This is a genomic window from Mesorhizobium sp. P2_E9, assembly GCF_056403815.1.
Genome location: NZ_JBFUET010000002.1, coordinates 285,367 through 341,626 on the forward strand (window position 1 = coordinate 285,367; position 56,260 = coordinate 341,626).

Annotated in this window: 56 protein-coding genes (1 of these 56 cut by a window edge); 27 read left to right on the forward strand and 29 right to left on the reverse strand. The window is 63.5% G+C overall.

Annotated features, from left to right (window positions below; all coding sequences use genetic code 11):
• Positions 1-202: 202 nt before the first annotated feature.
• On the forward strand, positions 203-496 hold the full coding sequence (locus tag AC1D05_RS04570) for a TFIIB-type zinc ribbon-containing protein (RefSeq protein WP_477438620.1): 294 nt from the start codon (positions 203-205) through the stop codon (positions 494-496).
• A 72-nt stretch (positions 497-568) separates the two neighbouring features.
• Entirely contained in the window at positions 569-1,549 is a 981-nt protein-coding gene (locus AC1D05_RS04575) for a TIM44-like domain-containing protein (RefSeq protein WP_477438622.1), read from the forward strand.
• A gap of 36 nt (positions 1,550-1,585) precedes the next feature.
• On the opposite strand, the gene AC1D05_RS04580 is transcribed toward AC1D05_RS04575, so the two are convergent.
• Positions 1,586-2,692: a lactonase family protein gene (locus AC1D05_RS04580; protein ID WP_477438624.1), complete on the reverse strand. Its 1,107-nt coding sequence runs from the start codon at positions 2,690-2,692 to the stop codon at positions 1,586-1,588.
• 198 nt (positions 2,693-2,890) lie between these two features.
• Between AC1D05_RS04580 and AC1D05_RS04585 the strand changes: the two genes are divergently transcribed.
• The 8 genes from AC1D05_RS04585 to AC1D05_RS04620 all read left to right on the forward strand — a co-directional run bounded on the left by AC1D05_RS04585 (position 2,891) and on the right by AC1D05_RS04620 (position 10,456).
• Positions 2,891-3,442, forward strand: a complete 552-nt coding sequence (locus AC1D05_RS04585; RefSeq protein ID WP_477438626.1) for a MaoC family dehydratase — start codon at positions 2,891-2,893, stop codon at positions 3,440-3,442.
• A gap of 2 nt (positions 3,443-3,444) precedes the next feature.
• A complete protein-coding gene (locus AC1D05_RS04590) occupies positions 3,445-4,605 on the forward strand; it encodes a CaiB/BaiF CoA transferase family protein (RefSeq protein WP_477438628.1) in 1,161 nt (386 codons plus the stop codon).
• Positions 4,606-4,619: 14 nt separating this feature from the next.
• Positions 4,620-5,765, forward strand: coding sequence for an extracellular solute-binding protein (locus tag AC1D05_RS04595; protein ID WP_477439107.1), 1,146 nt, complete (start codon positions 4,620-4,622; stop codon positions 5,763-5,765).
• A gap of 24 nt (positions 5,766-5,789) precedes the next feature.
• The gene (locus AC1D05_RS04600; protein ID WP_477438630.1) at positions 5,790-6,977 is read left to right on the forward strand and encodes an ABC transporter substrate-binding protein; all 1,188 of its coding nucleotides are present in this window, start codon (positions 5,790-5,792) and stop codon (positions 6,975-6,977) included.
• Positions 6,978-7,059: 82 nt separating this feature from the next.
• Entirely contained in the window at positions 7,060-7,797 is a 738-nt protein-coding gene (locus tag AC1D05_RS04605; protein ID WP_477438632.1) for an ATP-binding cassette domain-containing protein, read from the forward strand.
• Complete coding sequence (locus AC1D05_RS04610) at positions 7,790-8,539, forward strand: ATP-binding cassette domain-containing protein (RefSeq protein ID WP_477438634.1); 750 nt, start codon at positions 7,790-7,792, stop codon at positions 8,537-8,539. The genes AC1D05_RS04605 and AC1D05_RS04610 overlap by 8 nt, the downstream gene beginning before the upstream one ends.
• On the forward strand, positions 8,536-9,486 hold the full coding sequence (locus AC1D05_RS04615) for an ABC transporter permease (RefSeq protein ID WP_477438636.1): 951 nt from the start codon (positions 8,536-8,538) through the stop codon (positions 9,484-9,486). Before AC1D05_RS04610 ends, AC1D05_RS04615 begins: the two co-directional genes overlap by 4 nt.
• Before the next feature lies 1 nt (position 9,487).
• On the forward strand, positions 9,488-10,456 hold the full coding sequence (locus AC1D05_RS04620; RefSeq protein WP_477438638.1) for an ABC transporter permease: 969 nt from the start codon (positions 9,488-9,490) through the stop codon (positions 10,454-10,456).
• Positions 10,457-10,462: 6 nt separating this feature from the next.
• On the opposite strand, the gene AC1D05_RS04625 is transcribed toward AC1D05_RS04620, so the two are convergent.
• Both AC1D05_RS04625 and AC1D05_RS04630 read right to left on the reverse strand, forming a co-directional pair.
• A complete protein-coding gene (locus tag AC1D05_RS04625) occupies positions 10,463-11,302 on the reverse strand; it encodes an amidohydrolase family protein (RefSeq protein ID WP_477438640.1) in 840 nt (279 codons plus the stop codon).
• Between the two features lie 65 nt (positions 11,303-11,367).
• Positions 11,368-12,153: an IclR family transcriptional regulator gene (locus AC1D05_RS04630; RefSeq protein WP_464611775.1), complete on the reverse strand. Its 786-nt coding sequence runs from the start codon at positions 12,151-12,153 to the stop codon at positions 11,368-11,370.
• Positions 12,154-12,322: 169 nt separating this feature from the next.
• On the opposite strand from AC1D05_RS04630, the gene AC1D05_RS04635 reads away from it, so the two are divergent.
• The 8 genes from AC1D05_RS04635 (at position 12,323) to AC1D05_RS04670 (ending at position 19,614) form a co-directional block, all read left to right on the forward strand.
• Positions 12,323-13,642 (forward strand): ABC transporter substrate-binding protein, encoded by a 1,320-nt coding sequence (locus AC1D05_RS04635; RefSeq protein WP_477438642.1) that lies wholly within the window; start codon positions 12,323-12,325, stop codon positions 13,640-13,642.
• A 129-nt stretch (positions 13,643-13,771) separates the two neighbouring features.
• A complete protein-coding gene (locus tag AC1D05_RS04640) occupies positions 13,772-14,668 on the forward strand; it encodes a carbohydrate ABC transporter permease (protein ID WP_477220937.1) in 897 nt (298 codons plus the stop codon).
• Positions 14,668-15,534 (forward strand): carbohydrate ABC transporter permease, encoded by an 867-nt coding sequence (locus AC1D05_RS04645; RefSeq protein ID WP_477438644.1) that lies wholly within the window; start codon positions 14,668-14,670, stop codon positions 15,532-15,534. The genes AC1D05_RS04640 and AC1D05_RS04645 overlap by 1 nt, the downstream gene beginning before the upstream one ends.
• Before the next feature lie 4 nt (positions 15,535-15,538).
• On the forward strand, positions 15,539-16,636 hold the full coding sequence (locus AC1D05_RS04650; RefSeq protein WP_477438646.1) for an ABC transporter ATP-binding protein: 1,098 nt from the start codon (positions 15,539-15,541) through the stop codon (positions 16,634-16,636).
• A gap of 5 nt (positions 16,637-16,641) precedes the next feature.
• Entirely contained in the window at positions 16,642-17,754 is a 1,113-nt protein-coding gene (locus tag AC1D05_RS04655; protein ID WP_477438648.1) for a mandelate racemase/muconate lactonizing enzyme family protein, read from the forward strand.
• Between the two features lie 9 nt (positions 17,755-17,763).
• The gene (locus AC1D05_RS04660; protein ID WP_477438650.1) at positions 17,764-18,093 is read left to right on the forward strand and encodes an L-rhamnose mutarotase; all 330 of its coding nucleotides are present in this window, start codon (positions 17,764-17,766) and stop codon (positions 18,091-18,093) included.
• Positions 18,086-19,162, forward strand: a complete 1,077-nt coding sequence (locus tag AC1D05_RS04665; protein ID WP_477438651.1) for a Gfo/Idh/MocA family protein — start codon at positions 18,086-18,088, stop codon at positions 19,160-19,162. Before AC1D05_RS04660 ends, AC1D05_RS04665 begins: the two co-directional genes overlap by 8 nt.
• A complete protein-coding gene (locus AC1D05_RS04670) occupies positions 19,159-19,614 on the forward strand; it encodes a MaoC/PaaZ C-terminal domain-containing protein (protein ID WP_477439109.1) in 456 nt (151 codons plus the stop codon). Before AC1D05_RS04665 ends, AC1D05_RS04670 begins: the two co-directional genes overlap by 4 nt.
• A 108-nt stretch (positions 19,615-19,722) precedes the next feature.
• On the opposite strand, the gene AC1D05_RS04675 is transcribed toward AC1D05_RS04670, so the two are convergent.
• From AC1D05_RS04675 to ehuR, 14 genes are all read right to left on the reverse strand, one after another.
• Positions 19,723-20,652, reverse strand: a complete 930-nt coding sequence (locus AC1D05_RS04675; RefSeq protein ID WP_477438653.1) for a hypothetical protein — start codon at positions 20,650-20,652, stop codon at positions 19,723-19,725.
• On the reverse strand, positions 20,622-21,404 hold the full coding sequence (locus tag AC1D05_RS04680; protein ID WP_477438655.1) for an SWIM zinc finger family protein: 783 nt from the start codon (positions 21,402-21,404) through the stop codon (positions 20,622-20,624). Before AC1D05_RS04680 ends, AC1D05_RS04675 begins: the two co-directional genes overlap by 31 nt.
• Positions 21,401-22,000, reverse strand: coding sequence for a DUF3024 domain-containing protein (locus tag AC1D05_RS04685; protein WP_477438657.1), 600 nt, complete (start codon positions 21,998-22,000; stop codon positions 21,401-21,403). Before AC1D05_RS04685 ends, AC1D05_RS04680 begins: the two co-directional genes overlap by 4 nt.
• 23 nt (positions 22,001-22,023) lie before the next feature.
• The gene (locus tag AC1D05_RS04690) at positions 22,024-22,704 is read right to left on the reverse strand and encodes a GntR family transcriptional regulator (RefSeq protein WP_477438659.1); all 681 of its coding nucleotides are present in this window, start codon (positions 22,702-22,704) and stop codon (positions 22,024-22,026) included.
• A 102-nt stretch (positions 22,705-22,806) separates the two neighbouring features.
• Complete coding sequence (gene doeB / locus AC1D05_RS04695; protein ID WP_477438661.1) at positions 22,807-23,808, reverse strand: N(2)-acetyl-L-2,4-diaminobutanoate deacetylase DoeB; 1,002 nt, start codon at positions 23,806-23,808, stop codon at positions 22,807-22,809.
• A 5-nt stretch (positions 23,809-23,813) separates the two neighbouring features.
• Positions 23,814-24,992, reverse strand: coding sequence for an ectoine hydrolase DoeA (doeA, locus tag AC1D05_RS04700; RefSeq protein WP_477438663.1), 1,179 nt, complete (start codon positions 24,990-24,992; stop codon positions 23,814-23,816).
• 37 nt (positions 24,993-25,029) lie between these two features.
• Positions 25,030-26,022, reverse strand: a complete 993-nt coding sequence (locus AC1D05_RS04705; RefSeq protein WP_477438665.1) for a cyclodeaminase — start codon at positions 26,020-26,022, stop codon at positions 25,030-25,032.
• Entirely contained in the window at positions 26,019-27,008 is a 990-nt protein-coding gene (eutB, locus tag AC1D05_RS04710; protein WP_477438667.1) for a hydroxyectoine utilization dehydratase EutB, read from the reverse strand. The genes AC1D05_RS04705 and eutB overlap by 4 nt, the downstream gene beginning before the upstream one ends.
• A 183-nt stretch (positions 27,009-27,191) precedes the next feature.
• Positions 27,192-27,968 carry an ectoine utilization protein EutA gene (gene eutA / locus AC1D05_RS04715; RefSeq protein ID WP_477438669.1) on the reverse strand — a complete coding sequence of 259 codons (777 nt, stop codon included), beginning with the start codon at positions 27,966-27,968 and terminating at the stop codon, positions 27,192-27,194.
• Positions 27,969-27,971: 3 nt separating this feature from the next.
• Positions 27,972-28,631 carry an ectoine/hydroxyectoine ABC transporter permease subunit EhuD gene (gene ehuD / locus AC1D05_RS04720; RefSeq protein ID WP_477438671.1) on the reverse strand — a complete coding sequence of 220 codons (660 nt, stop codon included), beginning with the start codon at positions 28,629-28,631 and terminating at the stop codon, positions 27,972-27,974.
• On the reverse strand, positions 28,631-29,290 hold the full coding sequence (gene ehuC / locus AC1D05_RS04725) for an ectoine/hydroxyectoine ABC transporter permease subunit EhuC (protein WP_477438673.1): 660 nt from the start codon (positions 29,288-29,290) through the stop codon (positions 28,631-28,633). The genes ehuD and ehuC overlap by 1 nt, the downstream gene beginning before the upstream one ends.
• A 125-nt stretch (positions 29,291-29,415) precedes the next feature.
• Entirely contained in the window at positions 29,416-30,267 is an 852-nt protein-coding gene (gene ehuB, locus AC1D05_RS04730; RefSeq protein ID WP_477438675.1) for an ectoine/hydroxyectoine ABC transporter substrate-binding protein EhuB, read from the reverse strand.
• A gap of 83 nt (positions 30,268-30,350) precedes the next feature.
• On the reverse strand, positions 30,351-31,142 hold the full coding sequence (ehuA, locus tag AC1D05_RS04735; protein ID WP_477438677.1) for an ectoine/hydroxyectoine ABC transporter ATP-binding protein EhuA: 792 nt from the start codon (positions 31,140-31,142) through the stop codon (positions 30,351-30,353).
• 141 nt (positions 31,143-31,283) lie between these two features.
• Positions 31,284-32,669, reverse strand: coding sequence for a MocR-like ectoine utilization transcription factor EhuR (gene ehuR, locus AC1D05_RS04740; protein WP_477438678.1), 1,386 nt, complete (start codon positions 32,667-32,669; stop codon positions 31,284-31,286).
• Between the two features lie 83 nt (positions 32,670-32,752).
• Here ehuR and AC1D05_RS04745 point away from each other — a divergent pair, with 83 nt between their 5' ends.
• From AC1D05_RS04745 to AC1D05_RS04765, 5 genes are all read left to right on the forward strand, one after another.
• Positions 32,753-33,244, forward strand: a complete 492-nt coding sequence (locus AC1D05_RS04745; RefSeq protein WP_477438680.1) for an Lrp/AsnC family transcriptional regulator — start codon at positions 32,753-32,755, stop codon at positions 33,242-33,244.
• Between the two features lie 130 nt (positions 33,245-33,374).
• Entirely contained in the window at positions 33,375-34,868 is a 1,494-nt protein-coding gene (locus AC1D05_RS04750) for an NAD-dependent succinate-semialdehyde dehydrogenase (RefSeq protein WP_477438682.1), read from the forward strand.
• An 86-nt stretch (positions 34,869-34,954) separates the two neighbouring features.
• On the forward strand, positions 34,955-36,334 hold the full coding sequence (locus AC1D05_RS04755; RefSeq protein ID WP_477438683.1) for an aminotransferase: 1,380 nt from the start codon (positions 34,955-34,957) through the stop codon (positions 36,332-36,334).
• Positions 36,335-36,343: 9 nt separating this feature from the next.
• Positions 36,344-37,447, forward strand: coding sequence for an alcohol dehydrogenase family protein (locus tag AC1D05_RS04760; RefSeq protein WP_477438685.1), 1,104 nt, complete (start codon positions 36,344-36,346; stop codon positions 37,445-37,447).
• Positions 37,448-37,596: 149 nt separating this feature from the next.
• Positions 37,597-39,093, forward strand: a complete 1,497-nt coding sequence (locus tag AC1D05_RS04765; protein ID WP_477438687.1) for an HAL/PAL/TAL family ammonia-lyase — start codon at positions 37,597-37,599, stop codon at positions 39,091-39,093.
• Between the two features lie 47 nt (positions 39,094-39,140).
• On the opposite strand, the gene AC1D05_RS04770 is transcribed toward AC1D05_RS04765, so the two are convergent.
• Together AC1D05_RS04770 and AC1D05_RS04775 are read right to left on the reverse strand one after the other, a co-directional pair.
• Positions 39,141-40,580: an NAD(P)-dependent oxidoreductase gene (locus tag AC1D05_RS04770; protein ID WP_477438689.1), complete on the reverse strand. Its 1,440-nt coding sequence runs from the start codon at positions 40,578-40,580 to the stop codon at positions 39,141-39,143.
• Positions 40,581-40,705: 125 nt separating this feature from the next.
• Positions 40,706-42,052, reverse strand: coding sequence for an NAD(P)/FAD-dependent oxidoreductase (locus AC1D05_RS04775; RefSeq protein WP_477438691.1), 1,347 nt, complete (start codon positions 42,050-42,052; stop codon positions 40,706-40,708).
• A gap of 302 nt (positions 42,053-42,354) precedes the next feature.
• Here AC1D05_RS04775 and AC1D05_RS04780 point away from each other — a divergent pair, with 302 nt between their 5' ends.
• The 3 genes from AC1D05_RS04780 (at position 42,355) to AC1D05_RS04790 (ending at position 46,782) form a co-directional block, all read left to right on the forward strand.
• Entirely contained in the window at positions 42,355-44,205 is a 1,851-nt protein-coding gene (locus tag AC1D05_RS04780; protein ID WP_477438693.1) for an ABC transporter ATP-binding protein, read from the forward strand.
• Complete coding sequence (locus AC1D05_RS04785) at positions 44,205-46,097, forward strand: ABC transporter ATP-binding protein (protein WP_477439111.1); 1,893 nt, start codon at positions 44,205-44,207, stop codon at positions 46,095-46,097. Before AC1D05_RS04780 ends, AC1D05_RS04785 begins: the two co-directional genes overlap by 1 nt.
• 433 nt (positions 46,098-46,530) lie before the next feature.
• Complete coding sequence (locus tag AC1D05_RS04790) at positions 46,531-46,782, forward strand: hypothetical protein (RefSeq protein ID WP_477438695.1); 252 nt, start codon at positions 46,531-46,533, stop codon at positions 46,780-46,782.
• A gap of 417 nt (positions 46,783-47,199) precedes the next feature.
• Here AC1D05_RS04790 and AC1D05_RS04795 read toward each other — a convergent pair whose 3' ends face one another.
• The 3 genes from AC1D05_RS04795 to AC1D05_RS04805 form a co-directional block, all read right to left on the reverse strand.
• Positions 47,200-47,388 (reverse strand): hypothetical protein, encoded by a 189-nt coding sequence (locus AC1D05_RS04795; RefSeq protein WP_477438697.1) that lies wholly within the window; start codon positions 47,386-47,388, stop codon positions 47,200-47,202.
• A gap of 309 nt (positions 47,389-47,697) precedes the next feature.
• Positions 47,698-48,411, reverse strand: a complete 714-nt coding sequence (locus AC1D05_RS04800) for an MFS transporter (protein ID WP_477438699.1) — start codon at positions 48,409-48,411, stop codon at positions 47,698-47,700.
• Positions 48,333-49,142, reverse strand: coding sequence for an MFS transporter (locus tag AC1D05_RS04805; RefSeq protein WP_477438701.1), 810 nt, complete (start codon positions 49,140-49,142; stop codon positions 48,333-48,335). The genes AC1D05_RS04800 and AC1D05_RS04805 overlap by 79 nt, the downstream gene beginning before the upstream one ends.
• Positions 49,143-49,475: 333 nt before the next feature.
• Here AC1D05_RS04805 and AC1D05_RS04810 point away from each other — a divergent pair, with 333 nt between their 5' ends.
• Positions 49,476-49,805 (forward strand): hypothetical protein, encoded by a 330-nt coding sequence (locus AC1D05_RS04810; RefSeq protein ID WP_477438702.1) that lies wholly within the window; start codon positions 49,476-49,478, stop codon positions 49,803-49,805.
• Between the two features lie 199 nt (positions 49,806-50,004).
• Here AC1D05_RS04810 and AC1D05_RS04815 read toward each other — a convergent pair whose 3' ends face one another.
• The 7 genes from AC1D05_RS04815 to AC1D05_RS04845 form a co-directional block, all read right to left on the reverse strand.
• The gene (locus AC1D05_RS04815; RefSeq protein WP_477438704.1) at positions 50,005-50,787 is read right to left on the reverse strand and encodes an ABC transporter ATP-binding protein; all 783 of its coding nucleotides are present in this window, start codon (positions 50,785-50,787) and stop codon (positions 50,005-50,007) included.
• 10 nt (positions 50,788-50,797) lie between these two features.
• Complete coding sequence (locus AC1D05_RS04820) at positions 50,798-51,661, reverse strand: ABC transporter permease (protein WP_477438706.1); 864 nt, start codon at positions 51,659-51,661, stop codon at positions 50,798-50,800.
• Between the two features lie 28 nt (positions 51,662-51,689).
• On the reverse strand, positions 51,690-52,697 hold the full coding sequence (locus AC1D05_RS04825; RefSeq protein WP_477439113.1) for an ABC transporter substrate-binding protein: 1,008 nt from the start codon (positions 52,695-52,697) through the stop codon (positions 51,690-51,692).
• Between the two features lie 258 nt (positions 52,698-52,955).
• A complete protein-coding gene (gene hutC / locus AC1D05_RS04830; RefSeq protein WP_477438708.1) occupies positions 52,956-53,687 on the reverse strand; it encodes a histidine utilization repressor in 732 nt (243 codons plus the stop codon).
• Positions 53,688-53,718: 31 nt separating this feature from the next.
• Positions 53,719-54,744: a zinc-dependent alcohol dehydrogenase gene (locus AC1D05_RS04835; RefSeq protein WP_477438710.1), complete on the reverse strand. Its 1,026-nt coding sequence runs from the start codon at positions 54,742-54,744 to the stop codon at positions 53,719-53,721.
• A 15-nt stretch (positions 54,745-54,759) separates the two neighbouring features.
• Entirely contained in the window at positions 54,760-56,082 is a 1,323-nt protein-coding gene (hisD, locus tag AC1D05_RS04840; RefSeq protein ID WP_477438712.1) for a histidinol dehydrogenase, read from the reverse strand.
• Between the two features lie 83 nt (positions 56,083-56,165).
• Positions 56,166-56,260, reverse strand: the 3' end of a protein-coding gene (locus AC1D05_RS04845) for an SDR family NAD(P)-dependent oxidoreductase (RefSeq protein ID WP_477438714.1). Its footprint extends 679 nt past the window's final position; 95 of the gene's 774 nt are visible here — the last part of the coding sequence; the start codon falls outside the window, past its right edge — the gene reads right to left on this strand; its stop codon occupies positions 56,166-56,168.

Genomic DNA, 56,260 nt, shown 5'->3' on the forward strand with positions numbered 1-56,260 from the left:
TGACGGTTTGAGCAACGGCGAACAAATCATCCTTGCCGGCAATACCGCCCTTGAAGGCACGGCTCCGCATCCCTAACTGTCTGGTGCGGGCCGGGCCCCTCTGACGATCGCTGCTGGTGATTGTGATGTCGGACCGCTTTAACGGGCCCGTTTCCATCGTTTTCGGTCAAGCGGGCTCATTCCTTTTGGTTTGGAGCCCCATATGACATCGTCCCTCCTTGGCCTGGTTTGCCCCTCCTGCCGCGTCGCGCTCACAATGAGCGAACGCCAGGGTATCGAGATCGATTACTGTCCGCAGTGCCGCGGCGTGTGGCTTGATCGAGGCGAACTCGACAAGATCATCGAGCGTTCCGGCAGGGAAGCGTCGCCCGCGCCGCAGCCACAGCCGGCAGCGTTCTCCCAGCAGCAACATGGCCGCGATGACGATTATTCGCGCTCGCAGGGCCACCGCTATCCGAAGCGGAAGAAATCATTCTTCGAAGAATTGTTCGATTGACCGCATGACGCCGCCCGGAATCCGGGCCGGCATTGCTGAAAATTTCTAACACACCGATAAAGGCCAACCCCGATGATGTCTCGCACAAGCCGATTTGCCACCCTCTTTGCAGGACTGTTCCTGGCATTCTCCATGATCGCGATCGATCATGCCGAGGCTCGGCGCGGCGGCAGCTTTGGCAGTCGCGGCACGCGCACGTTCCAGGCGGCGCCGCCGACCCGGACCGCACCGGCGCCGACCGCTCCGGTCGAGCGTTCGATGACGCCCAACACCGGTGTGAACTCTGCCGCCCGGCAGCCGCAGGTGCAGAGGCCCGGCTTCATGAGCGGCTTCGGCGGAACGATGATGCGCGGCCTGCTGATCGGTGGCCTGATCGGGCTGCTCTTGGGCCAGGGCTTCGGCGGCCTGGCCGGCATGTTCGGTTTCCTGATTCAGGCCCTGCTCATCGGTGGCGCGATCATGCTGGCCATCAGGTTCTTCAGGTCGCAGTCAGCGCGTGGCCCTGCCCCTGCGCTCGCCGGTGCCGGCAATGCCCGGGCCTCGATATTTGAGAACCGCGCTACGGCACAGCCGCAGGCTGCAGGCTCGTTCTCGATTCCGGGTTTTGGCAGCGGTTCGGGCGGAGGCTCGCCGACCACCGGTTCGGAGGACATCACGCTGGCTCAGACCGATCTCGATGCGTTCCAGCAATTGCTGACCGATGTCCAGGAAGCATTCGGGCGCGAAGACCATGCCGCCCTGCGCCGCGCCACGACACCCGAAATGGTGTCCTATCTGTCCGAGGAACTGGCCGACAACGCCCAGAAGGGTCTCAGGAACGAGGTGTCCGATATCAGCTTGCTGCAGGCCGACGTCGCGGAAAGCTGGCGCGAGGATGACCGCGACTACGCCACGGCCGCGTTGCGCTACGAGTCTCGTGACGTGATGCGCGAACGGGCCACCAACAAGGTCGTCGAAGGCGACGAGGATCACCCGACGGAGACGACCGAGTTGTGGACATTCATGCGTGAGAACGGCTCCAGCTGGAAGCTCTCGGCCATACAACAGGCCTGAGCCCGACCGGTTCTGTCCGAGGTAGTTGCGAGCGCCTCAGCGCACGATCCTGACGCACATCGGCGTGCCGATCTCGATGGCGCTTCCGGTATCCGTCAGCAAGCCGTTGGCGGCGTCGCGCGCGAAGATCGAGACGCGGTCGGCATTCTGGTTGGCGGAAAACAGATGACCGCCCGACGGCGTCAGCGCCAGGTTGCGCGGCGTCGCACCGCCGCATGGGACATAGCCAACGAGGCTCAGCGAGCCTGTGTGCTGGTCGACGGCCATGATGACGACGCTGTCATGGCCACGGTTGGAGCCGTAGATGAAACGGCCACCCGGCGAGATCTGGATGTCGGCGCAATGATTGCTGTCGCGCGCCTCGGCCGGCACCGCAGGCTTGGCGTCGATGATCGACAGCTTGCCTGAGGTCTCGTCCAGGGCCAACGACACAACGGTCGAATCCAGCTCGTTCATGACAAAGACGAAGCGCCCGTTCGGATGCATTGCAAGATGGCGCGGGCCCGCGCCCGGCGTCAGTGCGGACTCGGCAAGCTTCGTCAGGATGCCATCCCGTTCAATCCGGTAGGACACCAGCCGGTCGATGCCGAGATCGGCGACGATGGCCGTTCCACCGGCAATGGTTTCGGTGACACTGTGGGCATGCGAGCGCTCCTGCCGGGCCGCATTCGGACCGGTGCCCTTGTGAGAAACGCTGGCCAACGGCGCCGTCAAGGCGCCATCCCTGTCGAAGCCATAGACCGCGACGGCGCGGTCCGGACCGCCCTCGCCCATGCCGTAATTGGCAACCAGCAATTTCGTGCCGTCGCGGGTGATGGTGTTGTGGGCGGTGATGCTGCCGAGCGATGGCTGTTTGTTCAAATAGGTGAGCGCGTCCGAGCCACGATCAAAGCTGTAAGCCGAGACCGTGCCCTCGCGCCAGGCAAACACTTCCGAATTGGCATAGATGCGCGAGCCATCCGGTGTCACCGACAGGAAGGTCGGGTTGTCGACGTCATTTGTCTCGGCCAATTTCCGGGTTTCCAGCGTTTCCTCGTCAAAGCTGTAGACGCTGAGGCCAACGCCGCGCGCGCCCTGAAAATAAGGCGCTTCGCGGTTCAGGCTGCCAACAAAGACCAGAGAAGCATTCCAGACACTGCGCATGATTCCTCCCTTGCCCGCCTGCGCTCAAGGGCTGCGGATTGGCCAAAATTTCGCCTGTCCTCGCTTGCAACGCAACCCCATATGTGAAAATACTATTTACAAAAGAAGATTGACGGGAGGAGACGTCGTGCAATCAGGCGCCTTGACACGCGTTCGAACGGCTGCCCGGACACTTCAACAAGAGCGACTGAGCCAGCCATGAACGACTTCGCCCCCACTGTCGGCATTGCCTCGACGTATCCCAAGAACATGCCGGAGGATCATGCCGCGCTGCCGGTGTGGAATGCCGAGAACTGGTTCTACGAGGACTGGCCGGTCGGCCAGAAAATCCGCTCGTTGCGGCGCACGATGGCAGAAGGCGACAGCCATCTGTTCAACACGCTGGTGCTCGACATCCACCCCTATGTGCAGGACCAGATGTTTGCCGAGAGCGAAGGCATTTTCGGCAAGCGGCTGATCGCCGGCGCTTTCGTCTTTTCGGCCGGTTTGGGGCTGGTCGCCACCAACTGCGTCAACGCCTTTTCCTATGGCTATGACAGACTGCGCTTCATAAAGCCTGTCTTCATTGGCGACACGATCTATTCGATCCGCTCCAACCTCGACAAGAAGCCCCGCTACAAGGAAATGGGGCTGATCCGCGCCAGCTACGAAGTGTTCAAGGGCGACGGCGAGCTCGTCCTCTATTGCGAGCATTTGCAGACGGTGAAGTACCGCAACCCGGCCGATTTCGTCGGCAAGACGGAGAAATAGAGATGCCGGCGCCAGCCGAATTGCCGCTTGCCGGTCTTGTCGTCGTCGACATGAGCCAGTTCCTGTCCGGGCCCTATTGCTCGCTCAGGCTGCTCGATCTCGGCGCCCGCATCATCAAGATCGAGCGCCCGGATGGCGGCGACCTGTCGCGCCGGCTGTATCTCAGCGATACCGAGATTGGCGGCGATTCCACCATTTTCCACGCTATCAACCGGGCCAAGGAAAGCTTTGCCATCGACCTCAAGAACGAGGCCGATCTCAAGACGCTGCGCGGCCTGCTGGTCAAGGCCGACGTGCTGATCCAGAATTTCCGGCCGGGTGTCATCGAGCGACTGGGCCTCGACTATGAGGCCGTGCGCAAGATCAACCCGCGGCTCGTCTATGCCTCGATCAGCGGCTATGGCGAGGAGGGTCCGTGGGTAAAGCGGCCCGGCCAGGACCTGCTGGCGCAGTCGCGCTCCGGCGTGATGTGGTTGAATGGCGACGAAGACCAGGGGCCGGTGCCGTTCGGGCTCGCCATCGGCGACATGCTGGCGGGTGCCGCCTGCGCGCAAGGCATTCTGGCCGCATTGGTGCGGCGCGGCATCACCGGCCAGGGCAGCCATATCGAAACCAGCCTGCTCGAAGCGCTGGTCGATTTTCAGTTCGAGGTGCTGACCACGCATCTCAATGATGGCCGCCGCTTGCCCAAGCGCTCCAATTTCCGCAGCGCGCATGCCTATCTCTCGGCGCCTTATGGCGTCTATCCGGCCAAGGACGGCTATCTCGCCATCGCCATGACGCCGATCCCCAAGCTTGCCGACCTGCTCTCACTGAGCGAGTTGGCGCCCTATCGCGACCGGCCAGCATCGTGGTTCACCGCGCGCGACGATATAAAGGCGATCATCGCGCAGAGGATTGCCACCAAGACCATCGACGAGTGGCTTGATATTCTCGAGCCCGCCGACATCTGGTGCGCCAAGGTGCTGACCTGGCCGGAGATGCTGGCGAGCGAAGGCTTTCGGTCGCTCGACATGCTGCAAACGGTGACGCGTGAGGACGATGTCTCGATCCTCACCACCAGTTCGCCGCTCCGGGTCGATGGGATCAGGGCCAAGGTCGATCGGGCGGCACCACGCATCGGCGAGCACAGTGCCGCAATCCGCGCGGAGTTCGGCCTGTGACCACGCTCAAAGGCATGACCTGGAGCCATCCGCGCGGCTACGATCCGATGGTCGCCTGCTCGTCCCTCTGGCAGCAGAAAACCGGTGTCGCCATCGACTGGGACAAGCGCTCGCTGCAGGATTTCGAATCCTTCCCGGTCGAGGAACTGGCGCGCGCCTACGACCTCATCGTCATCGACCATCCGCATGTCGGCCAGATCACGGCGGAGCGTTGCCTCGCGCCGTTGGATGTCGCCGGCCGTGAGGCGGAACGTGCTGCACTCGCCTCGGGCAGCGTCGGCCAGTCCTATCCGAGCTACAACTGGCAGGGACGGCAATGGGCCTTCCCGATCGACGCCGCCAGCCAGGTCCAGGCCTGGCGGCCGGATGCGTTGGAGACACCGCCGACGCGCTGGAGCGAGGTGCTCGATCTCGCCCGGCAAGGCCGCGTGCTGTTGCCGCTGCGGCCGCCGCACGTGCTGATGGTGTTCTACACTCTGGCGGGCAATTTTGGTCATCCCTGCGCCACCGATCCGTTCCGCGATCTCATCGATATCGAGACTGGCAGCCAAGTCTTCGAGACGATGCGCGAGATCGCCGCGCTGGTCGAGCCGGCCTGTTTCGAGATGGACCCGATCGCCGTTTCGGAGCGTATGGCGGAGGCTGGCTCCCGGATCGTCTGCGCGCCGCTGATCTATGGCTATGTCTCTTATGCGATATCAGGATTCCGCGCGCAGCGCCTTGCCTTCGCCGACATCCCAGTCTTCGGCTCCAACGGCCCGATCGGTTCGGCGCTCGGTGGCACCGGCATAGCGGTGTCGGCCTTTTCCAAAGCCAAAAATGCCGCGATCGATTTTGCCTATTGGGTTGCCAGCGGCGACGTCCAGCGCGGTCCCTATGCCGCCGCCGGCGGACAGCCTGGCCACGCGGCTGCCTGGGAAGACCAGGGCGTCAACGCCGCGACCGGCAATTTCTATCGTGACACGCGCGCGACGCTTGAAGGCGCATGGGTGCGGCCGCGCCATGACGGCTACATGGCGTTCCAGCAGGCGGCGTCCGACCGCATCGTTTCCGGCATGACCTCCGGGCACAAGGCTGCCCAGATCGTTGCCGATCTCAATCGCCTGTTCCGGGAGAGTGCCCCAGCGCAGGTGTCCGGCGCTGCCGGTGGAGGAGCGTGAAACAACTAGAACGGAGGAGAGACAATGAAAAACATGATGCGCGGCCTGATGGCCGCAACCGCCTTTGTATCCATCGCGACAATTGCCCATGCACAGGACGTGCAAGGCGTCATCGGCGGGCTGCCGACCGAACTTAAGGCGCAATATGACGGAGCGCCGCAGAAGGTGCTGCCTTCAGCCTGGGACAATTTCACCCCGCCGCCGAAGCCGTGGAAGTGGTGCCACTCGGAATCCTACCAGGGCAATCCTTGGCGCGTGACGGTCACCAAGGAATTGAAGCGCCTTGTCGACGGGCTGATCGCCGACGGCACGGTGTCCAGCTTCGAAGTGTCTGATTCCAACAACGATGCCAGCCAGCAGATCAACCAGATCCGCGCCTTCATCGACAAGAAGTGCTCGATCATCACCTCGATTCCGGGTTCGGCGACAGCACTTGACGATGCCATCGACGCTGCCGCCAAGGCCGGCATCCCCTTCATCACGGCAGCCGGTTCGGTGACCAGCCCGAACGCAATCAATGTCGATTCCAACTATGCGCGCTGGGGCTATGACATGATGACGGCGATCGGCAAGGCTGATCCGGACGGCGCCAGCATCCTGCTCGTCGAAGGCATTGCCGGCCACCCGATCGTGGTGCAGGAGCGCCAGGGCGCGGACAAGGCGCTGGCCGAAAATCCGAAGCTGAAGATTTCGCGCAACGTCAACGGCAACTGGACCGCCAACGTCACCAAGACCGTCGTGCTGCAGGCGATCGCCACCAATCCGGCGCCGATCGATGCGGTGTGGACGACCGGCAGTGAAAGCCGCGTCGTCGCCGAGGCCTTCGCCGAAGCCGGCCGGCCGGCGCCATTGATCACCGGTTCGATCACCGGCGACGCGCTCGGCTACTGGAAGGCCAATCCCGACAAGTACCGATTCGAAGGCCACGCGGTGTTGCCGCACTGGACCGCCGAGACGCTGTTCCGCGTCGGCGAGCGCATGCTCGACGGCCAGAAGCCGAAGCTGAACACGCTGCTGATCCCGATCCCGCCGGTGCACAGCGCCGATCTCGGCCAATGGTACAAGGACTGCATGACGACGGACGCCGTCTCGATCTTCCCGATCCCGCCAAAGGATCCGATGCCGGAGGAATGGCTCGACGCCTATTTCTCGAACTCGGCGCCGACAAAAGGCTGGGATTATTCGAAGGTGCCCGATGCCTGTGCAAAGTGACGCCTGCGCGAAGTGACGCCTGAGATAGATCCAGCAAGCCGGCTCCTTTCGGGGAGCCGGCTTGCCAACTTCAAAACACGGCATGCTTGAAATCACAAACATATCCAAACGCTATGGCGAGACGGTCGCGCTGGCCGACGCCTCGATTGCATTCCGGGCGGGCACGATCCACACCATTTTGGGCGAGAACGGTTCGGGCAAGAGCACGATGGTCAAGCTGTTGTCCGGCATCGTCCAGCCGGACAGCGGTGCGATTCTGCTGCTAGGCAAGCCGTTTTCGGGTGCAAGTCCCTCGGCCTTCCAGGCGCAAGGTTTTGCCACGGTGTTCCAGGAGGTTCTGATCGCGCCCGATCGCAGCGTGACGGACAACATCCTGCTCGGCCTCGACGGCCTGATCCGGCGCGCCGTGCCACGCAAGGAGCGGCGTGACCGGGCGGCAGCCGCCCTGAAGCGCTTTGCCGTGACTGACGTTCCTCTCGACGTGCCTGCCGGCCTGTTGCCGCTGGCCGCGCAGCAACTGGTGGTTCTCGCTCGTGCGATCGTGCGCAACCCAAAAATCCTGATCCTCGACGAGGTCACCGCTGCGCTCGACTTCGCCGATCGCGAATCCGTCTTTTCGCTGATGCGCGCGCTGGCCGGCGAAGGTTGCCTCATCCTGTTCATCACGCATCGCATGGACGAAGTGATGTCGCTTTCGGATCGCATCTCGATCCTGCGTGGCGGCAGCGTGGTGCGCACCGAGGAGCGCGGCGCCTCGACTCCGGCTGAGCTCCTGAAGGCAATGGCGCCACGCACGGCAGCGGAGCTGGCGCATGGTTGATCACCCGCCTCCTGGCCTCGCCGTCCGCGACCTGGTCATCGCGCCGGGCGCCACCGCAATAACGCAAACCATCGCTCCCGGTGAGATCGTCGGCCTTGCCGGTCTCGACGGGCACGGCCAGGAATTGTTCCTCAAAATGCTCGCCGGCCTGGCGCCACCACTTGGCGGCTCGATTGAGCTGGCCCTGCCCGGCGCATCCCGCAAGATCACCGGGTTCCGCAAAGCCGTCTCCAGCGGCATCGCCTACCTTCCGCGCGACCGGCGCGCCAACGGCATTTTCTCGACGCAATCGGTGCTCGACAATTTCGCCGTCTCAACTCTGTCGCGCGACACCCGGCTCGGCCTGATCAGCCCGGCGGCGCGCAAGGCGCGCTACGACATCTACCGCGAGAAACTGTCGATCGTGGCACCCCGGCCGGATGCGCCGATCACCACTCTGTCCGGCGGCAACCAGCAGAAGGTGCTTTTGGCACGGGCACTGGCGCTGGAACCCGCCATCCTGCTGCTCAACGACCCGACGCGCGGCGTCGACGTGGCGACGCGGCATGTGCTCTACGACGTGTTTCGCGGGCTGGCGGCCGACGGCATGGGGCTGGTCATCCTGTCCAGCGAGATCGAGGAGATTCTTCTCCTGTGCGGCCGCGTGCTGGTCTTTCGTGAAAATCACATTACGGCTGAAATAGCAGGCGAGGCGCTAACCACCGACAGTGTGATCTCTGCCATGTTTGGACGTACGGCATGAGCCCCGTCACGCGCCTCCTGTCTCTTGGGCGAAGCGTCGGTTTCGCTGTCGTGCTGCTGGTCGTCCTGCTTGCGATCAATCTCATCCTCAGCCCGGGGCGGTTCCAGCCGGGATCCTGGGGCGCGCTGGTCGGACTGGCCGCGCCCTTGATCGGCGCCGCCATCGCCTCGACGCCGGTCATCCTTGCGGGGCGCGGCGGCATCGACATCTCGGTCGGGCCGCTGATGGGCTTCGTCAACGCCATGGTGATCCAGGTGCTGTTCCTCAAGGCCGGCATCTCCTCGCCCCTGCTGCTCGTTCCGGCAGCCCTGCTCGTCGGCGCGCTGGTCGGCACGGCGAACGGTTTTCTGGCGACAATCGTACGCATCCAGCCGATCGTCGCCACGCTCGGCACTTATCTGATCCTCACCGGCGTGACGCTAACGATCCTGCCGGCGCCGATCGGCCCCGCACCCGCATGGCTCAAGGCGCTGTCCGGTCCGCTGTCGATGCTGCCGCTGGCCTTGATGTTCATCGCCTGGTGGCTGGTGCGGCGCATGCCCTATTACGACCAGCTGATGGCGGTCGGCAGCGACGACCGCGCCGCCTACACCGCCGGTGTCGATGTCACCCGCGTGCGCTTCATCGCCTATGTCATGACCGGCATCCTCGGCGGATGCGCAGGGCTGATGCTGACGGCGCTGATCGGTTCAGCCGATCCCAATATCGGGCCCACCTACACGCTGATCGCGATCGCCGCCGTGGCGCTCGGCGGCGTCAGCCTGGCCGGCGGGCGTGGCGGCGTTGCGGGTGCCGCCATCGGCGCCATCGACATTTTCCTGCTGCAGAGCGTGCTGACGACGTTCAACGTCTCGACCTTCGTGCTGCAGATCGCCTATGGCGCCATACTGGTTCTGGCGGTGATGCTGACCGCGCTGCAGGAACGTCTTGCCACGAGGGGGCGCTGACATGGCCGTACAAAACCTGTTTGCGACAACCAATGCCCGCGTCGTCGGCGCTTTCTGCGTCGCCGCCCTTCTGCACCTCGCCGGCACCATTCTCATTCCAGGCTACTCGGCGCCGTTTGCGATACGCGCCATGCTGGTGCTCGCCTCGCTGCTGGCGGTCGCCTCGATCGGACAGACGCTGGTCGTCATCATGGGCGGCATCGACCTGTCGATACCCTTCGTCATCGGCTTCGCCAATGTCGTGGCCGCGCAGCTCTACGGCGACGGCTGGAATTTTGTCCTGGTCTGCGGTCTTGTCGGGGTGTTGGCGATCATCATCGGCGGGTTGAACGGTCTGATTGCGCGCGGCCTCGATATCCAGCCGCTCATCGTCACGCTCGGCATCGGCATGGTCGTGCAAGGGTTGGTGCTGTTGTGGACCGCCGGCTTCCCGTCAGGCTCGGCACCGCAGGCGGTTTCCAGCTTCGTGTCGATCGGCGGCTCGGCGGGACCGCTGCCGGTGCCGTGGCTGGTGCCAAGCCTGGTCGTGCTGGCCGCACTCGTCGTGCTGGTGCTGGAGCGCACTCCCTATGGACGCCGGCTCTATGCGCTGGGCAGCAATCCGGGGGCGGCACCCCTGGCGCTGATCGACCCGGTTCGCATGTGGGTCATCACCTATGCCGCGAGCGCCTTCTTCGCCGCCGTCGCGGGTGTGCTGCTGCTTGGCTTCACCGGTTCGGCCTATGGCGATGTCGGCCAGCCCTATCTGTTCCAGACCATCGCCGCAGTCGTCGTCGGCGGCGCGGCGCTGGTCGGCGGCCGTGGCAGCTATCTCGGCACCATCGCTGGCGTGCTGGTGCTGACCGAAATCAACACGCTGCTGATCGGCCTCGGCTTCCAGCCGTCGGCGGTGCAAGCAGCACTGGGCTTCATCATCGTGCTGCTGGTCTCGCTCTACGGCCGCGAGCGGCACGTTTCGACGACCATCTGACGGCGATTATCTCAACCGCCATAGCTTGCGGGCGTTGCCCGACAACAAGCTGTCGCGCTCCGTGACGCTGCAGCCTGAAAGCAGCGCATGGGTCGCCGCGACCCAGGTCGAGAGACCGCCGCCAAGCGTGCAGACCGGCCAGTCGCTGCCCCAGACGACACGGTCCCAGCCGAACGCAGCGATGGTGTGCTCGACATAGGGCCGCAGCGTCTCGACGGTCCAGCTGCCGGGGTCGGCATAGGCGACGACGCCGGAAATTTTGGCCATGACATTCGGGCGCCGCGCAATCTCGCTCATGTGCTCGCGCCAGGGATGCTCGCCCTTGCCCTTGATGTCGGGGACGCCGCAATGGTCGAGGACGAACTGGACATCCGGCGCCAGGTCGGCCAGCGCGATCGCTTTCGGAATCTGGTGCGGCAGCACGACGAGATCGAAGGTCAGGCCGGTGCCGCCAAGCCGCTTGATGTTGTCGCGAAACAGCACACCTTCCGAGAGATCATCCGGCACGACATGGAGAACACGGCGGAAACCCTTTACGAAAGGATTTGCCTGCTGACGCTCGAGATAGGTGGCAAAGTCAGCCTCTTCCGGCCGGCACGATGCGATTACCCCTGCCAGCATGCTGCCGGGCTGCCGTGACAACCCTTCGACACGTGCGGTCTCAGCCTCGATATCGGCCGGATCGACATCGACCTCCATATGCAGCACGCGCTCGACGCCGACACGCTGCGCTTCAGTGGCATAGTCCTCATAGGAGAAATCGCGGTTGAGCGCCGGCACGCCGGCAAGCCAAGGATAGCGCAAGGCCGAGCGATCGATGAGATGCAGATGGGTGTCGATGATCATGGCAAGGCTCCTCCTCTTGGCTGTTCAAATCATCTCACGGAGGAATTCTTCATTCAAATAAGAATTTACGCCGATGAACCGACAGTCGAGCCGGCCAGGTGCGACAGCTTCTCGCACGTTGCCAGCAAGAGCTCTATGGTCCGCGTGATGTCGGGCGCGGCAGGCGTGTTGATGACGGTGATGTAGGGGATCGACAGCGCGGCGATCGCCCTGCCATCGGAACTGCGCACCGGTGCCGAGAGATTGAAGACGCCGGCGGTCTGCATCGAGGCCATCATCTCATAGCCGCGGTCGCGGATCTGGTCGAGTCGGGTGAAGAACTCCGCCGATTGCGGTGTCTTGTCTGTGCTGCGGACGTATTCGGAAATCATCATCTGCCGCTCTTCCTGCGAGCGGAAGGCGAGCAGCACATGGCCAGATCCGGTGTCGAACAGGCTGATGTGGGAGCCGACCCGGATCGAGATGCCCCAGTAGTCCGGGGCCTCCTGCTGGGCGATGACGACGGCGGAACCGCGATCAAAAACAACAAGCTGGTTAGCCTGCTGCGAGGTCTCGGCCAGTTCGCGCATCAGCGGCGTGGCATAGGAAACCAGCCGCCGCACCGGGGCATGCAGTTGCGCCAGGCCGAAAAGTTTCAGCGTCAGCGAATAACGGTCGCCGTCGAGCCTTGTGACATAGCCGCGCCGCACCAGCCGATCGAGCATGCGGTAGAATTCATTGGGGCTGCGGTCGAGTTTCTTGGCGATTTCGGCCTGCGTCAGGCCGCCGTCGACGCCAGCCAGCAGCTCAAGGATGTCGAGCCCCTTGTCGAGCGCCGGCGCACGATAGCGCTCGTCTTCGCTGTCATCCATGGGCCATCTCTCCAGTGAATTCTGCCCTTCATATACGCAGAAACGCAGCCGGCGGAAACAAATTTCGCCTTGACGTATCCATGAATGTTTTGTTTGTATATGAATGTAGCACTTCTTGTCATCAGACGAGTTGCGGTCGCCTGCCAAGGCGCACCAAGGGAGGATACCAATGAACAGACTGCTTTCCGGCGTGTCCGCCGGCGCATTGTTGCTCGCATTCGGTGCAGGCACGGCCCTTGCCGGCGATCTGCCCGGCAAGTTCGAAGGCGTGACCGTCGACGTGAAACTGATCGGCGGCCAGCAATACGAAAAACTCTACGAGCGCATCCCCGAATGGGAGAAGGCGACTGGCGCCAAGGTCAACATCCTGACGAAGAAGAACGGCTTCGACATCGACAAGGAGCTCAAATCCGACATCGCCTCGGGTAGCACCAACTGGTGCGTCGGCTGGAACCACTCGTCGTTCGCGCCGCAGTACACCGGCCTCTACACCGACCTCAGCAAATTGCTGTCCAAGGAAGAGATCGACGCTTTCGTGCCGTCAACGATCAAGGCGGCGACCATCGACGGCAAGCTGGAGATGTTGCCGCGCGCGCAGTTCGACGTCTCGGCGCTCTATTACCAGAAGAGCCTCTACGAGAACGCCGACAACAAGACCAAGTTCAAGGCCAAATACGGTTACGATCTGGTGCCGCCGGACACCTGGAAGGAAGTCACCGACCAGGCCGAGTTCTTCGCCAATCCGCCCAATTTCTACGGCACGCAGTTCGCCGGCAAGGAAGAGGCGATCAATGGCCGTTTCTACGAGATGGTCGTCGCCGAGGGCGGCGAATATCTCGACAAGGACGGCAAGCCGGTCTTCAACTCCGAGGCTGGCATCCGGGCGCTCGACTGGTTCGTCAACCTCTACAAGGCCAAGGCCGTGCCGGCCGGCACGACCAACTACCTCTGGGACGATCTCGGCCAGGGCTTTGCCTCGGGCACCGTCGCCATCAACCTCGACTGGCCGGGCTGGGCCGGGTTCTTCAACGATCCCAAGTCGTCGAAGGTCGCGGGCAATGTCGGCGTGAAGGTCGCGCCGAAGGGATCTTCCGGCAAGCGCACCGGCTGGTCGGGCTTCCACGGTTTCTCGGTGACCGAGAACTGCCCGCACAAGGAGGCTGCCGCCTCGCTGGTGTGGTGGCTGACCAATGAGGACAGCCAGAAGCTCGAGGCCGCCGCAGGCCCGCTGCCGACCCGCACCGCAGTCTGGGACTGGGACCTGAAGCAGGCCGAAAACGATCCCTACAAGAAGGAGGTTCTCTCCGCCTTCCAGGAAGAAGCCAAGCACGCCTTCGCCGTGCCGCAGACGCCTGAATGGATCGAAATCTCGAACGCCGTCTATCCCGAACTGCAGGCGGCTATCCTCGGCGACAAGACCTCGAAGCAGGCTCTGGATGAAGCCGCCGCCAAGGCGACGCAGATCCTCCAGGACGCCGGCAAGCTGTAGAAACGACTTCCAAGGCTGCCTCCCCCATCATGATGGGGGAGGCGATCGCGTCTTGGCGTATGCTCGATACATGGCCCTTTCGTCGCGTCCGCCTCGGCGCCCGTCCAATGCAACATTCCAGGAATCCTGATGAAGGGCTTCAAGCCATCCGCGCCGTTCCTGCTGCTGCTTCCGGCCTTCATCGTGCTGGCGGCGGTCGTCGTCGTGCCGCTGCTGCTCTCGCTCTATTCCAGCTTCACACCCTTCCGCCTGACCAAGCCCGAGACATTCTATGTCTTCATCGGCTTCCGGAATTATCTGTCGATCCTGGCCAACACCGATTTCTGGTGGGCGTTCGGGCGCACGGTGCTGCTGCTGACGATCGCGCTCAATCTCGAAATGCTGCTTGGCCTTGGCCTCGCTATGCTGGTCGAGAAGGCGACGCGCGGCCAGCGCATCCTGCGCACGCTGATGATGTTTCCGATGATGTTCTCGCCGATCCTTGTCGGCTTCCAGTTCAAATTCATGTTCAACGACAATATCGGCCTGGTGAACAACGCCTTGCAGTCGCTCGGCATCACACAGGACGCCATACCGTGGCTGATCGAGGGTCACCTCGCCTTCATCGCCATTTCGATCGCCGAGATCTGGTCGTCGACCGCGATCTTCGCCATCCTGATCCTCGCCGGCCTGCTCGCCATGCCCAAGGAGCCGATCGAGGCGGCGCGCGTCGACGGCTGCACGCCATGGCAGACGTTCCGCTATGTGACGTGGCCGTTCGTCATGCCTTTCGCCTATATCGCCATGACCATCCGCTCGCTCGACGTCGCGCGCGCCTATGACATCGTCAAGATCATGACGGATGGCGGACCGGCGGGCCGCACCGAGCTGCTGTGGACGCTGGTGGCGCGCACCGCCTACAGCGACGGGCGCATGGGCATGGCCAACGCCATGGCCTATTTCTCGATCCTGCTGTCGATCGCCTTCACCGTCTACTTCTTCAACAAGCTCGCCGCGGCGCGCACGCAGATCGGTGCGGAGTGGTGATGGACGAGAATTCTTCCGCCCGCCTCAAGCGCCGGCTGCTCGGCATCGTGTATCGCATCGGCCTGTTCCTGGCGATGCTGACGATCTGCCTGCCGGGCCTGTGGATCGTCATCTCGTCGCTGCGGCCGACCGTCGAGATCATGGCCAAGCCGCCGGTATGGATCCCACGAGAGGTCTCGTTCGACGCCTACGTCTCGATGTTCTCAGGCATCGGCAAAGGCGGCATCCCGGTCATCGAATATTTCCGCAACTCGCTGATCATCTCGGTGACCTCGACGATCATTGCCGTCGCCGTCGGCATGGCCGGCGGCTATGCCTTCGCGCGCCATCGCTTCCGCGGCAAGTCCAGCGTCTTTCTCGGCCTGATGCTGACGCGCACGGTGCCAGGCATCGCGCTGTCGCTGCCGCTGTTCTTCCTCTATGTGCGGCTCGGCATCATCGATACGCATTTCGGGCTGATCCTTGCCTATGTCGCGCTCAACGTGCCGTTCACGATCTGGCTGATCGACGGCTTCTTCCGCCAGGTGCCCAAGGACCTTGCAGAAGCGGCGCAGATCGATGGCTGCACGCGCTGGCAGGCGTTCTGGCAGGTCGAGTTTCCGCTTGCCGGGCCGGGCATCGCTTCCGCCGCCATCTTCGCCTTCCTGACCTGCTGGAACGAATTCGCGCTGGCCTCGCAACTGACCCGCTCGGTCAGCGCCAAGACGCTGCCGGTCGGCCTGCTCGACTACACGGCCGAGTTCACCATCGACTGGCGCGGCATGTGCGCGCTTGCCGTGGTGATGATCATCCCGGCGCTCACCCTCACCTACATCGTCCAGAAACACCTTGTCGGCGGCCTGACCTCCGGCGCGGTGAAAGGCTGATCCCATGGCAACGGTTTCCCTCAAAAAACTGACCAAGCGCTACGGCAATATCGGGATCGTGCATGGCATCGATCTCGACATCACCGACCGCGAATTCATCGCGCTGGTCGGCCCCTCCGGCTGCGGCAAGTCGACGACTTTGCGCATGATCGCCGGGCTGGAAGAAATCAGCGCCGGCTCGATCGAAATCGGCGGACGCGTCGTCAACGATCTGCCGCCGCGCTCGCGCAACATCTCGATGGTGTTCCAGTCCTATGCGCTCTATCCGCACATGACGGTGCGCGAGAATCTTGGCTTCTCCTTGAAGATCGCCGGTGCCGCCAAGGAAGACATGGAGCGCCGCGTCGCCGAAGCCTCGGCCATCCTCGGCCTCGATGCGCTGCTCGACCGCCGCCCGTCGCAACTCTCCGGCGGCCAGCGCCAGCGCGTTGCCATGGGCCGTGCTATCGTGCGTGATCCCGACGTGTTCCTGTTCGACGAGCCGCTTTCCAACCTCGACGCCAAGCTCAGGACGCAGATGCGCACCGAGATCAAGAAGCTGCATGCCAAGGTGCAGTCGACGGTGATCTACGTCACCCACGATCAGGTCGAGGCGATGACGCTGGCCGATCGCATCGTCATCATGCGCGACGGCCATATCGAACAGGTCGGCACGCCCGACGAGGTGTTCCGGCGGCCGGCGACACGGTTCGTTGCCGGCTTCATCGGCTCGCCGCCGATGAATTTGCATGAGGCAACGATCGATGACGGCCAGATGGTTTTTTCCAGCGGCGAAAAACTGCCCCTGCCCGGCCAGTTCAAGGCCAATGTCGCGACCGGCGACAAGGTCGTGTTCGGGCTGCGTCCTGATGACATCTATCCGGCTGGCCATGGCATCAGTTCCGGAGGTGCGGCCGACGTCCACCAGATCGAGCTGCCGGTCACAGTCACTGAGCCGCTCGGCAACGAGACGCTGGTGTTCGTCGAGTTCAATGGCACGGACTGGGTGTCACGCATGCTGAATCCGAGGCCGCTGCGGCCGGGCGAACGGGTCGCCATGAGCCTCGACATGTCGCAGGCGCATCTGTTCGCCACCGACACCGGAAAGACATTGCGGAGCTGACGGACATGGCCAGAATCGAGAAAGTCGAACTGCGGATGGTGGACCTTGTGCCCAAGGTCAAGCGCACCGACGCCATCCAGAGCTTCGTCAGCCAGGAAACGCCGATCGTCACCATCACCGATTCCGACGGCGCGGTCGGCACCGGTTACAGCTACACGATCGGCACCGGCGGCTCGTCGGTGATGCGGCTCCTGTCCGACCATCTGGTGCCGCGCCTGATCGGCCGCGACCCCGACATGATCGAGGCGATCTGGCACGATCTCGAATTCGCAACGCACGCCACCACGATCGGCGCGATCACCGCCATCGCGATCGCGGCGATCGATACGGCACTGTGGGATCTCAGGGCAAAGAAGCAGAACCTGCCGCTGTGGAAGCTGGCCGGCGGCGCCAAGGACCGCTGCCCGCTCTACACGACCGAGGGCGGCTGGCTGCACATCGAGACGGCAGCACTTGTCGACGATGCGCTGGCGGCCAAGGCCAAGGGATTTCGCGGCTCGAAGGTGAAGATCGGTAGGCCCCATGGGTCGGAGGATCTCGCCCGCCTGTCGGCAGTACGCAAGGCCGTCGGCGACGGCTACGAGATCATGACCGACGCCAACCAGGGGTTTTCGGTCGACGAGGCGATCCGGCGCGCGGCGCGGCTGCGCGAGCTCGACCTCGCCTGGATCGAGGAACCACTGCCGGCCGACGATATCGATGGCCATGTGCGGCTGTCGAACTCAACGCAGACGCCGATCGCCATCGGCGAGTCGCTCTATTCCATCCGGCATTTCCGCGAATACATGCAGAAAGGCGCTTGCTCGATCGTGCAGGTCGATGTCGGCCGCATCGGCGGCATCACGCCCTGGCTCAAGATTGCGCATGCGGCGGAGGCCTTCGACATTCCTGTCTGTCCGCATTTCCTTATGGAACTGCATGTCAGCCTGACCTGCGCTGTTCAGAACGGCCGATATGTCGAGTACATTCCGCAACTCGATGCGTTGACCGGCAAGCATATGCGCATCGAGGATGGCCATGCGCTGGCGCCCGACGAGCCCGGCATCGGCATCGACTGGGACTGGGACGCGGTCAAGGCCATGAGCATCGCCGAATTCACCACGGCGATCACGAAGTAGGAGACGGCTATGCAGCGGATGGGGATGGTGCTGGGGCTGAAGCCGGAAAAGGTCGAGGAGTATGTCCGCCTCCATGCCGCCGTCTGGCCTGATGTGCTGACCATGATTTCGGCCTGCAACATCAAGAATTACTCGATCTATCTGAAGCGGCCCGAGAACCTGCTGTTTTCCACTTTCGAATACCATGGCACCGACTATGCGGCCGACATGGCCAAGATGGCGGCCGACCCCAGGACGCAGGAATGGTGGGCCGTATGCATGCCGTGCCAGGAGCCACTCTCTACCCGCAAGGAGGGCGAGTGGTGGGCTTCCATGGATGAGGTCTTCCATCATGACTGAAGGCGGTTTCGACCCTGCCTCGCTCATCCAGTCCTGGCCCAAACCCTCAAAGCCCCGGCCGATCGTCACTTTCGGTGCCGGTTCGATCGTCGGTGACGCGCATTTTCCGGCCTACAGGAAGGCGGGGTTCCCGATTGCCGGCCTCTATGACCCGGACCAGGCCAAGGCGCAGGCCCTGGCCGAGAAATGGGGCGTGACGGCATTCCGCTCGGTCGACGAAGCCGCTGATTTCAAGGATGCGATCTTCGATCTGGCGACGCCGCCGGGACGGCACGCCGAGATCCTGAAAGTTTTGCCCGACGGTGCGGTCGCACTGGTCCAGAAGCCGATGGGCAACTATCTCGGCGAGGCGACCGAAATCCTCGAAATCTGCCGCGCCAAGGAGCTCAAGGCTGCGTTGAATTTCCAGCTGCGCTTCGCGCCGATGATGCTGGCACTCAAGGACGCCATCGCCAAAGGCTGGCTCGGCGAGGTCGTCGACTTCGACGCCTGGCTGGCGCTAGCGACGCCGTGGGAATTGTGGGAGTTCTTGCTCAAGGCGCCGCGCGTCGAGATCGCCATGCACTCGATCCATTATCTCGACCTGATCCGGCAATTGCTCGGCGACCCCAAGGGCGTGCACGCCAAAACGCTCGGCCATCCCAGCCACAAGGTCGCGCAGACGCGCACCAGCGCCATTCTCGACTATGGCGACACGGTGCGGTGCGCGCTGTCGATCAACCACGATCACAAATTCGGCCGCAGGCACCAGGCCTGCGAATTTCGCATCTGCGGCACTGAGGGTGCCGCCTATCTCAAGCTCGGTCTCAACCTGGACTATCCCACAGGTGAGCCTGATATTCTGGAGATCTATCCGAAAGGCGAGACGGACTGGGTCAGCGTGCCCTTGGCCGGAGAATGGTTCCCTGACGCCTTTGTCGGCCGCATGGCCAATGTGCAGCGCTTTGCATCAGGTGAAGACGACGCGTTGGTCAGCTCGGTCGAGGATGCCTGGAACACCATGGCGCTGGTGGAAGCCACCTATAAATCGAGCGCGGCACCGGCGACGCCGATCGCGGAAAGGCCCTGATGGAACAGATAACCTATTTCGAGGATTACGAGATCGGCTCTTCGCGGCTTACCAGCGGCCGCACCATCACCGAGACCGACTTCATCGTCCACGCCGGGCACACCGGCGACTTCTTCCCGCACCACATGGACGCCGAGTACATGAAGACGACGCCGTTCGGCCAGCGCATCGCGCATGGCACGCTTGTGTTCTCGGTCGGCATCGGGCTGACGGCCAGCATCGTCAACCCCGTCGCCTTCTCCTATGGCTATGACCGGCTGCGCTTCATCAAGCCGGTGTTCATCGGCGATACGATCCGCACGCGCACCACCATCACGGCGAAGGAGGACGATCCCAAGCGCCCGGGTTCAGGACGGGTGATCGAGCGCTGCGAGGTGATCAACCAGCGCGGCGAGGTCGTGCTGGCGGCCGACCACATCTACATCGTCGAGCGCAAGCCGGCGCAGGGTTGAATTCAGCGCCGTCCCTATGAGCCGGTGGCGCGTACCGCCGCCGCACAAAACTGCCGCTGGCGTTCCAGCATATATCGGTTTTGTTCCTCGATCGCCGCGCGCCGCATCTCAGGCCAACAGTTTCATGAAATTGCGTTTGCGGCCGAAGCGGGCTTTCACATCGGTCAGGTAAGCGGCATGTTCGGGCGCGCCGCGCAGCCGGGCCATGCGTCCGATAAGTGCTGCCGCCTCCGCATAGCCGCCATTACCGCCAAGCTGGGCCATCTGGTCGACGCGTGCCGCGTAGACCTTCAGTGCCTCGCGCGGATGCGTCGCTTCGCTGGCCTGCGCAAGCTTCTGCTTCAGCCCTTCCGAAGCCCCATATTCGTGCACATTCAACCAGGCCTTATCAAACTGCTTCTCCTCAATCAGGACGATGATGAGCAGATCGGCCGGAAAATGCCAAGCGGCGGCCTTGCCGCGCGTTAGCCTGGATTGGAGGCGCTCGATCGCTTTGTCGCGCGCCGCCGCGCCAGCCGCCTTGCACAGCCGCCGATACAGTTCGAGGCTCGGCGCCTTCTCGAAGGCACGCCACAAATGCGCCTCGGCGTCGCGATCCCGACCAGCCTTGGAGAGCAGGTCGACTGCCAGCGCAATGAGCTGCTCATCCGGCCGATCGTCCTCGAACATCCACAAGCCATCCTCCGACCACCGCAAGGCCTCGTCCGTCCGACCCTGCGAGAGACAGAATTCGGCGATCTGCAGATAGCTTCGCTGTGAAGCCAAATGCTTGGCACGAAGCGCGATGCGCGCCTCCACGTCGCCATCGCGTTCGGCAAAGAAATCGAGGATTTCCTGTAGCCCGAAATGGTCCCCAGACACGACAAGGCCCGTTCGGTTCTTGCCGGCGGTTGCCGGCAACTTGTCCCAGGCTTCGGTGGCAAGGCGACGATATTCTGCCAATCCATCCTCTCCAAGGATGTCGCCATAGAGCCCGGCCGCGCCAGCGAAGGTGTCGTAGTCACCGTTCATCTCGCGAGCGAAAAGATCACGCGCCAAGGACAGGGCTCGCAAGGCACCACCCGAACGGCGCTTCGGTGGATTTCGCGTGCCCGATCGAGAAGCGTGCCGCTGTGGCCGTCGGAATCGTCCATATCCTCGATGGCGCTCTCGATCCGATCGATGGCCCGCATCGCTAGCCCTATCACGATGCCGGCGTGCTTGCTCGTGAGTACGGCGATCACCTCGAGTGCCTCGTCGACACCCCGCGCCCAGTCGGCTGCCTCGCTGTAGTCCACGAAGCCATTCGTGGCGGTCGCGCCGTCGATCATCTTGCCGAGACGCACCTCGAGGGTCGCCTCGTCGCCATTTGTGGCAAGCGTGGCCATCTCCAGCCTCCGAAACAAGACAGGATCACGCCCAACACAATCCATGATCATCTCGACGAGCGTTGGAATGTCCTTGCCATTCAGGTATCGGCGAATACCCGCGAAGACGTCGAGGCTTTCTGCTTCCGCGCCGCTGCCTGCCGCATTTGCGGCCAGCGCCGTCGCCACCAGATGCTTGCAATAGCCCCAATCGCCGAAGGCACGGCAAGAACACGTACCGTCAACCGATTCGCCTCGCCCCATTAGTTCAACGCGGTAGTCCTCCGTGCCGGCAACCTGCGCCAGCACGCGTTTCGGTCCGTTGACCAGCAACTCCACCAGCCCGTCACGCCAATAGACCTCGCCGCGCGAATAGACCTTGTCGCCGACAAAGTCGCGCAAGGCATCGACATCGAAGCGGGGGCGACTGTTCTTGCGGTTCATAGCGGCGGCTGGAGCCTCGAGTCAGCGGCGATGAGACGCAGGGCCTCGTCCAACGCAACGGTCGGATACAGCCGCCACCATGCTCCGGTATGCCTGTACCACATGAGGTCGAACCGGGTCTCGGCGCGATGCTCCTCCACATGGTCGAGCCGGGCGAAGGGGGTGTTGAATTCTTCACCGTCATCCGAACGGTAGCGCGCGGAGAAACCGTATTTGCTTCCTCGCCACTTGCCGAAGATGTCTGTTGGATGGTCGAGCCTGTTCGGCTGGCCGGGGATGAACCGAGGCTTCAGAACATCGGTGATGAAACGCTGGCAGGCAGCGGCGATGGCCAGCTTCTTGTCAGACGAAAGCTCTTTCACCCACATTCGTTGCGTTTCCCGCTTCGCCATCGCGATATCTTTCCGCGCTGACTGCCGCCGGAGCGCCCCCAGACTTGCCGTCAACAAGCGGGGCGATTTCCCAGTATGATAATCGAGCGATCTCGCGAGGCAATCCTTTGGATGCACGCGCATTGAGTATCGTTTGCGAAAATTGCCCGCTCGAAAGTGACCACCGATCCTGAGTGCCAGGAAACCACAATAGCGAGCTTCCATTCGAACCGCGCCTTCGGCCAGGCCTAGGATTTTCGCGACAGGCCGCCGCCCTCTATTGCATTGACGAGCGTCTCGCTGCCTTCGCGGAGGTGCTGGCGCAGAACGCTCACCGCCTTCTTGCCGTCGCGCTGGCGGCAGGCGGCCAGCAGGTCGCGATGCTCCGTCTGCGAGCGGTTGCGATAGTCGAGGTTCGACAGCAGGATGCGGACATAGCGGTCGGCGGCGTTGTGATGCGCCTCGATCAGGCCAAGCAAACGCTGGTTGCCGCAGGCATGGTAGAGCGACAGGTGAAAAACCCTGTTCAGCGCACCCCAGCGGCCGACATTGCGCTCCGCGTCGATCTGATCGAGCGCCTGTTCGGCTTCGTCGAGCCTGCCGTCGGACAGGACCGGTACGGACAGCCGGAGCGCCTCGCATTCGAGCAATTCGCGCACCGCGTAGATCTCGCTGATTTCGGCGCCGTCCATCCGAGCGACATGCGCGCCCTTGGTCGGGTGAATGGACACGATGCCCTCGGCTTCCAACTGGCGAAGGGCGTCACGGATAGGCATGCGGCTGAAGCCGAACTGCTCGGCCAGTTCGTCCTGGCGCAGCGCGGTGCCGGCCTTCAGGGTTCCGCTGGCTATGGCCTCGCGCAGGACATTGGCGACCTGCTCCGCCACTGTCTGCGGCCTCTCGATCAGGCTTTCCGCAAATCCGCGCAATCGATGCTCCTCTGTCACGCGGTATCCAGCGTAATAGAAAACCAACAGGCTGGATATGAGTATCCTCGTGTACGAGACTAGCCTCGACCCGAAACCGCTTCCTCAATCGACTTCGACGGCGACCACCGCTGCGCAATCCCCGGCCTTGACCAGGCCAGGAAAATGCCGCGCCGCCAGCATGCCGGACATCTTTGCCCGGATTTCCTGCGGGGCGATGCCGGTGCGGCCAACGGAATGGATGCGCGCCAGCACCGCGCCTTCTTCGACCGGCTCGCCGAGATCGACCATGGTTTCGATCATGCCGTCGTCTTCGGCGAAGGAGAAGCAATCGCCCGAGGGCATGTCCAACCACTGGGTTCGAGTCTTCTCGACCGCACCATGCAGAATGCCGGCATGGCGCAGCACATTGAGAATGCCGCGCCGCGCGATGCGTACGGTTTGCGCGCGCGATGTGCCACCGCCGCCAAGCTCGGTGCTGACGAAGACCTTGCCCATTTCCTCGGCCGCCGTGTCGTACATGCCGACCGAGTCGATTTCGATCATGCGCATCGAGAACGGTGCGGAGAATGCAGAGACGGCATCGAAGGCTTTCTGCTCCAGTGCCTTGTCGGGCAGGGTGTGGGCCGCACAGAACGGCACGAAATCGAGCGTTCTGCCGCCGGAATGGAAGTCGAACACGATGTCGGCGCGGGGCAGCAACTCACGCTGGAAATAGTCGGCGATCTTTTCCGTCACCGTGCCGTCCGGCCGACCGGGAAAGCTGCGGTTCATGTTGCCCTTGTCGATCGGCGAGGTGCGCGTACCGGCACGGAAGGCTGGGTAGTTCATCGCCGGCACGATGATCACACTGCCGCTGACCTGCTTGGGATCGAGCGTGCGGGCGAGATCGTAGAGCGCCAGCGGCCCCTCATACTCGTCGCCATGATTGCCGCCGGAGAGCAGCGCCGTCGGCCCCTTGCCGTTGCGGATGACGCAGATCGGGATCATCACCGAGCCCCAGGCCGAGTCGTCACGGCTGTAGGGCAAGCGCAGGAAACCATGCTGGACGCCGTCGCGCTCGAAATCGACGGTCGGCGCGATCGGCGATGGACGGAGGCTGGGCATCGGGCTCAATTCTTCACCATCAGTTTGCGCGGCACATTGGCCAGGCACTCTACACCGGATTCGGTGATCAGGATGGATTCGGTGATTTCCAGCCCCATCGTCTCCAGCCACAGGCCGGTCATGAAGTGGAAGGTCATGCCGGGCTTGAGCTCGGTGCGGTCGCCGGGGCGCAGGCTCATCGTGCGTTCGCCCCAGTCCGGCGGATAGGAAAGACCGATCGAATAGCCGGTGCGGTTGTCCTTGACGATGCCGTATTTTTTCAAGACGGCGAAGAAGGCATTGGCGATGTCCTCACAGGCGTTGCCGGGTTTCGCCGCCGCAAGCCCCGCCTCCATGCCTTCCAGCGTCGCCTTCTCGGCATCGAGGAATTCCTGCGTCGGCTTGCCGAGGAAGACGGTGCGCGAGAGCGGGCAGTGGTAGCGGTTGTAGCAGCCGGCGATCTCGAAGAAGGTGCCCTCGCCCGACTTCATCGGCTGGTCGTCCCAGGTCAGGTGCGGCGCCGAAGCGTCGACGCCTGACGGCAGCAGCGGCACGATCGCAGGGTAGTCGCCGCCAATGCCGTCGACGCCGCGCGTGCCGGCATCATAGATTTCGGCGACGAGATCGCATTTGCGCATGCCGACTTCGATCTTGTCGACAATGCGCTGGTGCATGGCTTCGACGATGCGGGCGGCCTTGCGCATATAGTCGATCTCGGTCGGGCTCTTCACCGCGCGCTGCCAGTTGACCAGCGCGGTGGCGTCGACGAAGCGGGCATTGGGCAGATGCTTTTGCAGCGAGGCGAAGGCGGCGGCCGAGAACCAGTAATTGTCCATCTCGACGCCGATGGTGAGCTTGCCCCAGCCGCGATCGGCGAGCACGCTGGACAAGAAATCCATCGGATGACGCTCGGTCGACTGCACGTAATGGTCGGCATAGCCGACGATGTTGTCATGCGCGAGATAGGCGGTGCGCTTGGCGCCGTTGGCGTCCTGGCCGCGGCCGTACCAGACGGGCTCGCCCGACGGCGGCACGATGACCGCCTGATGCACGTAGAACGACCAGCCGTCATAACCGGTCAGCCACGCCATGTTGGAAGGGTCGCTGACGATCAAGAGGTCGACGCCTTTGGCTTCCATGGCCTTGCGTGTTTTGGCCAGGCGCTCCGAAAATTCGCTGCGCGAGAATTTCAGGTTTGGCTGCATTTTGTTGGTCCTCGTTTGTTGGGCCTCGCGGCCAGCATCAGCTTTCAAAAATCGTTCCGGCATTGGCCGACCGCGCGCGGTCACGGGCGAGCGTGGCGATCGCGGTGTCCTGCACGCCAGTGCCGGTCAGATCGGCGATGGTGATATCGCTGGCCGAGCGCCTTCCGTGTCGTTCGCCGGCGATGATCTGGCCGAGTTCGGTCACCTCTGCATCTGCGGCCATCACACCCGCCGCGATGGCATGATGCAGTTCGCCCAGCCGTCGTGTCTGGCGAGCGCTGTCAGCGACATAGAGATCGGCCATGCGCAGGATCGCCGGCGCGATCTCGTTCTTGTGCTCGGCATCCGAGCCCATGGCGGTGATGTGCTGGCCGGCGGAAACGAACCCTGCCTTGATCAGCGGCTCGGTCGACGGCGTCGTGGTGACGATGATGTCGGCGCCGGCAATCGCATTTGCCGCATCGGCTTCACAGCGCACGACGATGCCCAGTCTTTCGCGCAAGCGGGCAGCTGTGGCTTCGGCCTTGGTGGCATCCCGCGCCCAGATGCGCGCTTCCTCGATCGGCCTGACAAGGCGCAGTGCTTCCAATTGCAGACCTGCCTGCAAACCGGCGCCGAAGATCGCTGCTACGGTGGAGTCTTCGCGCGACAGATGCTTCGCCGCGACCGCGCCTGCGGCAGCGGTGCGGACATCGGTCAGATAGCCATTGTCGAGCAGCAGCGCCTCGACCACACCGGTCTTTGCAGAAAGCAGCACCATCATGCCGCCACCGCTCGGCAAGCCGAGTTTTGGATTGTCGAAGAAGCCGGAGCTGATCTTAACGGCAAAGCCGTCGATACCGGGTACGTGAGCGGACTTCACATCGACCTCGCCGCGATGCTCCGGGATATCCAGTCGCAGGATTGGCGGCATCGCCACCGGCAGTGTTGCCAGCGCGCGAAAAGCGTTTTCGACGCAAGTGATGGCGTCGAGATCGAGCGTCACGATCTTGCGCAATTCAGCTTCAGTGAGGATCGTCATCCGGCTCATGCAGCGCGCTCCGTGATCGCCTCGCCGCAGATGATGTTGCGGTGCGCGTTCATATCGATGTTGCGGCCGGAGAGCAGAACCACCACCGGCCCGTTCGCCTCGACCTTGCCGGCGAGCAGCGCGGCGATGCCTACGGCGCCGGCGCCTTCGACGATCTCGCGCTCCTCAGCGTAGGCATGGCGGATGCCGGCGGCGATCTCGTCCTCGCCTAGCAGAATGACGTCATCGAGCAGATCGCGGCACATGGCAAAGGTCAGCCTATTGTCGAGGCCGATGCCACCGCCGAGCGAATCCGCCAGCGTCGGCAGTTCCTCGACCAGCACCGGCCGGCCGGCATCGAGGCTCGCTTTCATTGCCGCGCCACGCGCCATCGAGACGCCGACGATTCTTGTGTCGGGGCTGACGCCCTTGACGGCCGCGGCGATGCCGGAGGCCAAGCCACCGCCGGAAAGCTGCACCAGGACGAGAGCGGCATCCGGAACCTGCTCGATCATCTCGAGCCCGAGCGTGCCTTGCCCGGCAATGATGGCGGGATGGTCGAAGGGCGGCAGCATGACCAGCCCCTCCTGCGCCACCAGCCGCTCGACCTCCTGCTGCGCGTCGTCCTGGCTGTTGCCGACGATGCGGATTTCGGCGCCGAGCCGGCGGATTTCGTCGAGCTTGTTCTGGGGCACCAACCGCGACATGCAGATCACCGCGCGCATGCCTTCGAGCTTTGACGCATGCGCAAGCGCCCGGCCATGATTCCCGGTCGAGGCTGCGACCACGCCGCGCGCTTTTTCTTCCGCGCTGAGCGAAGCGATGGCATTCGAGGCGCCACGCAGTTTGAAGCTGCCGGTGGTCTGGCGGTGTTCGAGCTTGAGATGGACAGGGGTGCCGAGGCGTTCCGACAGGCTATGGGACGGAACAGTTGGCGTCTGCTCGACCTTGCCGGAGATACGGTCACGGGCGTTACGGATGTCCATTAGGGCGACGGCGCTCGTCATCGGGCGACCCCCTCTGGCCTGCCGGCCATCTCCCCCTCGAGGGGGGAGATTGGCAGCTTCGGCGCCAGCGCACCTCCTGCAACGTCAGTGATTGACGAAAGCCGAGCGGCAGCCTTTCTCCCCCCTTGAGGGGGAGATGGCCGGCAGGCCAGAGGGGGTCGCTCGTGAATGTGGGACATAATCTTACTGTCCCAGCGGCAGCGTCATCAGCCGCCCGAATTCGGGATGGGAGGTGTCATCCCCGCAAAGCCGCAAACAATTCCACGCGCTGGCGAGGTTGCTGGTGACCACAGGGCGGCCGATCGCCTGTTCCATTCCCGCAACCGCGAGCGCACCGCGCAGCGCCGTGCAGGATACGAACAATGCGTCAGCACTCGCGTCGGTGGCCTCACGCGCGAGATCGACAAGAACTGCCGGCGGAATGCGCGCCATCTCGCGGTCATCCTCAAAGCCGAGGCAGGTGAAGCTGGCGATCTCGAAACCACGCGCCGCGAAATAGGCCGCCATTGGCCTGGAGGTTTCGACCGTATAGGGGGTGAGGATGCTGATCTTTTTCGCCCCCAGCGCCTTCAGCCCGCGCACGCCTGCCATCGGTGGCGTGACCACGCGAACGCCGGGCTTGGCGGCCTGGATCGCCGCCTCGATCTCGGCATCGCCGATCACCACCGAGGCCGAGGTGCAGGAATAGCAGATGGCATCGAGTGGCTCGTCGGGCAGGATGAGCGCCGCGCCAGCCGTCAGCGCCGGCTGCATCTTGCGCAGGTTTTCCGGCGTCGTCGGATTGGCATAGGGAATGCGCGCGACATAGACACCGATGCGCTCGCTCGCCACCATGCGGCGGAAATCCGGTTCGCTGGTGTGATCGGTGGCCAGGATGATCAGGCCGATGCGCCGCTCCAGCGGTCGATCATCAAGCGATGGCCGTTTCGGGTGGACTTTGATCTCGGGCAAGGGGTTCACGAACTACCTCTCGATCTTGCCGTAGCGGCGTTCCAGCCAGCGCAGCAGCACGACCGAGCAGAGACTGATGGCAAGGAAGAAGGCGCCGACCAGCGTGATCGGCTCGATGTAACGATAGTAGGTGTTGGCGACGCTTTTCGCCTGGTTCATCAGTTCCAGCACGGTGATCGCCGACAGCAGCGGCGTCTCCTTGAACATGGCGATGAAATAATTGGCCAAAGCCGGGATCATCGGCGGGATGGCTTGCGGAATGATGACGTGCATCCAGGTCTGCGTGGCGCTGAGATTGCACGCCTTGGCGGCCTCCCACTGGCCGCGCGGCACATTGTCGATGCCGGCGCGGTAGACTTCCGCCGTATAGGTGCCGTAGTGCAGACCGAGCCCGATGACACCGGCGACAAGCGGCGGCAAAAGAATGCCGATATCGGGCAGCACATAGAAGATGAAATAGAGCTGCACTAGAAGCGGCGTGCCGCGGATGAATTCGGCCGCCCAGCCGACGGTGCGTGACAAGGCCTTGTTGGGCGAGCGGCGCGCGAGCGCGATGCCGAGCCCAACGATCGCCGCCAGCACCGAGCCGAGCAGCGTCGCCAGGATGGTGATCTTCACCCCCTGGATCAGCGTCGGCATGATCTGCCATACGAAATCCCAGTCCCACTCCATCAGACGCGCACCCCATCAAGGCCGCGCGCCAGGCGGCGTTCCAGCGAGCGCACGCCCCACGAAATGAGCAGCGCCAGGATAAAATAAATGATGAGGATGGTGGTGAACGGCACCATGGTGTTGCCGGTCTGGGCGCGCACCACCTGCGCCTGGAAGGTCAGATCGGCGAGCGAGATCAGCGAGACGACGGAGGTGGCCTTCAGCAGTTCGATGGCGTTGTTGCCGAAGGTCGGCAGCATCGCCAGAAATGCTTGCGGCAGGATGACGTGGCGCATGCCTTGCCAGCGGCCGAGATTGAGCGCGATGCAGGCCTCGTGCTGTTCGGGGCCGATCGATTGCACCGCGCCGCGCACCACTTCGGCGGCATAGGCGCCGACATTCAAACCCAGCGCGAGCACGCCGGCTTGCAGTGGGGTCAATTCGAGGCCCACCAGCGGCAGCACGAAATAGGCAAAAAACAGCTGCACGAAGATCGAGGTGCCGCGGAAGAATTCGATATAGGCAGTGGCGAGCGCCCTCAGCACGAAGAAGCGCGACAGCCGCCCCATGCCGGCAAGAAAGGCCATGATCAGGGCAAGCACCGATCCCATCAGCGTCAGCTCGATGGTGACAAGCGCTCCCTGCACTATCAGGCCGAGATAGCCAGACCACTGGGTCATTCGATTAGAGGTTCCAACGTTTGGCAGATGAGGGGCAGCGCGAACCAAGCAGAGCATGGCGCCACCCCTCATCCGTCACTTCGTGACACCTTCTCCCCGTAAATGGGGAGAAGGAAGAAGGGCGCCTACTTGGCCGAGCAGAGCTTGCCGCGCGTCGTCGACATCGCGGCCGCAGCCGAGAAGCCGTAGGGCTCAATGATCTTGGCGAACTCGCCCGACTTCTTCATCTTGGCAAGTTCGACGTCGAAGGCATCGCGCAGCGCCTCGTCACCCTTCTTGAAGGCGGCGCCGTCGCAATAGACCGGCGCGCCCTGCACCGGCGCGATGACTTCGAGGGTGGGATCATTGGCCTTTTTCATCAGATCGTTGATCGACAGGACAGGCAGCGAATAGGCGTCGATGCGGCCGTCCTGCACCATCTTCAGGCCGCTCTGGCCGTCCGGCACGACGATGACGCGTTCGCGCGGCACACCGGCGTTGAGCGCCAGCTTCTCCTCGGTGCCGCCGCCCGGCGCGCCGATCGTGGCTGATGTGTCCTTGGCGACGTCCTCGTAGCTCTTGAAACCTTTTGGATTGCCCTTCTTCACCAGCATCGCCTCGGCGTCGCACAGCACAGGTTCGGAATAGGCGACAGCCGCGCAACGCTCCGGCTTCATGAACAGGCCGGCGGTAACGACATCGAAACGGCCGGCCTTCAGGCCGGGGATCATGGCGCCATATTCCGAGATCGAGGCGACAATGTCGGCGACACCGAGCCGCTTGAAGATCTCGCGCGCCACATCGGGTGCCGCACCCGAAACCTTGCCGTCGGCGGCGACCGCCGTGTAGGGCGGCTCGTTGGCGATGGCGACGCGGGCGAAGCCCTGTGCCTTCAACTGCTCGAGCTTGCTGTCATCGGCCGAACCCGCGGTCGAGGCGGCCAGCACCGCTGTCAATGCAAGGCCGGCGACGCCGGCCAGAATGCCAAGTTTCTTCATTGTTCCCAACTCCTTGTTTCTTGTCTTGGTTTTGGCTTCTTGCCTTGGTTTGTCTGGGGCGATCTTCCGCCCCCGCAAAGCGGTCAGACGCGATGTCCGGCCGCGATGATCTTCTTCAGGAAGCCTTGCGTGCGCTCCTGCTTGGGATTGCGGAAAATCTCGTCGGGCTTGCCTTCCTCGACGATCTTGCCACGATCGAAGAACAGCACCCGGTCGGCGAAGTCGTGGGCAAACCCCATCTCGTGCGTGACCAGCAGCATGGTCATGTCGGTCTCGGCGCAGAGCCGCCACAGGACGTTGAGCACCTCCTCGACCAGTTCCGGGTCGAGCGCCGACGTCACCTCGTCGAACAACATGATTTTGGGTTGCAAGGCGAGCGCCCTGGCGATCGCCACGCGCTGTTTCTGGCCGCCGGATAGCTGCGCCGGCATCGCCTTGGCCTTGTCGGCCATGCCGACCATGTCGAGCAGTTCCATCGCCCGCTTCTCGGCGGCAGCGCGCGGCATGCCTTTGGTCAGCATCGGCGCCAGCGTCACATTGTCGATGACGCTCTTGTGCGGAAACAGGTTGAACAGCTGGAAGACCATGCCGATCTTCTGGCGCATCCGGGCCAGGTGGCGTTCGTCCGCCGGCAGCAGCTGGCTGTTGCGCTCCATGTGGTAGAGCTGCTCGCCTTCGATCTGGATGTGGCCGCCGTCGATGCGCTCCAGCGTCATAAGGATACGCAGGATCGTCGTCTTGCCCGAACCGGACGGGCCGATCAGCGCCAGCTTCTCGCGCGGCATGACCTGCATCGACAGGCCGTCGAGCACCTTGAAGCTGCCAAAGCTCTTCGAGATGCCGTCGATCTTGATGATGGGCGCGGTTGTGGACAATGAATTTCCCCGTGCTGGAGAAGCCTGTGCCCTTAACGATGCGGAACGCGCCAAATCATGTCAATTGGGAAAATAATATCATGACAATATTTCCCATTCCGCACAATTCTTGGGCAACAGTGCCGAAGAGCGGCGCACTCGCTAGATAGCCAACAGCAGATGTTCCGCATCGCCAAGCAAGAGCTTGGTGACAACGCCGAGGCCGGCGCGCAGTTCCCCCTCGGTGGTCGAGCCCAGCGAGATGCGCACCGCCGGATGCCATGGCGCGTCGGAAATACGGAAGGAGGTGCCAGGCGCGATTGCCACGCCCTGTAGCCGGGCCTGGGCGACAAAGCCCTCCTCGGCACGGTCATCGGGCAGTTGCAGCCAGACATGCAGCCCGTCGCGCCGAGCACGATAGTCGATCCCGGCAAGCACCTCGGCGGCGATATCCTGCCGCCGCCTCAACGCCGCGCGCTGCCAGCGCACGAGTTCCATCGCGGTGCCGTCGGTCACCCATTTGGTGGCGATCTCGGCCACCAGCGGCGTTGCCATCCAGTTCGAGACCAGGTGCCGGTTGGCGACCGCTGCGACATAGCGGTCGGGCGCGGCGAGATAGCCAATGCGCAGGCCGGGCACGGTGATCTTGGTGAAGGATGTGACGTAGAGCGTGCGTTCCGGGGCAAAGGCGGCGACCGGCGGCGGCCGGTCCTCGACCAGCGGCCCCAGCACATCGTTCTCGATGATGGCGATGTCGTGCTTGCGTGCAACCGCGGCGATCTCGGCGCGGCGCCCAGCATCCATCAGCGTTGCCGTCGGATTGATCACCGAAGGCTGCACGAACACCGCGCGGATGTCGGAAAGCCGGCAGGCCTCGTCCAGCGCCTCCGGGATCAGGCCGTTATCATCGATCGGCAGGCCTTCGAGGTTGAAGCCGAGATAGCGCGCCAGCGGCACCAGCGTGTGATGGCCGATCGCCTCGGTGGCAACGGTCGAGCCCGGCGGCGCTACGCTCATCAGCGCCACCGTCATGCCGGCGGTGGCGCCGTTGGTCAGGCTGATGTTCTGCGCGGAGGTTTCGAGCCCACACAGTTTCAGCCATTCGACCGCCACGGCACGATGGCGCGGGAACACCATATTGGGCCGGAAGGACAGCGCCGAACTCGAGGGAAGATTCTCGGCCAGCCAGCCCAGCGCCTGTTTCAGCCGCTCCAGATGCATCGGCTCGCAGACCGGCTTCAGGATGGAGAGATCGATGACCTCGCCGAGGCGCTCCGGCAGATAGGGCGGCTCCGGCTCGCGGCGCTGTGTCTGAACAAAGCTGCCACGGCCGATCTCACCTGAAATCAGGCCGCGGCGGATCAATTCCTCATAGGCGCGGCTGACCGTCTGCACCGAGAGCTTGAGATCGTCGGCCAGCCGGCGATGCGTCGGCAGCCGCGCGCCGTTGGCGAGGCGCCCGTCATGGATGGCGCGCGCGAACTGGTCGGCCAGCGACTGATAGGCTGGCCGCCGGATGAGCGCGGGATCGGGTTGCCACAATGTCATGACTTATTAGAGATCGAAATCAGTGCAATTGACAATCGAAATAATGCGCCATCATGGTACTGTGGACGAAAAAGTGGGCGCTGATGACTGCTGCGAAACTCGACCCGATCGACCTCAAAATCCTCGACGCCATCCAGCGCGACGGACGCATCACCAAGCTGGCGCTGGCCGAGCAGGTCGGGCTGTCGCCGACGCCTTGCTGGATGCGGCTGCGCAAGCTGGAGAAGGCCGGCATCGTTTCGGGCTATCACGCCCGCATCGCCATGCGCGTCGTGGCGCCGGTCGCCACCGTGCTGATGGAGGTGACGCTGGCCAGCCACCGCCAGGCCGACTTCGATCGCTTCGAGCGCGTCATCCGCGATATCCCCGAAATCGTTGCCTGCTGGTCGGTCGGCGGCGGCGTCGACTATGTGCTGAAGGTGATGGCGCGCGACATCGATGCCTATCAGCGGCTGGTCGATAGCTTGCTCGAGCGCGAAATCGGCATCGACCGCTACTTCACCTATATCGTCATCAAGACGGTGAAGGACGATATTGCGCTGCCCATAGCCGACCTGTTGCCGGCGTCGGCCTAACGCCGGAGAGATCGTCTGCCCGACCGGTGCAATAGAGAGAGACTCTCTATCAACGCGCTCCCAAACAGCCTCTCTGTCTGCTCATGGCGGATAGTCTTCCCGCATCAGACCGCACCGGGAGGCTTCGACCATGTCCGCGCATTTCGCCCGCTCGCATCGCCATGAAGCACTCGACCGCCTCGCCGACCGCCGGCTGCTGCGCGAACTTGCCTATGTCGATGGCCACTGGACGGCAAGCGAGGCCGCTGAAAGTTTTGAAGTCACCGACCCCGCAACCGGCACCACCGTCGCCTTCGTTGCGGCGCTGGATGCGCGGCAAACGACGAAAGCGATCGATGCCGCCGCCCGCGCCTTCCCGGCATGGCGGTCGCTGCTGCCGCAAAAACGGTCAGAAATCCTGCGAAAATGGTTCGAGTTGATCATCGCCGCGAAAGACGACCTCGCTTTGCTGATGACTCTGGAACAAGGCAAGCCGCTGCAGGAGTCGCTCGGCGAAATGGATTATGCCGCCTCCTTCGTCGAGTGGTACGCGGAAGAAGCCAAACGTCTCAACGCCGAGAGCGTCACCAGCCATCTGCCGAACGCGGAAATGATGGTGCGGCGTGAGCCGCTCGGCGTTGTCGGTGTCGTCACGCCATGGAATTTTCCCTCGGCGATGCTGACCCGCAAGGCAGCCGCTGCTCTCGCCGCCGGCTGCACCATTGTCGCGCATCCGTCCTCGGAAACGCCGCTGTCGGCGCTGGCGCTGGCTGAGCTTGGTGAGCGCGCCGGCCTGCCCCCAGGCGTTTTCAACATCGTCACCGGCAAGGCCGCGACGATCGTTGGCCGGATGTGCGAAGATCCGCGCGTTCGCGCCATGAGTTTTACAGGCTCGACCGAGATCGGCAGGCTGATCGCCGCCCAGAGCGCGCCGACGATGAAGCGGCTGGTGATGGAGCTTGGCGGCCACGCCCCGCTGATCGTCTTTGCCGATGCCGATCTGGACAAGGCGGTCAGCATCGCCATCGACGCCAAATTCGCCACATCAGGCCAAGACTGCCTCGCCGCCAACCGCATCTATGTCCAGCGCCCGCTCTACGACCGCTTCTGCGCCGCCTTCGCCAAGCGCGTCGAGGCGCTGCGGACCGGCAATGGACTAGCCGACAAGATTGATATCGGGTCGCTGATGCATGAGCGTGCCGTTACCAAGGTCGAGGAGCAGGTCGCCGATGCTCTCGCCCACGGCGCGCGCTGTCTCGCCGGCGGCAAGCGGCATCAGGCCGGGCCGCTGTTCTACCAACCGACACTGCTGGCCGATGTGCCCGACGAGGCGCTGATCATGCGCGAAGAGACCTTTGGACCGGTCGCCGCGGTGACGCCGTTCGACAGCGAGGACGAGGTGATCGGGCGCGCCAACGCCACCGAATATGGCCTGGTCGCCTATGTCGTGACCGAGAATGGCGCCCGCCAGCAACGCCTGGGCCGCGCGCTCGACTACGGCATGGTCGCCATCAACCGCGTCAAGATCACCGGCGCGCCGATACCCTTCGGCGGCGTCAAGCAATCCGGCATCGGCCGCGAAGGCTCGCGCCACGGCCTCGAAGCTTTCACCGATCTGAAGTATCTCTGCCTGGACGTGGCCTAAGATGTGTCGAGATTCAGGTGATGCCGGCCTGACCTGAATCTCAACACATCTTAAGTCGTGTTCGCTTTCCTCAAGGAGTAGAAAAAATGCTCGACCAGTCCAACGAACTCGCCGCCTGGGATCGCGACCACTTCTTCCATCCCTCGACCCATATGGGCACGCACGCGCGCGGCGAGAGCCCGACCCGCATCATGGCCGGCGGTGAAGGCGTCACCGTCTGGGACAACAATGGCAGGAAGAGCATCGATGCCTTCGCCGGCCTCTATTGCGTCAATGTCGGCTATGGCCGCCAGAAGATAGCCGACGCCATCGCCACCCAGGCGAAGAACCTTGCCTACTATCACGCCTATGTCGGCCACGGCACCGAAGCCTCGATCACGCTGGCCAAGATGATCATCGACCGCGCGCCGAAGGGCATGTCGAGGGTCTATTTCGGCCTCTCCGGTTCCGACGCCAACGAAACCAACATCAAGCTGATCTGGTACTACAACAATGTGCTCGGCCGGCCGGAGAAGAAGAAGATCATTTCGCGCTGGCGCGGCTACCACGGTTCGGGCGTGATGACGGGATCGCTGACCGGGCTCGACCTTTTCCACAACGCCTTCGACCTGCCGCGTGCGCCGATCCTGCACACCGAGGCGCCCTATTACTTCCGCCGCGCCGACCGCTCGATGAGCGAGGAGCAGTTCTCGCAGCATTGCGCCGACAAGCTCGAGGAGATGATCCTGGCTGAAGGCCCGGAGACGGTTGCCGCCTTCATCGGCGAGCCGATCCTCGGCACTGGTGGCATCGTGCCGCCGCCGGCCGGTTATTGGGAAAAGATCCAGGCCGTACTGAAGAAATATGACGTGCTGCTGGTCGCCGACGAGGTGGTCACAGGCTTCGGTCGGCTGGGCACCATGTTCGGCTCCGACCATTACGGCATCAAGCCGGACCTGATCACCACCGCCAAGGGCCTGACCTCGGCCTATGCGCCGCTGTCGGGCGTCATCGTCGCCGATAAGATGTGGCAGGTGCTGGTGCAGGGTTCCGACAAACTCGGGTCGCTTGGCCATGGCTGGACCTATTCGGCGCATCCGATCTGCGTTGCCGCCGGCGTCGCCAATCTCGAACTGATCGACGAGATGGACCTGGTAACCAATGCCCGTGAAACCGGCGCCTATTTCCGCGCCGAACTGGCCAGGGCCGTCGGCGGGCATAAAAATGTCGGCGACGTGCGCGGCGACGGCATGCTGGCGGCGGTCGAGTTCGTCGCCGATCGGGACGACCGGGTGTTCTTCGACGCCTCGCAGAAGATCGGACCGCAAGTGGCGACAGCACTTGCCGCAAGCGGCGTCATCGGCCGCGCCATGCCGCAGGGCGACATTCTTGGTTTTGCACCGCCGCTCTGCCTGACGCGTGAGGAAGCCGACATCGTCGTTTCGAAGACGGCCGATGCGGTGAAAAGCGTGTTTGCCAACCTCTGAGATCGACCCATGAATGCCATGACCAGAACCCTTCCCGCCACCATGGCCGCCGTGCTGCTCACCGGGCACGGCGGACCGGAAAAGCTCGTCTACCGCACCGATGTGAAAGTGCCTGTACCTGCATCAGGCGAAGTGCTGGTCAAGGTCAGCGCTTGCGGCATGAACAACACCGATGTCTGGGTGCGGCAGGGCGCCTATGGCACGGAAGAGGATGCTGCCGCCGTGTCGACCTGGCGGAGGCAGGGCAACACGCTTGTTTTCCCGCGCATCCAGGGCACCGACACGGTGGGCACCATCGTTGCTGTCGGCGAAGGCGTTTCGCCGGATCGTATCGGCGAACGGGTGATGGTCGATTTCTCCATCTACAACCGCGACGACGATTCGCTGGCCGACATCGACTATATGGGCCATGGCCGCGATGGCGGTTACGCCGAATATCAGACCGTGCCGGCGCAGAATGCGCATGTTGTCGATACGGAGATGAGCGACGTCGAACTCGCCACCTTCTGCTGCGCGTACCTCACCGGCGAACAGATGCTTGAACGCGCTGGCCTGAAAGCTGGCGAGCGCGTGCTGGTCACCGGCGCCTCGGGCGGTGTCGGCTCCGGCATCGTGCAGCTGGCGCGGGCGCGTGGCGCCATCCCCTATGCGGTCGTCGGCAAGGGCAAGGAACAGGCGGTGCTCGACATCGGCGCGGAAGCCGTGGTCACCCGTGGCATCGCCGACCTGCCGCAAGCTATGCACGAGGCGACCGGCGGCAAGCCGATCGACGTGGTTGCAGACCTCGTCGGCGGCGCGATCTTCAACGACCTGCTGCGCATCCTGCGGCCCGAAGGCCGCTACACCACCGCCGGTGCCATCGCCGGCCCGGTCGTGCAGCTCGATCTCCGGACCATGTATCTGAAACAGCTGCAGCTGCATGGCTCGAGCCAGGGCACGCGCGCCGATTTCCGCCGGATCGTCGGCTACATCGAGGCGAAAAAGATCCGACCGCTGGTCGGCGGCGTCTACCGGCTCTCGGATTTTCACCACGCGCAAGCGGATTTCATCGCCAAGGATTTTGTCGGCAAGCTGGTGGTGGTGCCCGACGCTGTCGCCGAGCGATCGGCGTAGTTTCAGAAATCCAGGCATTCTCGCTTCTGCCTGCCCTCCCGCCGCTGCGCCAATGGGAATGGCTTGCAGTCCAGCCGGCAAGCCGCCACAAACGGTGATGCCCGCCGCGCCGCTGGTCCGGGCCTCTGGTGACAGGATACAGGCGAGCCATGACAGCCCGGATGATACTGCTCGACGCCAAGCCGCTTGGCGTGGCTGACGTCGCCGAGATCGCACGCCGCAACGCCCGGCTGATGCTGGGCGAGGAGGCGATGCGCCGCATCCGGGCGAGCCGCGCCCTGATCGAGCATCTCACCGGGCTTGGCAAGCCGATGTACGGCGTCACCACGGGCCTCGGCGCCTGTGTCGACACGCCGCTCGCGCAGGCCGACCTGATCGCCTTCCAGCACAGCGTGCCGCTCAGCCACAGCATGGGCATTGGACCCACCCTGCCGACCGAGGCGGTGCGGGCGATGATGACCGCGCGGATTTCAGGCATGGCCGCCGGCGGCACCGGCACCTCCGAGCGCGTCGTCATGGGTCTGGTCGCGGCGCTCAACGCCGGCGTCCATCCGGTGATCCCGACCTGGGGGTCGATCGGCGCGGCGGACCTTGCCCATCTCGGCCATATGGCGAGATCGTTGCGCGGCGACGGCGAAGCGGAGTTCCAGGGCAGGATCATGCCCTCCACTGAGGCGCTTGCCTTGGCCGGGCTCGAACCGCTCGACCTGCGCGAAAAGGACGGCCACGCCATCATCGTCGCAAACAGCCTGTCGACCGGAACGGCGTGCCTGTGTCTCGAAGACGTCGCCCATCTCATCGACTGGGCGCTGGCGGCTGTCGCCCTCAACTATGAGGCGTTCCGCTCGTCTCTCACCGCGATCGACGAAGATGCCCTGGCAGCCCGGCCGGCCTTCGGCCAGCGCGAGATCGGCGCGCGGCTGCGCACGGAGCTGGCGGGAAGCGACCTATGGAAGGACAGAGCGGCGCGGCGCCTCCAGGATCCGCTCAGCTATCGCTGCGTGCCCCAGGTCTGGGGTGGCCTGCTCAATGCGTTCGAACAGGCGCGGCTGGCGACCGAGATCGAACTGACCCATTCGGGCGACAACCCCGTCATCCTGGCCGAGGGCGAACGGGTGATTTCCAATGGCAATTTCGACCTCACGGCGATGACGCTGGCCTTTGAACAGCTTGGCCAGGCGCTTGCCCATTGCGCGGTCGGCACCGCCAACCGCTGTATGAAACTGATGTCGCCGACAACAGCCGACCTGCCGCGCTTCCTGTCGGCCAGGGGTGGCAGCCGCCAGGGCTATGCGGAGCTGCAGAAGCCCTTGTCCGCTCTGGAAGCCGAGATCCGGCATCTTGCCAACCCGATGTCGCTCAGCCCGCTCGCGGTTTCGGACGGCATCGAGGACCAATCGTCGATGGCGCCCAGGGTGGTCGCCAAGACCGCCGAGATCATCGAGCGCATGCGCTATCTCGTGGCGATGGAACTGATCTTCGCGGCAACAGGCGTTGAGTTGCGCGGCGTCGTCGACAGTATGGGCGAAGGACCGCAGCGCACCTTCGCCGCCGTCCGCGCGCTCGTCAGCCCGCTCGATGACGACCGTGAGATGAGCACTGACATGACGCGGATGGCGCGGATGGTGTCGGGACCAAGGTATTGAGCGGCGCTCCTTCCGCTTGCCGCAACTCTACAAGCGGCAGGCCGATATTATTGGTAAGGCCCCCTGAGATTCAGCCTCTCGGCCAGAAGGCAAAAACGGTCGATCAGCCGGACGAGCTCTTCTCCCTGTTCGGCGACGATCATGCCGCGCTCGGCGGTCGGCGCGTCCGATAGAGCCTTCCACAACCGGGTTTGCCGATCGCAGACATCCGCCAGATCGGAGCAGTCGTTGGCGGTCAATTTCAAAAAGTGGTCCGCCGCCACCGGTCCGATGCCGGGGGGCGTCGTCGCTCCAAGCAAGAGATAGCCGGGCGGCACGGTGCCTTTCGCATTGGTCACCGCTTTGCGGCAGATGAGATCGAATATCTGATCGACAGCCTGTTTGGCGCCGGCAACGCGCGAGGGGTGGTCCGTATCGGCCGCGGCGTGCGGCAGAAGTTCAAGTTTGTCGCCATGCTTCTCGACAAGGTCGAGGTAAGGCAGCATCGGCCCGGAAAGACGACCGGTCGAGGCATCCTTGAACAGGTCGGCATCGATGGCGGCGTGGCGCACCTGGCCAGCATCGAGCGCGTCGCCAAGGGCCGCCACGTCGACAAGCTCGCCGCGATCGTAATTGACCAGCACCGCGCCCTTGTTCATGCGGGAGAGGACGCCCGCGCCGACGAGCCCGGCATTGGCGTAGCGGCCGCTTTGCGCATCCTGCTTGCCCAGTCCGACATGGACGCTGAGCACATCCGCGCCTTCAGCTGCTTCGACGAGGTCTGGCGCAAAGACAAAGCCCTCGGCTTCCACCCAATCCCGATGTCGCGGCCGGGCGTGGATCACCACGCGCATGCCGAAGGCGCGGGCAAGCTTGGCGACCTCGCGGCCGATATTGCCGTAGCCGATGATCGCAATCGTCTTGCCTTCGAGCTTCTCTGTCGGGAAATCACGCAACTCCCGGCCGGTGTCGAAGGCGCCGGCCGCCACCCGCTGGTGAAGCCTGTCGACCGGGAGATCCGGCAGCACTTTCAGGATCGCCTTCATCACCATTTGCGCCGTGGCGCGGCTGTTGATGCCGGGCGTGTTCATCAGCACCGAGGTGCCACCCTCGCCGCTGCCGCCGCCCCACGAGCGCGAGCCCATATTTCCGGTGCCGGCGCCGATCCGCACGCCGGCCAGCGGAAAGACGGTCTCGGCGGGCAGAAAGGTCGCGGCGGCGATGACGGCGTCATAGCGTCCATCGCCGGCGGCTTCGATCAGCTCTTCGCGCGCGCTGAGGTCCGGCTGGTAGAAGAAATGCATCCGGCCATGCTCGAGGCCTGCTTTGTCGCCAAGTGCTGCCGCATGGAAGCGGCCGCCCTTGGCCTCGATATGGGCGCGCACTTCGCTCGGGTCAGGCTTGCCGTCGGCTCCGAAGCGCAGGCCGACCAGATCGCAGATCAGCACGGCGTAGACGCTTTGCGGGTCGATTGGCTCCACGGCCTGTGGGCTGGTGTTTGCGGTCACGTCGTTTCCCTCATGCAAGAACGGCAGGCCCGCTGCGGCAGCAGCCTGAATAATCAGAACCTATCCGCCCGGAAAGGTGTCAGATCGATCGCCGGCGGCAAACCAGCGGCAAGTTGCGACACGATCTAGAGGCTGGGTCCCAGCTCGATCGGGCTGCCATCGCTGAAGCGGGATTGACGGAACCTGTGAAGATCATGTCCGATCTCGTTGCCCTGGACGAGGTCGGACACGATGCGGCCCATGCCGGGTCCGATGCCGAAGCCGTGGCCACTCATCCCGGTGGCGATAACGAGACCTGGAATTTCGGCGGCACGATCAACGATCGGCACGACATCCGGCATCGCATCGATCATGCCCGCCCAGCTCGCCTTGATTGGCACTGTCTTGAACTGCGGGAAGAGTGCGCTGAATTCGCGGTCGATATCGCGTAGCGCCGAGGTTTTGGGGGCAGGATTGAGGATGCGCATCCGTTCGAACGGACTTTCCTCGTCCGCGTTCCACTTGCGTGGGGTCGACCAGCTGTCCGGAAACCCTCGCGGCGCCGCCGGCAAATAGTGGGTACCAAAAGGATTGGCCATCAGCGCGGAAACATATTTGCGCGCGTGACGAAAAGCGTCAGGCCCGACATAGAGCTGGTTGGTGCCTCCCGATGCCAGCGTGTAGCCGCCATCCTGCCGGCGCCGGAATGCGATATGGTCGTCGGCGACGGCACCCGCATGGATTTCGGGCATGGGTCCGGTCGCGGCGACAGTCGCCCTGACGCTAAGCTGCGGGATGGAGACTCCGTGTGCACGCAGAAATAGTGACGTCCACGCACCACTTGCGACGACAGCGTTTGAGGTTGCGATACGCCCCTGCTCGGTCCAGACCCCGCTAATGCGTCCAGCCGATATGTCGAGCAGACGCGCCGCGCAATTCTCGATGATCGTGACGCCCTGCCGGGCGGCCAGCCGGGCAAGCGCTGGCACCGCAACCCAAGGCTCGGCGCGCATGTCCGATGGGGTGGTCATTGCACCCTTGAAAGAGCGCGACACGGCCGGGATCAGCCTGGCTGTCTCGTCTTGGTCAAGGAGACGCGTGTCGACGCCGTGGACCTGGGCAACTTGCAAGAACTTCGCGAAGCCGGCCATCTCCTTGTCCGTTCGTGCAAGATAGGTGACGCCCGTCTGCTTCAACCCGATGTCTTCGCCGCACTCTTCGGCCAGTTGACGCCAGAGGCGTTGCGCTTCGATCACAACAGGCAGTTCAGCGGCATCGCGACCCTGCTGCCGGATCCAGCCCCAGTTGCGCGACGATTGCTCGCCGGCGATGCGCCCCTTTTCCAGCAATGTCACCGTAATGTTCCGTCGCGCCAGGAACAGAGCCGTGGTCACACCGATGACGCCACCGCCAACGACCACAACCTCGCAAGCCTTCGGCAACGGCGCCTGAAACTGGATCGGCATGGCTTCGGTGAAGGGAAAATTTGTCAAAGAAGATTATCCTCTTGGCATTCCACGCGTGGAATGTCGGCCATGCCTGACAGAACTGATAGTCCGTCAAGGCTCGGTCGAGCTGGAGAATCTGCGCGTCAACGCCGTGAATTGTTTATGCCAGCGAGTGTCCAGCACCTGGCGACGACCGATGGCGGCACTGCCCGTCAGGCACAGTGCGATACCGCCATTGGCCCCTTGAAGGGTCAAGTCGGACACGCGTAACATCGCGCCATCAAGAACTGAGTCTGCTTCATTCGTCCGGGCTAATGTCCGGATTGGACTGGATATTTTCCTTGGCAATGGACGCAACCAGCGGCGCGGCGAAGCGCGGCAAATCGTTTGCCCATGTGGCGGAAGCCTCGTGGGGCAAGGGCCTCAGCACCTTGCTGCGCATCGTGCGCATGACGCTGCGCCATCCCTGGCAAGTCGCCATCACCCTCGTCTCGACCTTCATCGCGGCCACTCTGCAGCTTTTCATCCCACGCCTGCTGGGACGCGCCATCGACCAGGCGCAAGGCGTGATGGCCGCGGGCGCCGGCACCGCGGCCGAACAGGCGCTGTGGCACACGGCGCTGACGCTGCTCGTCGTCAGCATCCTGCGCGGTCTCTTCACCATGGCGCAGAACTACTATGGCGAGGCCGTCGGCCACCGCACCGGCTATGAACTGCGCCTGGCTTTCTACGAAAAGATCCAGCGGCTGAGCTTTTCCTACCACGACAAGGTCCATACCGGCGATCTGATCACGCTCGGGCTGCTCGATCTCGACGGCGTGCGCATGTTCTTTTCCACCGGCATCCTGCGCGTGGTGCTGCTCGGCGTGCTGATAGGTGTCGGCGCCTACCTGCTGATCAGCACCGATCTCGTGCTCGGGCTACTCAGCCTCAGCTTCGTGCCGTTCGTCGCCTGGCGATCGTCGGTGACCCAGCTCAAGTTGCGCAGCACATGGCTGACCCTGCAGGAGCGGCTATCGGTGCTGAGCCGAGTGATGGACGAGAATCTCGGCGGCATCCGTGTCGTGCGCGCCTTCGCGGCGCAGCGCCATGAGCTCAAAAAATTCGACCGTGCCAAGCAGGACGCGCTGGAGCTGGCCAATGAGCGCGTCGACATCCGCGTCTCCAACACCAGCGCCATGAACTTTTCTTTCCTGGCCGCCATGGGCCTCGTGCTGTGGTTCGGCGGTCAGAAGGTGATCGCGGGCCAGATCAGTGTCGGCACGCTGGCGCAGTTCCTCACCTTCATGACCATCCTGCAGATGCCGGTGCGCCAGCTCGGCCTGATGGTCAACTCGTTCGCGCGCGCCTCGACCTGCGGCACGCGGCTGTTCGAACTGCTCGACACCGAACTCGACATCAAGGATGCGCCTGATGCCAGGGAACTCGCCATCACCGAGGGCGTGCTGCGCTTCGACAATGTCGGCTTCCGCTATGAGGGCGCGGGCGACCGTCCGACCCTGTCCGGTATCTCCTTCGAGGCCAGGCCCGGCGAGACGATCGGCATTGTCGGCCCGCCGGGCAGCGGCAAGTCGACCATCGCGCACCTGATCCCTCGCTTCTACGATGTGACCGCAGGCGCGATCACCATCGACGGCCAGGATATTCGCAAGGTCACGCTGCAATCGCTGCGCAAGGTGGTCGGCGTCGTGCAGCAGGACGCGTTCCTGTTCACCACTTCGATCGAGAATAACATCGCCTATGGCAATCCCTGGGCGCGCGAGACCCGCATCGGGCAGGCCGCCGAGTATGCGCAGCTACACAACTACATTATCGGCCTTCCGGCCGGCTACACCACGGTCGTCGGCGAGCGCGGCGCCTCGCTTTCCGGTGGCCAGCGCCAGCGGCTGACCATCGCGCGCAGCCTGATGCTGCGGCCATCGGTGCTGGTCTTCGACGATTCCACCGCCGCCATCGATGCCGGCACCGAGCAGCGCATCCGCGCGGCGATGAAGCGCTTCGCCAGGGATCGCGTGACGCTGATCATCTCGCACCGGCTGAGCTCGCTGATGCATGCCGACCAGATCCTGTTCGTCGAGGGCGGCCGCATCGTCGAGCGCGGCACGCATGAAGAGTTGCTGGCGCTCGGCGGTCGCTATCGCGCGCTCTACGACCTGCAGCTGCGGCCGGACGACGACCGGCTCGAGGGAGCCGCATGATGTCGACGCAGGACGATGACGAGAAGGACGACAAAAGCGGGCGGCCGACCAAGGCGGTCGTCGGTTCGCATCGCGACGAGGAAGAGGTTTTCGGCAAGGCCTATGATCCGCGCATCATCAGGCGCATCTGGAGCTTCGTCAGCCCTTATCAGGGCCGGATCTTCATCTCGGTCGCGGCGGTGCTGGTGTTCACGCTGACGCAGCTGGCGATCCCGCTGGTCATCCGCTACGCCATCGACCACGGCATGGCGCCGGGGCGGCTCGATCGTTCGGTGATGATCTCCGCGATCGTCACGTTCACCGTGATCATCCTGATCAACTATGCCGCCAGCCATGTGCAGGAGAGCGTCGTCGGCAAGGTGGCCGAGAATGTGCTGTCCGATTTGCGCCGCGCCATGTTCAGCCATTTGCAGCGCGTCTCGCTCAGTTTCATGGACAAGACCGAGGTCGGCCGGCTGATGTCGCGCCTGCAGGGCGACGTCAATTCGATGCAGGAATTTCTCGAAACCTCGGTGATGTCGGTGGGCGACATCGTGCTTTTGTTCGGCATCGTCACCGTCCTGCTCTGGCTCGATTTCAGGCTCGGGCTCTTGACGCTGTCGACCATGCCGGTGCTGTTCATCGTGCGTCTGTTATGGCTGCCGCGCGCCAAGGTCGCCTTCATGGCCGCGCACGAGACCAACTCCATCGCCAACGGCGCGCTGGCCGAAGGCATCCACGGCGTGCGCACCGTGCAGAGCCTCGAACGCCAGCACGTCAATTTCGACCTCTATGACGAGAAGGTGCTGGCCAACCTCAACGCCCATCTGCGGTCGGCGAGATACGCGCAGGTGATGGTGCCGATCGTCGACACGCTGACCGGCATCGCCATGGCGACGGTCATCGTCGTCGGCGGCTCGATGGTGCTGTCGCACAGCCTCGATGTCGGCGTCATGGTGGCGTTCCTGTTCTACATCCAGCGCTTCTTCGACCCGATCCGCTCGCTCACCATGCAGTACAGCGTGATGCAGCGCGCCATGGCTTCGGGGCAGCGCATCTCCGAAGTGCTCGACGTGCCGGTGGATGTCAGCGACAAGGACAATGCGGTGGCGCTGTCGCGCGACATGGACGGCTCGGTCGAATTCAGGAACGTCACCTTCGGCTACCGGCAGAACCAGCCGGTGCTGAAGAACATCTCCTTCCGCGTCAATCCGGGCGAGACGGTCGCCCTTGTCGGCCCGACCGGATCGGGCAAGTCGAGCTCGATGGCGCTGGTGCACCGCTTCTATGATGTCTGGTCGGGTGAGGTGCTGGTCGGCGGGCATGACGTGCGCGACCTGACGCAAGATTCGCTCGGCGATCAGGTGGCCATGGTGCTGCAGGAGCCGTTCCTGTTCTCCGGAACGGTGCTGGAAAACATCCGCTACCACAAGACATCAGCCAGCCGCGAAGAAGTGATGCGCGCGGCACAGGCCGTCGGCGCGCATGACTTCATCGAGCAGCTTCCCGACGGCTACGATACCGAACTCGAACAGCGCGGCGGCAACCTCTCGCTCGGCCAGCGCCAGCTGATCAGTTTTGCGCGCGCTCTGGTCGCCGACGCCAAGATCCTCGTGCTCGACGAAGCCACGGCCAGCATCGATTCCTACACCGAGATGCTGATCCAGAAGGCGTTAATAACGCTGCTCGAAGGCCGCACCGGGCTGGTCATCGCCCACCGGCTGGCCACCATCCGCGGCGCCGACCGCATCGTCGTCCTGCAGAATGGCGAGATCGTCGAAAGCGGCAACCACGAACAGCTGATGCAGAGGAAAGGCCTCTACGCCCGCCTCTACAACATGAACTACGCCTCCTTCGACGACATTTCGCAGGAAGAGATGGGAATGGACGCGGCGGTCGGCAAAGCCACGTGAATGTTGCCGTTCCAGCGCAGATTGCGCAGGACGTGTGATGCGGCAGCTGCTGCATTCTTACGGAATAAGGCCGCGAGGTTCAAGGAAGTGGCTTCGCTGATTGTGCCAAGACCAGTGCATCGGCTTTGGTACCCTGCGCCCAGGATCAGCTATTCCTTCGAAGACGCAGATGCTGCCGACGCTCATGCAAGGCGATGAGCCCTGTCAGGGCCAAGTTTAGATCCTGGGCGGCTGTGTCGCACCTGACACGTGAAGGGCCGAAGTCCTTGGTGATCCGTCGTGCCTGGGCCTGCGTGATCCCGTGCTTCCTGGCGAAATAGGCGGTTTCATAGGGTTTTTGCACAGCCGGTTAGCGCCATCTCTTCTTGTTGTCGACCGGGAGAGGACGAACAGCCCCGGGCGAAAACGTGTATGTGGCAAAAGGATCCGGCTTATGAGCGGGATGCCCATATCCAAATCGACCGCCGAAATCTCCGTCAGCATCCTGGTATTGGGACGTCAATTCGGGCGGCGTGCGCACCGCTTCGGTGTGGTCGTGATCTTCCGTTGTGAGCGGGCCAGGTCTTTTCATGCAGCTAAAGAAATCGTCAGGCCGGTTGGTTCCTTGCTGGACCCGGACATGGTTGCCGAAACCTTTCCAGCCGAGGTGCGAGGCCATCGGTTCGTTGGGCGGGTCATGCCTTGAGTCCATTGGAACAAGAATGCCGTGCGGAACGTTGGTGGATGTCAAAGTAACAGAAACAATTCATGCCCTAAAGGGCAAGAGCGGTGAACGGCCAACGCGGCCGGGCTCGCTCAGGAGGCGCATATGGATATCACCACAATCCTGGTCATAGTTCTTATTGTTATCGTGCTGGGCGGTGGCGGATTTTACGGCCGCGGACGCTGGTACTAGCGTTCCGTAAGTGGATAATCTGCACAACAGCATTCTGGAGGCTCGCTGGCTTCTTGTTCGATCGGAATCCCCCAAGGGCCTGTGTCCTCCGCCAAGGGCGCGGGCCTTTTCGTTCTATCCTGGAACAGACCTGATCTGCTCGGCCGGTTGGAGGGCGATCTTTTCGACCTGTGGCCACTTAGGCACTGCGGCGGCGACCCAGACGACTTAGCCGGCTCCTGCTTGACTGAATACAACCGTGCCATCGTCCTTGCGAACTTCCACCGCTACGATCCCGTCGTTCTGCTTTCGAGCAAGAAATGTCGCCAGCGCGTGATCTCTTGCGACTTTCTCGGCACCGAAGGGCGTCTTTTCAACGATGCCCTCTTTCCCGTACCAAATCACCATATAGGCCATCGCTGAGACTCCCCTGCAGGCGCTTCGAGGCTTTCCGGTTGTCTATCCAGTACGAATGTCTGACAAGCTGAAGGCGACACCACCCAGTCCGTACCTGGCGCGCGCAGCCGGAGAAGGCTACAGCCGCTCCACCAGAAAGTCGATCATTGCCCGGATCTTGGCAGGCTGCCATCGCGCCCGGGCAAACAGCGCATAGGCATGCACGAGGCTGTAGGATGGTCGAGCTAGAGAGCGACGAGCGCACCGTTGCGCAGGTCGTCGTCAACGACGAGAAAGCCGGGCCGCGACATGTTTCGGTGCCGGCAGAACCTATTTGCCAGATCGCCGGACGTGGCCGCTGACCTGCACGCCGTCCTCGGCACGCAGGTACAGGAAGCCGGGAATGGAGATCAGCGGGATGATCGCGGTCAGCAGGAATACCTGGTGAAAGCGTTCCGGCGTCAGGATGTGGGTCTCCCCTGCAATCAGGCCCAGCAGCATGGCGGCGATCGAGACGCCGAGCGAAACGCTGAGCTGTTGCAGCACGCCGCCAAGGCTGGTGGCGCGGCTGAGCTTGTCCGCCGGCAGGTCGGCGTAGGACAAGGTATTGGAGGTCATGAACTGCGCCGAACGGACAATGCCGAACAGGAAGACGTAGACGCCGATCATCCAATGCGGTGTATCCGCGTTCATCAGGGCGAAACCCGCCACGGTGGCAGAGCCGACGACCGCGCTGCCGATCAGCACGGCACTGAAGCCGAAGCGCCGCAGCAGCGGCGACAGCAGCGGCCGTATGAGCAAGGCACCGAAGCTGCCGACGAAGGTCAGCGAGCCTGAGGTGACCGGGCTCATGCCGAAGCCGACCTGCAGCATCAGCGGCATCAGGAACGGCACGCCGTTGAGACCGACGCGGCACAGGCCGCCGGCAAGCGTGCCGACCCAGAAGGAGCGAAATCGAAACAGCGTCAGGTCGACGGCCGGTGCCGCGACGCGGCGCGCATAGCGCCCGAAGGCGAGCAGCAGCAGGACAGAAGCGGCCAGCACCAGCACGGTGGCTGAAACGGGAATGATCGGCCGGCCGATGTTTCCAGCCCGAATTGCAGCAGCGCCACGCCGAACCCGACCATCAGGAATCCCGGGACGTCGAAGCGCTGCACCGCTTCCTCATGGAAATCGTCGACGAAGTGCAGCGCCGCCAGAATGCCAACGCAGCCGAACGGCACGTTGACGTAGAATATCCAGCGCCACGACGCGTAGGTGGTGAGCAGGCCGCCGAGCAGCGGCCCGATGACCGGCCCCAAGATGGCCGGCAAGGTCATGTAGGTCATGGCGGTGATCAGTCTGCTGCGCGGAAAGCTGCGCAGCAGGATCAGCCGCCCGACCGGGGTCATCATGGCGCCGCCCAGTCCCTGCAGAGCGCGCATCGCCAGCAGCATGCCGAAACTGTTGGCCATACCGCACAGTGCCGAGCCCAGGGTGAAGGTGAACAGCGCCAGCGCGAACACTTTTCGCGCGCCGAATCTGTCGGCAAACCAGCCGCTGACGGGAATGAACACGGCGAGCGTCAGAATGTAGGTGGTGATCGCCAGGTTGAGCCGGACCGGTGTCGTGTCGAGACTTTGCGCGATGGCCGGGATCGCGGTGGTGATGATGGTGGAATCGAGCTGCTCCATCAGAAAGGCGATGGCGACGATGATCGGGATGATCAGCCTCAGCCGCGGATCACGCTCGGTGGCAAATTGAGGCTGTTCCAATGCTGCGGCCAATTCCGTCATGCGCGCGGCTTATAGTCTCTAGCCAAAGTGGCGCGTCCCGGTTCAAAGGCAAGATTAGCTTACATGTGCCAGCCAACGGGGGCCGATCGCACGGCCCGTCGTATGGTCCGACAAATAGGTCAGGGGTAGTCATTTCGACCCTGCCGGAAGTCAACAAATCTTGACCGGTGCCATGAGTGGGAGGGGACATCGGCAAGACAGGCCACCGCATCGCGATGTCACCTTGGGACACTGCACAGTTCAGCGAGCGTCCGTCCCGATTTCGTGAAGGAACGTGTCCGGCGAGGGACGGCTTTCCTCCCCATATGTTTTGGACGGAAAGGAGACATTCTCATGAAAAGGCAACTCGTATTCACCAGCTCCATCCTGCTGGCCTTGGCCACGAGCGCGATCCCGTTTGCCACCGTCGCCGATGCCGCCGTCGTCAGGCACCATTTTGTCCACATCACCGCTGCCCATGGCGGCTATACGCAGGCCGCGCACGGTGGACGCGCAAGGCACGGTGGCTGGGTTGGCGGCGGTTGGACTGCCGAAAATTCGGCCACCGGCAATGGCTGGATGGACAGCTATTACAATGGCTACGGCAGTTACCATGGCTATGTCGGCGACTTCTGCGGAACCATCGCCTGGACACTCGACCTCTGCGGTCCCCACGGCCCCTGATTGCTGACCGCTCCCGCCGACCCGCGCAGGACAGCCGGCCCGGATATTCCGGGACGGCTGCGGCGTCATTCCGCCCAGCGCCGCCGACGCTCCGCCCCGATTTCGTGAAGGAACGTGTGCAGTGAGGAGGCTGTTTTTCTCCAAAACAAACATGGCTCGGGTGCCATGGCTCCGTCGGAACCAGCGGGGTGCCTGGATGCTACGCCATTTCGGGACGTCTCGATGCCTCGCGGATCGCCTTGTGCACGCCGCGCTGCAAATCCATGAAGGTCGGGGTTTCCATCACCTCTTCCCGGCGCGGGCGCTCGATGTCGACATTGAAAGTCTGCATGATGCGTCCCGGGCCGATCCCCATGACGACGATGCGGTCCGACAGATAGACCGCCTCCTCCACGTCATGGGTGACGAACAGCACGGTCAGCCTGTGCTCTTCCCAGATCTGGGTCAGCAGTTCCTGCATCTGATGGCGGGTCAGAGCATCGAGCGCGCCGAAGGGCTCGTCCATCAGCAGCATCTTGGGCCGATAGGACAGCGCGCGCGCAATGGCGACGCGCTGCTTCATGCCGCCCGAGAGTTCGGACGGATAGCGGTCGGCGCTCTGCGACAGCTTGACGAGGTCGAGATGCTCGAGCGCGATCTCGCGGCAGGCCGTGCGATCGTAACCGGCGGCCTTGAGCGCGAATTCGATGTTCTGGCGCGCCGTCAGCCAGGGAAGCAGCGTATAGGACTGGAAGACGACGCCGCGGTCGAGGCCCGGCTGCAGGATCGGCGCGCCATCGATGCTGAGATCGCCGGCGTCGAAGTCCTGCAGTCCGGCGACGATCGACAGCAGCGTGCTCTTGCCGCAGCCCGACGTGCCGACCAGCGAGACGAACTCATTGTCGGCAAGGTCGAGATTGATGTCGCGCAGCACCTCCGTGCGCCGCTCGCCGGTGCCGAAGCTCTTGTCGAGACCGGCGATGCGCAATTTGGGAACAGTCATCGGCGGTTCCTCATTGCGAGTGGCCATCCTGCCGGAAGAGCACCTTTTCCAGCGCCTTCATGACCTGGTCGGTGATGAGACCAAGCAAACCCAGCAGCAGGATGTAGCCGATGATGGTGTTGGTCTGGAAATAGCGCTGCGACACGGTGATGCGATAGCCGAGCCCGGATGTCGCCGCGACAAGCTCGGCCAGAACCAGCCAGGTCCATGCCCAGCCGAGGCTGATGCGCAGCGTATCCCAGATGCCCGGCAGAGCGCTGGGCACGACGATGCGCGTCAGGATATTGCGATCCGGCAGGCCGAGCGTGCGGCCAAGGCCGATGAAATCGGCGGGAACCCGTTTCACATTGTCCATGATCATCAGCACCTGCTGGAAGAAGGTGCCGATGAAAATGATCAGGAATTTCTGCGTATCGCCGGTGCCGGCCCACAGGATGGAAAGCGGCACGAAAGCGACGACCGGCATGTAGCGGATGAAATCCACCAGCGGCTCGATGGCCGCTTCCCAGGAGCGGAAACTGCCGATCAGCACGCCGATCGGGATCGACAGTGCCGAGGCGATGAGGAAGCCGATGGAAATGCGGTACGCCGAAGCTCTGAGGTCCAGCCACAAGGTGCCGTCAGTCGCGAGCTTGGCGATCTGCGTCGCGACGCTGCCGGGCGACGGCAGGAAGATCGGCTTCACCCATTCCAGCCCGGTCGCCGCCCACCAGGCGAGGCCAAGCCCGACAAAGACAGCCACCGCGATCATCAGGAAACGCGACCTGGCGATGGGCACGCCGATCCCGGAGGATCGGCGGCGCCTGGCTTGTCTTGTGGCGGCCTTTGGCGCGGGGCGCGCCAAGTCGGTTTTCGCGGGGGGCTCTGCGGACATCTGCGTTACCACCGCGATCCGGGCTTTGTCATTCGGCTGCCTTGACGAAGGCCGGGTCGATCATCTGCTCCGGCGTCACATCGGCCTGCAGCAGCTTGGCGTTCTTGGCGGCAGCCTCGACATCGGCGAAGGTCTTGGTGGTGAAATCGCCGGTAAGCGCCGTCTTGTTTTCGGCGAGCGAGTAGTAGCGCACGCCGTCGAAAGCGGTGTTGAGGTCCTTGACGTCGGAACCGACGGCCTTGGCGATGATGGCGCGGCCGCCGGGCGTGTCGGCATTATAGTCCTTCAGCGCGGCATCCCAGCTCTTGATCATGGCCAGCACTTGGCCGGGCCGCGACTTGATCACCTCGTCGCGCACCACCAGCACGTCGCTGATCAGGCCGGGATCCTCGCCGGCGGTGAACAGCAGCTTGACGTCCTTGTTCTGCGCCATGGCGACGGTGAGGTATGGTTCGTAGGTGACCGCGACCGGCACCTGACCCGCGATCAGCGCGCCGCCGGCGTCGGACGCCGGCATCGGAACGGCTTTCACATCATCGATCGACATGCCGTTCTTGGCGAGAGCGTATTTGAGCAGGATGTCGCTCGTCGTGCCTTCCTCGAAGGCGACCTGCTTGCCCTTGAGGTCCTTGATGGAGGTGACGTCCTTGCCAGCGATGATGGCATCGGCCGTCATCGAGACATCGAGGAGCAGCACGATCTTCACCGGCAGGCCGGCGGCGACCATGCCCATCGCGGTGTGGGTGGCGATGTTGGCGGCGTCGAGCTGGCCGCTGGCGAGCGCGGCGTTGATGTCCTTGTCCTCGGCGAAATTGACGATCTGGACGTCCGACAGGCCGTTTGCCTTGAACAGGCCCTTGGCGTCGGCGACATGCCACTGGCCGTAGCCAAGCCAGGGCTCGATGCCGATCTTGAACGATCCGGCCTCAGGCGTGGTGGGAATGGCCGCATCGGCGGCGTGGGCCGCTGGCGCGGCGGCGAGCCCGATGGCGGCGGCCATCACGAGCGCGCGAAATTGTCCTGCTAGGTTACGCATCATCTAGTTCCCCTTGATGATCAGACCGCTTTTTTACCCAGGCATCCGGTCTGGTGAGACTGTGGGGTTCTGCTCTCGCGGCATTGTGCCCCGGCTCTTGCCCACCACTTCATGGTGAAGTGCAGGGATATTTCAGCGTCAGCGGCAGCGGATGTCAAGGCTAAAATACATACATGCATATACAAGTTAGACGGGGCCAATTTTCCCGTTGATCCGGCCGGTTGGCCTCCTCTATCCGCCGCGTTCGCCTCCTTGCCGTCAGTTCGCCTTGGAAGGGGAATAGCGACTGCCGAGCGAGTAGCGGCTGCCGACATAAGTCAGCTTGCTGATGGTGGCGACGATCGCGCCCGTCCATGTGCGGCGGTGCAGAAACAGGCAGCAGCTGCCGACATCGATGTTGAGATGCCGCGCCGTCTCGGCGTCGGCGGGGATCGCGGAGATGATGTGCTCGACCTCGGTCACTGGGGTTTTCTGCATGAGGTAGTCGTAGGTCGCCGTCTTCGAGAAATCCTGCTTGTCATAGTCGGGGATCAGGCTCGGATTGACGAAGCGCTCTTCCAATTGCACCGGCAGATCGTTCTCGAAATTGACGACGACGGAGTGATAGATCGAAACACGCTTTGGAAACTCGAAGGACAGGGCGAGCTCCTTCGTTGGCGTGATGGTTTCCAGCACGAGCACTTCGGAGCGATGCCGGTTGCCGCGCTCGACGATCTCGGCCGCGATGTTGTTGATCTCGATCAGCGTCGATTGCGGCCGGGGTGGCGCGATGAACGTGCCTACACCTTGCAGCCGGATCAGGAAACCCGCTGCGGTCAGTTCCCGCAAGGCGCGGTGAACCGTCATCCGCGAGACACCAAGCGAAACCACCAGCTCATTCTCGGACGGCAGCTTGCGATCCTTGCCCCACCGGCCCGTTCCGATGTTGGCCAGGATGTAGTCCTTCACCTTCTCGTAAAGGGGGCTCGCCGTATCGGGCAAATCGATCATTTCAAAATCCTTTCCGGCAATTTATCGGAAATCACGCCGGCTCAACAGGTTGCCGCATGCGGATGATTGTTTTCAAGCCGTCGCTTTGCCCCGCCAATAACCGCTCATAGGCAGCCGGTGTCTCGTCGAGACCGATCTCGCGATCGATCAGGGCGAGCAGCGGCTCGCTCAGTTCACCCAGCATCCGCACGGCGTCGGGCAGTTCGTCGGCGAAGGCATGGCATCCCAGCAACGCGATCTCGCGTTCGACCAGGAGATTGGGGTCGATGTCGAGACGGCCGTGGAATATGCCGACCATTGCCACGGCACTGCCGGAATCGAGAACGCCGAGCAGTTGAGTGAATGCGGCGATGCTGCCGGTCGCCTCGACGGCGGCCAACAATGGAGCATTGCCGGTCGCGGCGGTAATGGCATCGCGGTCGAGGTCGACAATTGTTGCGCCGGTCACCCGCGCCACGCGGGCGCAGCGCGCCTGGTTGCGGTCCGCGACAAGCACGGTGCCGGGGAAAGTTCGGGAGAGCAGCAGCGCGGCAAGGCCGCCGATCGGCCCGCAGCCGACGACAAGCACCGAGCCTGCCGCCTTCGGCAGACGCCGCACCGCGTGCAGCGCCACGCTGAGCGGCTCCGCCATCGCAGCGACCCACTCGTCAAGCGCCGGATCGACGACATGCAGCAGACGCGCGGGCAACACCGCCTGTTCAGCGAAGCCGCCGTCGCAGACTTCTCCGACGAAGCCCAGCGAAGCGCAGAGGTGGCGCCTGCCGGCACGGCATTGCGCACAGTCCCCGCACCAGAAGCGGGAATCGGCGACCACCCTGTCACCGACGTCGACGGTGTCGACGCCCTCGCCGAGCGCGATCATCGTGCCGGTCAGCTCATGGCCGGCCGTCGAAGGCGACCGGCTTATCCATTGGCCGGTGCGGAAATTGTGCAGGTCCGAACCGCAAATGCCGGCGGCATCGACCCTGAGCTTCACCCAGCCCGCATCCGGCGCGCCCGGCCAAGCGATATCCTCGACGCGCAGATCGCCGGGTCCATAAAGCCGTGCCGCCTTCATCGCGATCGTCTCCGCTCAGCCGGCGAGGTAGCGGTCGCGGATTTCCGAGACCGCGTTCTCATGCGAACTGAAGCCCTCGTAACGGGCGAGCCTGCGGGCATGCATCGCCAGTTCCGGATAGGCGGCCGAGGTGACATAGCCGACCGACGAGCGCTTGACGAAATCCGTCACCGAGAGTGGCCCATAGGTTCGCGCCCAGCGGCTGGTCGGCAGTACGGCATTGGGCCCAAGGACGAAGTTGGCAAGGGTCACCGGCGTGTGCGGCCCCATCAATATCTCGGCCGCCTCCGTGATGTGCCCGAGATGCGCGAACGGCTCCTTCGACAGGATCTCCAGATGTTCGGGGGCATAGTCGTTGATGAAGCGGTAGCTGTCTTCCAGCGACGCGGTCAGCACGATGCCGCCGCGCTTGCCGGTGAGCACCGCGCGCGAGAACTCCACACGCTGTTCGGTCATCCGCGACCAGTGCTCGGGAAGTGCAGCGAGCGCTGCTTCGGCGACCTTGCGGCTGTGCGTCACCAGATAGGCCGAGGAATCAGGCCCATGCTCGGCCTCGATCAAAAGATCAAGCGCGGCAAGGCCGCCGTCGACACTGTCATCGGCAAAGATGATGGCTTCCGAGGGGCCGGCCGGAAGACCGGTGTTGATGATCGACGACAAGACGCTCTTGGCCGCCACCACCCACGGGCTGCCCGGGCCGACGATCTTCAGCGCGGGCTTGACCGTCTCGGTGCCGTAGGCGACGGCGGCGACGGCCTGGGCGCCGCCGCATTTGTACACCGTCTGCACACCGGCGAGACGAGCGGCGACCAGGGTCGCCGCATCCACCGAACCGTCGGCTGTCGGCGGCGTCACGATGGCGATCTGCGGCACGCCGGCGATGACAGCCGGAACCGAGGTCATCATCGTCACCGACGGAAAGGCGCCCTTACCGCGCGGCACGTAAAGCGCGACGGAGGCGATCGGCGTGTAGCGGTCGCCGGCATAGGCGCCTGGCCGGACTTCCTTGAGCCACATGGTTTCCGGCTTCTGCTCCTCATGGAAGCGCCTGATGTTGTCGATGCCGAACCCGATGCTCTCGACGACATCCTTCTCGACCTTGTCGAAGGCCGCGTCGAACTCCGCTTCCGAGACCTTCAGTCCGCCTTCGATCACATTGGCCTTGTCGAGTTCCCTGGCGAAGCGGATCAAAGCGGCGTCACCCTCGTCCTTGACGGCCTGGATGATCGGGCGGACCTTCTCGACAAAGACCGACAGATCGGCCTCGGCGCGTTTCAGCAGGCTGGCCCGCTGGGTGGCGTCGAGCGATGACAGATCGTGGAAGCTGATGTCGGACATGGGTATTCCTCTTTGTTGGAACGCAATGGGGCCAGCCGGTCACAGTGCGGAAGATTTTGATTTCGAACCTATGGCGGGCCGCCTCAGATCGATGCCAGGAAACCGCCATCCACCGGAATGGACTGGCCGGTTATGTAGGCTGCCGCATCCGAGGCGAGGAACACGGCAACGCCATGCA

What these genes read in the sequence shown, in the direction of transcription:
- AC1D05_RS04570 (WP_477438620.1), top strand. Translation starts at nt 203, where the DNA reads ATGACATCGTCCCTCCTTGGCCTGGTTTGCCCCTCCTGCCGCGTCGCG.
- AC1D05_RS04575 (WP_477438622.1), top strand. Translation starts at nt 569, where the DNA reads ATGATGTCTCGCACAAGCCGATTTGCCACCCTCTTTGCAGGACTGTTC.
- AC1D05_RS04580 (WP_477438624.1), bottom strand. Translation starts at nt 2,692, where the DNA reads ATGCGCAGTGTCTGGAATGCTTCTCTGGTCTTTGTTGGCAGCCTGAAC.
- AC1D05_RS04585 (WP_477438626.1), top strand. Translation starts at nt 2,891, where the DNA reads ATGAACGACTTCGCCCCCACTGTCGGCATTGCCTCGACGTATCCCAAG.
- AC1D05_RS04590 (WP_477438628.1), top strand. Translation starts at nt 3,445, where the DNA reads ATGCCGGCGCCAGCCGAATTGCCGCTTGCCGGTCTTGTCGTCGTCGAC.
- AC1D05_RS04595 (WP_477439107.1), top strand. Translation starts at nt 4,620, where the DNA reads ATGACCTGGAGCCATCCGCGCGGCTACGATCCGATGGTCGCCTGCTCG.
- AC1D05_RS04600 (WP_477438630.1), top strand. Translation starts at nt 5,790, where the DNA reads ATGAAAAACATGATGCGCGGCCTGATGGCCGCAACCGCCTTTGTATCC.
- AC1D05_RS04605 (WP_477438632.1), top strand. Translation starts at nt 7,060, where the DNA reads ATGCTTGAAATCACAAACATATCCAAACGCTATGGCGAGACGGTCGCG.
- AC1D05_RS04610 (WP_477438634.1), top strand. Translation starts at nt 7,790, where the DNA reads ATGGTTGATCACCCGCCTCCTGGCCTCGCCGTCCGCGACCTGGTCATC.
- AC1D05_RS04615 (WP_477438636.1), top strand. Translation starts at nt 8,536, where the DNA reads ATGAGCCCCGTCACGCGCCTCCTGTCTCTTGGGCGAAGCGTCGGTTTC.
- AC1D05_RS04620 (WP_477438638.1), top strand. Translation starts at nt 9,488, where the DNA reads ATGGCCGTACAAAACCTGTTTGCGACAACCAATGCCCGCGTCGTCGGC.
- AC1D05_RS04625 (WP_477438640.1), bottom strand. Translation starts at nt 11,302, where the DNA reads ATGATCATCGACACCCATCTGCATCTCATCGATCGCTCGGCCTTGCGC.
- AC1D05_RS04630 (WP_464611775.1), bottom strand. Translation starts at nt 12,153, where the DNA reads ATGGATGACAGCGAAGACGAGCGCTATCGTGCGCCGGCGCTCGACAAG.
- AC1D05_RS04635 (WP_477438642.1), top strand. Translation starts at nt 12,323, where the DNA reads ATGAACAGACTGCTTTCCGGCGTGTCCGCCGGCGCATTGTTGCTCGCA.
- AC1D05_RS04640 (WP_477220937.1), top strand. Translation starts at nt 13,772, where the DNA reads ATGAAGGGCTTCAAGCCATCCGCGCCGTTCCTGCTGCTGCTTCCGGCC.
- AC1D05_RS04645 (WP_477438644.1), top strand. Translation starts at nt 14,668, where the DNA reads ATGGACGAGAATTCTTCCGCCCGCCTCAAGCGCCGGCTGCTCGGCATC.
- AC1D05_RS04650 (WP_477438646.1), top strand. Translation starts at nt 15,539, where the DNA reads ATGGCAACGGTTTCCCTCAAAAAACTGACCAAGCGCTACGGCAATATC.
- AC1D05_RS04655 (WP_477438648.1), top strand. Translation starts at nt 16,642, where the DNA reads ATGGCCAGAATCGAGAAAGTCGAACTGCGGATGGTGGACCTTGTGCCC.
- AC1D05_RS04660 (WP_477438650.1), top strand. Translation starts at nt 17,764, where the DNA reads ATGCAGCGGATGGGGATGGTGCTGGGGCTGAAGCCGGAAAAGGTCGAG.
- AC1D05_RS04665 (WP_477438651.1), top strand. Translation starts at nt 18,086, where the DNA reads ATGACTGAAGGCGGTTTCGACCCTGCCTCGCTCATCCAGTCCTGGCCC.
- AC1D05_RS04680 (WP_477438655.1), bottom strand. Translation starts at nt 21,404, where the DNA reads ATGAACCGCAAGAACAGTCGCCCCCGCTTCGATGTCGATGCCTTGCGC.
- AC1D05_RS04685 (WP_477438657.1), bottom strand. Translation starts at nt 22,000, where the DNA reads ATGGAAGCTCGCTATTGTGGTTTCCTGGCACTCAGGATCGGTGGTCAC.
- doeB (WP_477438661.1), bottom strand. Translation starts at nt 23,808, where the DNA reads ATGCCCAGCCTCCGTCCATCGCCGATCGCGCCGACCGTCGATTTCGAG.
- doeA (WP_477438663.1), bottom strand. Translation starts at nt 24,992, where the DNA reads ATGCAGCCAAACCTGAAATTCTCGCGCAGCGAATTTTCGGAGCGCCTG.
- AC1D05_RS04705 (WP_477438665.1), bottom strand. Translation starts at nt 26,022, where the DNA reads ATGAGCCGGATGACGATCCTCACTGAAGCTGAATTGCGCAAGATCGTG.
- eutB (WP_477438667.1), bottom strand. Translation starts at nt 27,008, where the DNA reads ATGACGAGCGCCGTCGCCCTAATGGACATCCGTAACGCCCGTGACCGT.
- ehuD (WP_477438671.1), bottom strand. Translation starts at nt 28,631, where the DNA reads ATGGAGTGGGACTGGGATTTCGTATGGCAGATCATGCCGACGCTGATC.
- ehuC (WP_477438673.1), bottom strand. Translation starts at nt 29,290, where the DNA reads ATGACCCAGTGGTCTGGCTATCTCGGCCTGATAGTGCAGGGAGCGCTT.
- ehuB (WP_477438675.1), bottom strand. Translation starts at nt 30,267, where the DNA reads ATGAAGAAACTTGGCATTCTGGCCGGCGTCGCCGGCCTTGCATTGACA.
- ehuR (WP_477438678.1), bottom strand. Translation starts at nt 32,669, where the DNA reads ATGACATTGTGGCAACCCGATCCCGCGCTCATCCGGCGGCCAGCCTAT.
- AC1D05_RS04745 (WP_477438680.1), top strand. Translation starts at nt 32,753, where the DNA reads ATGACTGCTGCGAAACTCGACCCGATCGACCTCAAAATCCTCGACGCC.
- AC1D05_RS04750 (WP_477438682.1), top strand. Translation starts at nt 33,375, where the DNA reads ATGTCCGCGCATTTCGCCCGCTCGCATCGCCATGAAGCACTCGACCGC.
- AC1D05_RS04755 (WP_477438683.1), top strand. Translation starts at nt 34,955, where the DNA reads ATGCTCGACCAGTCCAACGAACTCGCCGCCTGGGATCGCGACCACTTC.
- AC1D05_RS04760 (WP_477438685.1), top strand. Translation starts at nt 36,344, where the DNA reads ATGAATGCCATGACCAGAACCCTTCCCGCCACCATGGCCGCCGTGCTG.
- AC1D05_RS04765 (WP_477438687.1), top strand. Translation starts at nt 37,597, where the DNA reads ATGACAGCCCGGATGATACTGCTCGACGCCAAGCCGCTTGGCGTGGCT.
- AC1D05_RS04780 (WP_477438693.1), top strand. Translation starts at nt 42,355, where the DNA reads ATGGACGCAACCAGCGGCGCGGCGAAGCGCGGCAAATCGTTTGCCCAT.
- AC1D05_RS04785 (WP_477439111.1), top strand. Translation starts at nt 44,205, where the DNA reads ATGTCGACGCAGGACGATGACGAGAAGGACGACAAAAGCGGGCGGCCG.
- AC1D05_RS04790 (WP_477438695.1), top strand. Translation starts at nt 46,531, where the DNA reads ATGAGCGGGATGCCCATATCCAAATCGACCGCCGAAATCTCCGTCAGC.
- AC1D05_RS04795 (WP_477438697.1), bottom strand. Translation starts at nt 47,388, where the DNA reads ATGGCCTATATGGTGATTTGGTACGGGAAAGAGGGCATCGTTGAAAAG.
- AC1D05_RS04805 (WP_477438701.1), bottom strand. Translation starts at nt 49,142, where the DNA reads ATGACGGAATTGGCCGCAGCATTGGAACAGCCTCAATTTGCCACCGAG.
- AC1D05_RS04810 (WP_477438702.1), top strand. Translation starts at nt 49,476, where the DNA reads ATGAAAAGGCAACTCGTATTCACCAGCTCCATCCTGCTGGCCTTGGCC.
- AC1D05_RS04815 (WP_477438704.1), bottom strand. Translation starts at nt 50,787, where the DNA reads ATGACTGTTCCCAAATTGCGCATCGCCGGTCTCGACAAGAGCTTCGGC.
- AC1D05_RS04820 (WP_477438706.1), bottom strand. Translation starts at nt 51,661, where the DNA reads ATGTCCGCAGAGCCCCCCGCGAAAACCGACTTGGCGCGCCCCGCGCCA.
- AC1D05_RS04825 (WP_477439113.1), bottom strand. Translation starts at nt 52,697, where the DNA reads ATGCGTAACCTAGCAGGACAATTTCGCGCGCTCGTGATGGCCGCCGCC.
- hutC (WP_477438708.1), bottom strand. Translation starts at nt 53,687, where the DNA reads ATGATCGATTTGCCCGATACGGCGAGCCCCCTTTACGAGAAGGTGAAG.
- AC1D05_RS04835 (WP_477438710.1), bottom strand. Translation starts at nt 54,744, where the DNA reads ATGAAGGCGGCACGGCTTTATGGACCCGGCGATCTGCGCGTCGAGGAT.
- hisD (WP_477438712.1), bottom strand. Translation starts at nt 56,082, where the DNA reads ATGTCCGACATCAGCTTCCACGATCTGTCATCGCTCGACGCCACCCAG.